The organism is Weeksella sp. HMSC059D05 (assembly GCF_001809725.1).
Classification (GTDB): Bacteria; Bacteroidota; Bacteroidia; order Flavobacteriales; family Weeksellaceae; genus Weeksella; species Weeksella virosa.
Genome location: NZ_KV798548.1, coordinates 1 through 57,671, shown reverse-complemented (window position 1 = coordinate 57,671; position 57,671 = coordinate 1). Strand labels below are relative to the sequence as shown.

At 35.3% G+C, this 57,671-nt stretch carries 52 protein-coding genes (1 of these 52 running past the window's edge); 22 read left to right on the top strand and 30 right to left on the bottom strand.

What is annotated here, in order from left to right; genetic code table 11:
* A protein-coding gene (locus tag HMPREF2660_RS08395; protein ID WP_070486677.1) for a DUF5715 family protein crosses the window boundary here: on the bottom strand, positions 1-198 show its 5' portion. 426 nt of this gene lie to the left of the window's left edge; only the first 198 of its 624 coding nucleotides appear in the window; it begins with the start codon at positions 196-198; its stop codon lies off the left edge, out of view.
* Between the two features lie 473 nt (positions 199-671).
* On the opposite strand from HMPREF2660_RS08395, the gene HMPREF2660_RS08390 reads away from it, so the two are divergent.
* Both HMPREF2660_RS08390 and HMPREF2660_RS08385 read left to right on the top strand, forming a co-directional pair.
* Entirely contained in the window at positions 672-1,547 is an 876-nt protein-coding gene (locus HMPREF2660_RS08390) for a carbon-nitrogen hydrolase (RefSeq protein WP_070486676.1), read from the top strand.
* A gap of 73 nt (positions 1,548-1,620) precedes the next feature.
* On the top strand, positions 1,621-2,676 hold the full coding sequence (locus HMPREF2660_RS08385) for an agmatine deiminase family protein (RefSeq protein ID WP_013598864.1): 1,056 nt from the start codon (positions 1,621-1,623) through the stop codon (positions 2,674-2,676).
* Positions 2,677-2,762: 86 nt separating this feature from the next.
* On the opposite strand, the gene HMPREF2660_RS08380 is transcribed toward HMPREF2660_RS08385, so the two are convergent.
* Genes HMPREF2660_RS08380 through HMPREF2660_RS08365 form a run of 4 tightly spaced genes read right to left on the bottom strand, consistent with a single transcriptional unit; the run spans position 2,763 to position 6,016 of the window.
* Positions 2,763-3,905 (bottom strand): acyl-CoA dehydrogenase, encoded by a 1,143-nt coding sequence (locus HMPREF2660_RS08380; protein WP_013598865.1) that lies wholly within the window; start codon positions 3,903-3,905, stop codon positions 2,763-2,765.
* A gap of 32 nt (positions 3,906-3,937) precedes the next feature.
* On the bottom strand, positions 3,938-4,690 hold the full coding sequence (locus HMPREF2660_RS08375) for a type IX secretion/gliding motility protein PorT/SprT (protein WP_070486675.1): 753 nt from the start codon (positions 4,688-4,690) through the stop codon (positions 3,938-3,940).
* A 30-nt stretch (positions 4,691-4,720) separates the two neighbouring features.
* Complete coding sequence (gene ubiE / locus HMPREF2660_RS08370) at positions 4,721-5,455, bottom strand: bifunctional demethylmenaquinone methyltransferase/2-methoxy-6-polyprenyl-1,4-benzoquinol methylase UbiE (protein ID WP_070486674.1); 735 nt, start codon at positions 5,453-5,455, stop codon at positions 4,721-4,723.
* Between the two features lie 6 nt (positions 5,456-5,461).
* Positions 5,462-6,016 (bottom strand): hypothetical protein, encoded by a 555-nt coding sequence (locus HMPREF2660_RS08365; protein ID WP_013598868.1) that lies wholly within the window; start codon positions 6,014-6,016, stop codon positions 5,462-5,464.
* Positions 6,017-6,139: 123 nt separating this feature from the next.
* Between HMPREF2660_RS08365 and HMPREF2660_RS08360 the strand changes: the two genes are divergently transcribed.
* From HMPREF2660_RS08360 to HMPREF2660_RS08350, 3 genes are all read left to right on the top strand, one after another.
* The gene (locus HMPREF2660_RS08360) at positions 6,140-7,213 is read left to right on the top strand and encodes a 3-oxoacyl-ACP synthase III family protein (protein ID WP_013598869.1); all 1,074 of its coding nucleotides are present in this window, start codon (positions 6,140-6,142) and stop codon (positions 7,211-7,213) included.
* A 3-nt stretch (positions 7,214-7,216) separates the two neighbouring features.
* Entirely contained in the window at positions 7,217-8,281 is a 1,065-nt protein-coding gene (gene aroC / locus HMPREF2660_RS08355) for a chorismate synthase (RefSeq protein WP_070486673.1), read from the top strand.
* 162 nt (positions 8,282-8,443) lie between these two features.
* Positions 8,444-8,704 (top strand): T9SS type A sorting domain-containing protein, encoded by a 261-nt coding sequence (locus HMPREF2660_RS08350; RefSeq protein ID WP_221403272.1) that lies wholly within the window; start codon positions 8,444-8,446, stop codon positions 8,702-8,704.
* Between the two features lie 69 nt (positions 8,705-8,773).
* Here the strand turns inward: HMPREF2660_RS08350 and HMPREF2660_RS08345 are convergent, their stop codons facing one another.
* From HMPREF2660_RS08345 to HMPREF2660_RS08325, 5 genes are all read right to left on the bottom strand, one after another.
* The gene (locus tag HMPREF2660_RS08345) at positions 8,774-9,682 is read right to left on the bottom strand and encodes a T9SS type A sorting domain-containing protein (protein ID WP_070486672.1); all 909 of its coding nucleotides are present in this window, start codon (positions 9,680-9,682) and stop codon (positions 8,774-8,776) included.
* Positions 9,683-9,746: 64 nt separating this feature from the next.
* Entirely contained in the window at positions 9,747-10,820 is a 1,074-nt protein-coding gene (gene dinB / locus HMPREF2660_RS08340; RefSeq protein WP_083299109.1) for a DNA polymerase IV, read from the bottom strand.
* Positions 10,820-13,096 carry a cation:proton antiporter gene (locus HMPREF2660_RS08335; protein WP_070486670.1) on the bottom strand — a complete coding sequence of 759 codons (2,277 nt, stop codon included), beginning with the start codon at positions 13,094-13,096 and terminating at the stop codon, positions 10,820-10,822. Before HMPREF2660_RS08335 ends, dinB begins: the two co-directional genes overlap by 1 nt.
* 10 nt (positions 13,097-13,106) lie before the next feature.
* Entirely contained in the window at positions 13,107-13,811 is a 705-nt protein-coding gene (locus tag HMPREF2660_RS08330) for a class I SAM-dependent methyltransferase (RefSeq protein WP_070486668.1), read from the bottom strand.
* Positions 13,805-14,776 (bottom strand): YpdA family putative bacillithiol disulfide reductase, encoded by a 972-nt coding sequence (locus tag HMPREF2660_RS08325; RefSeq protein WP_013598876.1) that lies wholly within the window; start codon positions 14,774-14,776, stop codon positions 13,805-13,807. Before HMPREF2660_RS08325 ends, HMPREF2660_RS08330 begins: the two co-directional genes overlap by 7 nt.
* A 130-nt stretch (positions 14,777-14,906) precedes the next feature.
* Between HMPREF2660_RS08325 and HMPREF2660_RS08320 the strand changes: the two genes are divergently transcribed.
* Genes HMPREF2660_RS08320 through HMPREF2660_RS08305 form a run of 4 tightly spaced genes read left to right on the top strand, consistent with a single transcriptional unit; the run spans position 14,907 to position 21,054 of the window.
* Entirely contained in the window at positions 14,907-15,488 is a 582-nt protein-coding gene (locus HMPREF2660_RS08320) for a TetR/AcrR family transcriptional regulator (RefSeq protein ID WP_070486666.1), read from the top strand.
* 8 nt (positions 15,489-15,496) lie between these two features.
* Positions 15,497-16,825: a TolC family protein gene (locus HMPREF2660_RS08315; protein ID WP_013598878.1), complete on the top strand. Its 1,329-nt coding sequence runs from the start codon at positions 15,497-15,499 to the stop codon at positions 16,823-16,825.
* 7 nt (positions 16,826-16,832) lie between these two features.
* Positions 16,833-17,894: an efflux RND transporter periplasmic adaptor subunit gene (locus HMPREF2660_RS08310; protein WP_041942151.1), complete on the top strand. Its 1,062-nt coding sequence runs from the start codon at positions 16,833-16,835 to the stop codon at positions 17,892-17,894.
* Between the two features lie 4 nt (positions 17,895-17,898).
* On the top strand, positions 17,899-21,054 hold the full coding sequence (locus tag HMPREF2660_RS08305) for an efflux RND transporter permease subunit (RefSeq protein ID WP_070486664.1): 3,156 nt from the start codon (positions 17,899-17,901) through the stop codon (positions 21,052-21,054).
* A 215-nt stretch (positions 21,055-21,269) separates the two neighbouring features.
* On the opposite strand, the gene HMPREF2660_RS08300 is transcribed toward HMPREF2660_RS08305, so the two are convergent.
* The 12 genes from HMPREF2660_RS08300 to udk form a co-directional block, all read right to left on the bottom strand.
* Positions 21,270-23,435, bottom strand: coding sequence for a polyribonucleotide nucleotidyltransferase (locus HMPREF2660_RS08300; RefSeq protein ID WP_013598881.1), 2,166 nt, complete (start codon positions 23,433-23,435; stop codon positions 21,270-21,272).
* A 161-nt stretch (positions 23,436-23,596) separates the two neighbouring features.
* A complete protein-coding gene (gene rpsO, locus HMPREF2660_RS08295) occupies positions 23,597-23,866 on the bottom strand; it encodes a 30S ribosomal protein S15 (RefSeq protein WP_013598882.1) in 270 nt (89 codons plus the stop codon).
* Between the two features lie 320 nt (positions 23,867-24,186).
* The gene (locus HMPREF2660_RS08290) at positions 24,187-26,064 is read right to left on the bottom strand and encodes an ABC-F family ATP-binding cassette domain-containing protein (RefSeq protein WP_013598883.1); all 1,878 of its coding nucleotides are present in this window, start codon (positions 26,062-26,064) and stop codon (positions 24,187-24,189) included.
* A gap of 15 nt (positions 26,065-26,079) precedes the next feature.
* Positions 26,080-27,273 carry an ABC transporter permease gene (locus tag HMPREF2660_RS08285; protein WP_070486663.1) on the bottom strand — a complete coding sequence of 398 codons (1,194 nt, stop codon included), beginning with the start codon at positions 27,271-27,273 and terminating at the stop codon, positions 26,080-26,082.
* A 4-nt stretch (positions 27,274-27,277) separates the two neighbouring features.
* Positions 27,278-28,267, bottom strand: a complete 990-nt coding sequence (locus HMPREF2660_RS08280) for an HlyD family secretion protein (protein ID WP_070486661.1) — start codon at positions 28,265-28,267, stop codon at positions 27,278-27,280.
* 5 nt (positions 28,268-28,272) lie between these two features.
* Positions 28,273-29,649, bottom strand: a complete 1,377-nt coding sequence (locus tag HMPREF2660_RS08275) for a TolC family protein (protein ID WP_070486659.1) — start codon at positions 29,647-29,649, stop codon at positions 28,273-28,275.
* An 83-nt stretch (positions 29,650-29,732) separates the two neighbouring features.
* Positions 29,733-30,407, bottom strand: a complete 675-nt coding sequence (locus HMPREF2660_RS08270; RefSeq protein WP_070486657.1) for a hypothetical protein — start codon at positions 30,405-30,407, stop codon at positions 29,733-29,735.
* A 374-nt stretch (positions 30,408-30,781) separates the two neighbouring features.
* On the bottom strand, positions 30,782-32,932 hold the full coding sequence (locus HMPREF2660_RS08265; protein ID WP_070486656.1) for an FUSC family protein: 2,151 nt from the start codon (positions 32,930-32,932) through the stop codon (positions 30,782-30,784).
* A gap of 53 nt (positions 32,933-32,985) precedes the next feature.
* Positions 32,986-34,161, bottom strand: coding sequence for a THUMP-like domain-containing protein (locus HMPREF2660_RS08260; RefSeq protein WP_070486654.1), 1,176 nt, complete (start codon positions 34,159-34,161; stop codon positions 32,986-32,988).
* 12 nt (positions 34,162-34,173) lie between these two features.
* Positions 34,174-35,454 carry a methylmalonyl-CoA mutase family protein gene (locus HMPREF2660_RS08255; RefSeq protein WP_070486652.1) on the bottom strand — a complete coding sequence of 427 codons (1,281 nt, stop codon included), beginning with the start codon at positions 35,452-35,454 and terminating at the stop codon, positions 34,174-34,176.
* Positions 35,444-35,815: an FtsB family cell division protein gene (locus tag HMPREF2660_RS08250; protein WP_070486650.1), complete on the bottom strand. Its 372-nt coding sequence runs from the start codon at positions 35,813-35,815 to the stop codon at positions 35,444-35,446. The genes HMPREF2660_RS08255 and HMPREF2660_RS08250 overlap by 11 nt, the downstream gene beginning before the upstream one ends.
* The gene (gene udk, locus HMPREF2660_RS08245) at positions 35,808-36,434 is read right to left on the bottom strand and encodes a uridine kinase (protein WP_070486648.1); all 627 of its coding nucleotides are present in this window, start codon (positions 36,432-36,434) and stop codon (positions 35,808-35,810) included. The genes HMPREF2660_RS08250 and udk overlap by 8 nt, the downstream gene beginning before the upstream one ends.
* A 173-nt stretch (positions 36,435-36,607) precedes the next feature.
* On the opposite strand from udk, the gene HMPREF2660_RS08240 reads away from it, so the two are divergent.
* On the top strand, positions 36,608-37,192 hold the full coding sequence (locus HMPREF2660_RS08240) for a DUF4126 domain-containing protein (RefSeq protein ID WP_070486646.1): 585 nt from the start codon (positions 36,608-36,610) through the stop codon (positions 37,190-37,192).
* Positions 37,193-37,235: 43 nt separating this feature from the next.
* Here HMPREF2660_RS08240 and HMPREF2660_RS08235 read toward each other — a convergent pair whose 3' ends face one another.
* Positions 37,236-38,096, bottom strand: a complete 861-nt coding sequence (locus HMPREF2660_RS08235) for an acyl-CoA thioesterase (protein ID WP_013598894.1) — start codon at positions 38,094-38,096, stop codon at positions 37,236-37,238.
* Positions 38,097-38,100: 4 nt separating this feature from the next.
* A complete protein-coding gene (locus HMPREF2660_RS08230; RefSeq protein ID WP_070486644.1) occupies positions 38,101-39,066 on the bottom strand; it encodes an NAD(P)H-dependent flavin oxidoreductase in 966 nt (321 codons plus the stop codon).
* A 122-nt stretch (positions 39,067-39,188) separates the two neighbouring features.
* Here HMPREF2660_RS08230 and HMPREF2660_RS08225 point away from each other — a divergent pair, with 122 nt between their 5' ends.
* The 3 genes from HMPREF2660_RS08225 to HMPREF2660_RS08215 all read left to right on the top strand — a co-directional run bounded on the left by HMPREF2660_RS08225 (position 39,189) and on the right by HMPREF2660_RS08215 (position 42,744).
* Complete coding sequence (locus HMPREF2660_RS08225) at positions 39,189-40,616, top strand: MATE family efflux transporter (RefSeq protein WP_070486642.1); 1,428 nt, start codon at positions 39,189-39,191, stop codon at positions 40,614-40,616.
* Between the two features lie 5 nt (positions 40,617-40,621).
* Positions 40,622-40,867, top strand: coding sequence for a hypothetical protein (locus HMPREF2660_RS08220; protein ID WP_013598897.1), 246 nt, complete (start codon positions 40,622-40,624; stop codon positions 40,865-40,867).
* A 113-nt stretch (positions 40,868-40,980) separates the two neighbouring features.
* A complete protein-coding gene (locus tag HMPREF2660_RS08215) occupies positions 40,981-42,744 on the top strand; it encodes an AMP-dependent synthetase/ligase (RefSeq protein ID WP_070486640.1) in 1,764 nt (587 codons plus the stop codon).
* Positions 42,745-42,813: 69 nt separating this feature from the next.
* On the opposite strand, the gene HMPREF2660_RS08210 is transcribed toward HMPREF2660_RS08215, so the two are convergent.
* Positions 42,814-43,503, bottom strand: coding sequence for a zinc metallopeptidase (locus tag HMPREF2660_RS08210; protein WP_013598899.1), 690 nt, complete (start codon positions 43,501-43,503; stop codon positions 42,814-42,816).
* Positions 43,504-43,977: 474 nt separating this feature from the next.
* Positions 43,978-44,466: a helix-turn-helix transcriptional regulator gene (locus HMPREF2660_RS08205; protein ID WP_255356442.1), complete on the bottom strand. Its 489-nt coding sequence runs from the start codon at positions 44,464-44,466 to the stop codon at positions 43,978-43,980.
* Between the two features lie 399 nt (positions 44,467-44,865).
* On the opposite strand from HMPREF2660_RS08205, the gene HMPREF2660_RS08200 reads away from it, so the two are divergent.
* Genes HMPREF2660_RS08200 through HMPREF2660_RS08190 form a run of 3 tightly spaced genes read left to right on the top strand, consistent with a single transcriptional unit; the run spans position 44,866 to position 47,246 of the window.
* Positions 44,866-46,020 (top strand): M14 family zinc carboxypeptidase, encoded by a 1,155-nt coding sequence (locus HMPREF2660_RS08200; RefSeq protein WP_013598901.1) that lies wholly within the window; start codon positions 44,866-44,868, stop codon positions 46,018-46,020.
* A 49-nt stretch (positions 46,021-46,069) separates the two neighbouring features.
* Positions 46,070-46,630 carry a TlpA family protein disulfide reductase gene (locus HMPREF2660_RS08195; protein WP_070486844.1) on the top strand — a complete coding sequence of 187 codons (561 nt, stop codon included), beginning with the start codon at positions 46,070-46,072 and terminating at the stop codon, positions 46,628-46,630.
* A complete protein-coding gene (locus HMPREF2660_RS08190; RefSeq protein ID WP_070486634.1) occupies positions 46,620-47,246 on the top strand; it encodes a DUF4230 domain-containing protein in 627 nt (208 codons plus the stop codon). Before HMPREF2660_RS08195 ends, HMPREF2660_RS08190 begins: the two co-directional genes overlap by 11 nt.
* A gap of 49 nt (positions 47,247-47,295) precedes the next feature.
* Here HMPREF2660_RS08190 and HMPREF2660_RS08185 read toward each other — a convergent pair whose 3' ends face one another.
* From HMPREF2660_RS08185 to HMPREF2660_RS08170, 4 genes are read right to left on the bottom strand one after another with little or no spacing between them, the layout of a single operon-like run.
* Positions 47,296-48,030 carry an SIMPL domain-containing protein gene (locus HMPREF2660_RS08185; RefSeq protein ID WP_070486632.1) on the bottom strand — a complete coding sequence of 245 codons (735 nt, stop codon included), beginning with the start codon at positions 48,028-48,030 and terminating at the stop codon, positions 47,296-47,298.
* Between the two features lie 47 nt (positions 48,031-48,077).
* Complete coding sequence (locus HMPREF2660_RS08180) at positions 48,078-48,683, bottom strand: thiamine diphosphokinase (RefSeq protein ID WP_070486630.1); 606 nt, start codon at positions 48,681-48,683, stop codon at positions 48,078-48,080.
* A 1-nt stretch (position 48,684) separates the two neighbouring features.
* Entirely contained in the window at positions 48,685-49,251 is a 567-nt protein-coding gene (locus tag HMPREF2660_RS08175) for a cob(I)yrinic acid a,c-diamide adenosyltransferase (protein ID WP_013598906.1), read from the bottom strand.
* Positions 49,252-49,280: 29 nt separating this feature from the next.
* Complete coding sequence (locus tag HMPREF2660_RS08170) at positions 49,281-50,498, bottom strand: MFS transporter (RefSeq protein ID WP_070486628.1); 1,218 nt, start codon at positions 50,496-50,498, stop codon at positions 49,281-49,283.
* 98 nt (positions 50,499-50,596) lie between these two features.
* Here HMPREF2660_RS08170 and HMPREF2660_RS08165 point away from each other — a divergent pair, with 98 nt between their 5' ends.
* The 6 genes from HMPREF2660_RS08165 to HMPREF2660_RS08140 form a co-directional block, all read left to right on the top strand.
* Positions 50,597-51,445 carry a DUF6929 family protein gene (locus tag HMPREF2660_RS08165; protein ID WP_013598908.1) on the top strand — a complete coding sequence of 283 codons (849 nt, stop codon included), beginning with the start codon at positions 50,597-50,599 and terminating at the stop codon, positions 51,443-51,445.
* A gap of 118 nt (positions 51,446-51,563) precedes the next feature.
* A complete protein-coding gene (locus tag HMPREF2660_RS08160; protein ID WP_013598909.1) occupies positions 51,564-54,458 on the top strand; it encodes a protein translocase subunit SecDF in 2,895 nt (964 codons plus the stop codon).
* A gap of 98 nt (positions 54,459-54,556) precedes the next feature.
* Positions 54,557-54,835: a Sec-independent protein translocase subunit TatA/TatB gene (locus HMPREF2660_RS08155; RefSeq protein WP_115042103.1), complete on the top strand. Its 279-nt coding sequence runs from the start codon at positions 54,557-54,559 to the stop codon at positions 54,833-54,835.
* Positions 54,836-54,838: 3 nt separating this feature from the next.
* A complete protein-coding gene (locus HMPREF2660_RS08150; protein ID WP_013598911.1) occupies positions 54,839-55,408 on the top strand; it encodes a phosphatase PAP2 family protein in 570 nt (189 codons plus the stop codon).
* Positions 55,409-55,464: 56 nt separating this feature from the next.
* Positions 55,465-56,805: a cytochrome ubiquinol oxidase subunit I gene (locus tag HMPREF2660_RS08145; RefSeq protein WP_070486626.1), complete on the top strand. Its 1,341-nt coding sequence runs from the start codon at positions 55,465-55,467 to the stop codon at positions 56,803-56,805.
* 2 nt (positions 56,806-56,807) lie between these two features.
* Positions 56,808-57,671: cytochrome d ubiquinol oxidase subunit II (locus HMPREF2660_RS08140; protein ID WP_070486842.1), on the top strand; the 864-nt coding region annotated here is incomplete at its 3' end.

Sequence of the window (57,671 nt, the reverse complement as noted above, 5' to 3'; positions counted from 1 at the left end):
TCCTTCTTCGGGGACGTTTACCAACTTGTGTTGAGCAATCAATTCATCCATATGAAAATAATCGGTAATCAAAGGAACGCTAAAAGATGAGGCCTCGAACACATGATCTTTATATGTAATATTATCTTTTACGTAAACTTTAGAAGGTGCAGAATATTTGAGAGAAGATTGGTTTGTATTTGCTGCAAATGACTTCATGTTTTGAAGTTTGCATTCAAAATGAAAGATTCTACAGATTCGGCAGACTGAGCATTTAGTAGAGTTGTAGTCGTAAAAAAAGCAGTAAGTATTAATTTTTTCATTCTCCAACAATTTTATAAAAATCAAAAATAATCCATAATTTCTATAAAGAAGAAATGGAAAATGATAAAATTATTATAAAAAAATCTTAAAAATTGTCGAGAATGAATTGATTTTTAGTGATTTATTCTATTGATAATGTTTATAAAATTGTTAATTATATTGTGTCAAATTTTATGCCAATTTGTGATTTTTTATAATAAATATTTGTTCTATTGTTTCTATATCATAAAATTGTAAAGGTTTTTATGTTTATAAATTTACTTTACTATAGGTAGTATCTAAAAAAAGAGATGTAAACAAGAAAGAAGTTTTACTCTAAAAAAATATGTATTTTTGTTACATACGATTAATCCAAAAAAATTAGGCAAATGTCAAAAGTAAAAATTGGTGTAGTTCAGATGAGTTGCACGGCAAACAAAGAAGAAAATTTACAAAAAGCTATACAAAAAGTTCGCGAAGCAGCAGATAAAGGAGCACAAATCGTTTGTTTACAAGAGTTGTTTACTTCACTCTACTTTTGCGATGTAGAAGATTATGACAACTTCGATTTGGCCGAGTCTATCCCCGGTCCATCAACCAATGCATTGGCTGATGTTGCCAAAGAGAAAGGAGTTGTCGTGATAGCCTCATTGTTCGAGAAAAGAGCAGAAGGATTATACCATAATACCACAGCAGTTCTAGACGCCGATGGGACATATTTGGGGAAATATAGAAAAATGCATATCCCAGATGATCCTGCTTTTTACGAGAAGTTCTATTTTACGCCAGGAGATTTAGGGTACAAAACCTTTCAGACCAAATTCGGGAAAATTGGCGTATTGATTTGTTGGGATCAATGGTACCCAGAAGCAGCAAGAATTACAAGTTTAATGGGAGCAGAGATTTTGTTTTATCCGACTGCAATTGGCTGGGCAACCGACCAAGACGAAGAAACCAATAAAGATCAGTACGATGCATGGCAAACGATTCAGCGATCGCATGCCGTAGCCAATGGTGTGCCAGTTGTTTCAGTGAATCGTGTAGGTTTTGAACAAGATGGTGCTATGAAATTCTGGGGTGGATCTTTCGTAACCAATGCCCAAGGAAAATTATTGTATTTAGCCTCTCATGAAGAAGAAGAGACAGAAGTGGTGGAGGTAGATCTTACCGAGTCTGACTTTTTCCGTAAACACTGGCCTTTTTTGCGTGATCGTCGAATCGACTCGTATCAGCCAATAACCAAACGTTTTTTAGACGAAGATTAATCCAAACATGCCATTCAAGCAATGGTAGAAAAGTGAAATAGTAGAATAATTACTGTAATAAAATATCTGAAAATTGACGAAAATCGATACCACAAAATACCCAAAAGATTTAGGATTTCATTTTCCTGCAGAATGGGAAGAGCACGAAGCGACATGGCTATCTTGGCCACACAAAGAAGAGTCTTGGCCCGATAGAATTCATTTGATTTATCCTGCATATGCACAATTTATAGCCGAATTGTCTAAAAGCGAGATTGTGAGAATCAATGTTGTAGATGAAGAAATGATGCGTTTTGCTGATGCTCATATCAAGAAAACGGATGCTTATCTCGATCAGATAGAATATTTTATTCATCCAACCAATGATGCTTGGTGTCGAGATCATGGACCAGCTTTTTTAGTAAATCGAGCAACCAAAGAGAAAGTTGTCGTTGATTGGGATTTCAATGCCTGGGGAGGAAAATATCCACCGTATGATTTAGATGATGTTATCCCGACCAAAGTAGCAGAGAAATTAAATTTACCTGTTTTTTATCCTCAGATTATAATGGAAGGGGGAGCGGTGGACTTCAATGGAGCAGGAGCGGTGCTTACTTCGAAATCTTGTTTATTAAACCCTAACCGCAATCCTCACTTAAATCAAGAACAAATCGAAGAGTATTTGAGAAATTACTATGGAGTTTCGCAAGTTCTCTGGGTCGATGACGGAATTGTAGGAGACGATACAGATGGCCATATTGATGATACCATTCGTTTTGTGAATGAAGATACGGTTCTTTGCGTTGTCGAGGAGGACAAGGAGGATGACAATTATGCGGTGTTGCAAAACAATCTGAAACAGTTATATGAAATGAAGTTGGAAGATGGTCGTTTGCTGAATGTCGTGCAATTGCCTATGCCAGACGCAGTTTATTGCGAAGGTGAGCGCTTGCCAGCATCGTATGCAAATTTCTATATTGCAAATAAATCGGTGATTGTGCCTACATATCGATGTGATAAAGATGCGATTGCATTAGAAATTATCCAAAAATGTTTTCCAGATAGAAAAGTTGTTGGGATAGATTCTACCGAAATTATATGGGGTCTAGGCAGTTTTCATTGTCTAAGTCAGCAAGAACCAAAAATTTAATGAGGTTTTTATATTCAGAACGATATATAATAGAAAAAGGAACTCCATGGGAGTTCCTTTTTTATTTTTAATAGATAAGATAATAATTATCCTTTTGCGATAGAACGTGAAATTACAATTTTCTGTATTTCAGATGTTCCTTCGTATATCTGAGTAATTTTGGCATCACGCATCATGCGTTCTACGTGGTATTCTCGTACGTAACCATTTCCTCCATGGATTTGTACAGCTTCGGTTGTTACCCACATGGCAGTAGTAGAAGCAAAAAGCTTGGCCATTGCTCCAGACTCTGAAATATCCTTTCCTTCGTCTTTTTCTACAGCTGCTTTTAAGCATAACATTCTAGCTGCCGTAATATTGGTTGCCATATCTGCTAGCTTAAACGCTACACCTTGGTGATTGATAATTTCTGTCCCGAAAGCTTTTCTAATTTTTGCATATTCTAAGGCTAATTCATAGGCACCTTGTGCAATCCCTAAGGCTTGAGATGCAATCCCAATTCGTCCACCATTTAGAACATTCATCGCGAATTTGAAACCAAAACCATCTTCACCAATTCTATTTTCTTTTGGTACTTTTACATCATTAAAAAAAAGTGAGTGTGTGTCCGATCCACGGATACCCATTTTTTGTTCTTTTGGTCCGATTTCGAAGCCTTCCCAGCCTTTTTCTACAATAAAAGCGTTTATACCTCTATGCCCTTTTTCTTCGTGTGTTTGGGCAATTACTATATAAGTAGAAGCGGTACCTCCGTTTGTGATCCAGTTTTTGGTTCCGTTCAATAGGTAATAATCTCCCTTGTCGATTGCTGTTGTTTTCTGAGAAGTTGCATCGGATCCTGCATCTGGTTCTGATAAACAAAAGGCACCAATTTTTTCTCCTTTTGCTAAAGGTACCAAGTATTTCTGTTTTTGTTCTTCGTTACAATATTTTTCCATTCCGGCGCACACCAAAGAGTTGTTTACCGACATGACTACTGCTGCAGATGCGTCTACTTTTGCAATTTCTTCCATCGCTAAAACATAGGATACACTATCCAAACCAGCTCCACCGTATTTCGGGTCAACCATCATCCCTAAAAATCCTAATTCGCCCATTTTCTTTACAGCATCTGTTGGAAAGGTTGAGGTCTCATCGCGCTCGATAACTCCTGGTAAAAGTTCTGTTTTTGCAAAGTCGCGAGCGGCTTGTTGTATCATTTGCTGCTCTTCTGATAGTTGAAAGTTCATTGTTTTATGATTGTTATTTTGTAGTTAACTTATTATTCAAATTTCAAACTAAAGAATACTCCTCTAGATTTTAGTTCATAGAGTGTACCAGTGTATTGTGGATTGGCGATTTCGTCATTATCACGTACCAACTCATTATTGAAAAAGAAAACACCTTTGATTGCAGGGGTCATCTTGAATTTCTTGAAATATAATTCAGCACCAATTTCGGCTTGCCAGTTGAAGTTGTTTTTCGTTGTTCTAAAAACACCACTTAAATTATCATCTGTTTTATCTTCATTGGCTTGCAGGTTCATTGCATAACCAAATCCTGCTTGTAAGTAAGGGCGGGTATTGAACCAGCGATCTCCATGAAAATTAACCAAAATTGGTACTTCTACATAGGTGGCTTTCACATCTCTTTGCAAGTCATTGGTGTTTTCCAAACCTACGTTTCTAAAATATAAGGTTCTTTCTGATATATGCAAACCTGGTTCAGTTTTCAGGTCGATAAAATCATTCACACGCATACGCCCGATTAATCCAACCGATATTCCTGGAGAGTTTTCTTGTGCCAAGTATACTTGTCCATAGTTGGTTGTACCATCATCAGTTGGGTTGGCATTATTGATAAATTTCTTCGGTACAACTTTATACGACATAAGATTGGTACCAATATAAAAACCAAAAGAATATTTCTTCAGGTCGGTAAATTCTCTGTTCCATTGCTTGTCATAGTTCGGACGAAATTGCCCAAAACTATAAGCACTAACCAAAACGATAAGTAAGAGTAATCTATGTTTCATAACATTATTCGGAACGAAGATAATTAAATTTTATTTTACAGCACTATAAATACTTGCAATCCCAAATGTCAATCGATAATCTTTCGGATGCATGAAATCGACATCTTTTAGGATTGATTTCATTTCTTCTCCTTGTGGGAAAGCGCTTATGGATTCGGGTAAATATGTATATGCACTCTGATCCTTTGATACCAAACGTCCTACAAGTGGTAAAAGGGTAGAAGAATAAAAAGAATACAATTGTTTCATTGGGAATTTAGAAGGGTACGAGAATTCTAAAATTACAAAGGTTCCACCAGGTTTCAAAACGCGTCTGATTTCGGCTAATCCTTTTTTTAAATTTTCGAAATTTCGTACACCAAAAGAAACCGTCACACAATCGAAGCTATTATCTGGGAAAGGTAGATTTTCAGAATCACCAAGAATCAATTCTATTCTATTTTGTAGTTTTTCCATGGCAACTTTTTTCCGTCCGACTTCTAACATGCCGGCAGACAAATCGAGTCCTGTAATTTTTGCATTGGTGTGTTTTGCCATCATAATTGCTAAATCACCTGTTCCCGTAGCAATATCTAGTACTGTTTCGGGTTTGGTTTGTTGGATGATTTTGATAACTTTTTTGCGCCATTGTATGTCTATTCCTCCAGACAAAACGCGGTTTAATAAATCATATTTCGGCGATATAGCATCGAACATCTGTTCTACTTGCTTCTTTTTTGTAAGATTAGATCCTTCGTAAGGTTTTATATTATCATGATTTGCCATTGTAGATTATTCGTAATTTTCAAAATAAAATTGCTTGAAGTCTTCCTCATTGAAGATTTTCGTTAAATTGGTTTCTTTGTCACTTTTTAAAAAAACTTTCGGATAATTTTCATCCAAATTGTAATAAAAGTTTTCGATGTATAAACGATCCGATTTTACTATTTTACCAAAATAAACTTTATTGTCTATCGTAACATGCGTAGAACGAAAAAGTGAATCTACATTTTCTCGAAAACCATACGGACGAGAAAAAGTATAATAGGTGGTTCTGGTAGGGTTTATTAAGCCATTACTGCGATTAATATCGATAATTGTGTCTATTTCCTCGCCAAGATGATTATATTTTATACGATGAGGACCTTTTTCGATCGAGACACGGACATTTTGTTGTGGTGCAATGGTATATTGTTGATCATCAACATGTATCACCAGTTGTTTGTTGGATGGATTAGCGACTACATAGCCATTTTTTTTGTCTAATATATTAAAATAGACAAGTAAAATGATGCCTAGAATAGACAATACCAACAAAAAACCTACGAAAGCTGGATTTTTTTTCATGCTGTAAAAATAGGCATACTTTACTAATCCAAAAAATCAAGATCATCTATTTTTTCCTACCATGAGATAATTCCTTATATTTGCTCTTATTTTTTCGCTTTAATTTAATAGTAAAAAATCCAAATGATAAATTCCGTTATAAAAGGGAGTGGACGATATATCCCAGAAAAAGTTATCGATAATTCGTATTTTTTGGGTTATGAGTTTTATGATGAAAATGGTGTTCGTATAGAAAAACCAGGAGAAGAAATCATTAAGAAATTTCAAGAAATTACCGAAATCGAGGAGCGTCGTTACGTTGATGATCAATATCTCAATTCTGATATTGCCACTTTTGCTGCCCAAAAAGCAATAGAAGATGCACAAATAGATAAAGAAACTATCGATTATATTATTGTAGCTCAGAACTTTGGGGATATAGATCCGGTTTCGAGACAAATCGATATGATGCCATCAATGTCTTCTAAAGTAAAACATAATTTAGGCATCAAAAACCTGAAATGTCGCCCTTACGATATGATTTTTGGTTGTCCAGGTTGGGTAGAAGGAATCATTTTAGGCCACCAATTAATTCAGGGTGGGAATGCTAAAAATGTTTTGGTCATTGGTTCAGATACTCTTTCTCGAGCAGTGGATCCACATGATCGTACCGCAATGATTTTTGCAGATGGTTCGGGGGCAGTCGTACTGTCTAGAGAAGAGGCCGATGAGAAATATGGAGTAATAGCATACAATACATTAAGCTATACGGGTGAAGAATTACATTACTTAGTAAACGGTCCGTCATTAAAAAGCGATTATGTAGGTTCGAATAAAAATATTCGAATGAAAGGAAGAAAGGTGTACGAATTTGCGCTTCGCAATGTACCGAATGCACTAAAGGAAACTCTAGAAGATGCAAAAGTGCCTATCGATAAACTATCAAAAATCCTTCTTCATCAAGCAAATGCTAAGATGGACCATGCAATGATCGAGCGTTTCTATAAATTATACGACACACCAGTCCCAGAAACTATAGATCCGATGACTGTACAAAAACTTGGTAACACTTCGGTATCTACGATTCCGATTATGTACGATTTAATAGAAAAGAAAGAGTTAGGTAATCACGAATTTCATAAGGATGATTATCTATTATTTGCTTCGGTTGGGGCAAGTATGAATATCAATTCTTTTGTCTATAAATACAAAAAATAAGTTTTGAGTACACTTGGTAAGCTTTTGCAATTAACTACATTCGGAGAAAGTCACGGTCCCGCAATTGGCGGTGTGTTGAGTGGCTGTCCGAGCAATATTGTTTTGGATTTTGATTATATTCAGCATCAATTGGATAGACGAAAACCAGGACAATCAGCAATTGTTACCCAAAGAAAAGAGCTGGATCAAGTGCAGTTTCTTTCTGGTATTTTCCAGGGAAAAACTACAGGTGCTCCTATTGGATTTTTAATTCCTAATAATGACCAAAAATCCAAAGACTACGACCATCTCAAAGATGTTTATCGACCATCTCATGCCGATTTTACTTATCATAAGAAATATCAGCATCGCGATTATCGCGGTGGCGGTAGAGCCTCTGCCCGTGAAACCGCAAATTGGGTAGTTGCTGGTGGAATTGCAAAACATATTATACCAGAAATTTCTATTCGTTCATATGTTTCGGCTGTGGGGACTATCAGAACAGAAAAATCTTTTCAAGAACTTGATCTTCAAAAAATAGATCATTCGATTGTTCGTTGTCCTGATGATGATATTGCCGATCAAATGATTGAATATATTAAACAAATCAGAAAAGAAGGCGATACGATTGGAGGCGAAATTACTTGCGTTGTAGAGAATGTACCGGTTGGTTTAGGAGAGCCAATATTCGATAAATTGCATGCGCGTTTAGCCCATGCAATGATGAGTATCAATGCAGTAAAGGGTTTCGAATATGGAGTGGGTTTTGATGCTATTACAAAGAAAGGTTCTCAAATAAATGATCTTTTTTTGCCAAATATGCGAACGAAAACAAATTTCTCGGGCGGTATACAAGGTGGAATTTCAAACGGAATGCCTATTTATTTCAAAATAGCTTTTAAGCCTGTTGCTACTTTGATGCAAGTACAAGAAACGATTGACCAAAATAACGAATTAACAACTTTTATTGGGAAAGGTCGTCATGATCCATGTGTTGTTCCGAGAGCTGTGCCGATTGTAGATGCAATGACGGCCTTGGTATTAGCGGATATGACTTTGTATAATCGTTCCCAAGAAAGAATAAATTAAATAATTGGTATATTATTTGGAATAATATATAAATATTAATCAAATTTCATTATATTTGGAATGATAATGCCGTAGTGTATGAGAAACATTATATTTTTTATATTTTATATATTTATAGGAATCACACAATTATCTGCACAGACAGGTACTCGTCATAATCCAATGTCTTTGCAGAACGAGGAGAAAGTTGTGTTGATCTCTCCCAATCCTGCTACTAATCAGATAACTGTGAATGCTTCTAAAGTTTCAACGAAAGTAAACTCAATCGCTATATATTCTATCATTGGAAATGAGGTTCTAAATATTAGGCCAGAGTCGAATACCGTTGTTATGAATGTTGCAAACCTAAAAAAAGGTAAATATATAGTAAAAACATTCTTCAGTAATGGAAATTCTGAAGTGACAACGTTGATAAAAAATTAGCATCTAATATTAAGTGTCAAGATAAAAAAGGGTAGAAATTTTTCTACCCTTTTTTCGTTCCCTATTTTTTTACTTTTTGATAATTCGTTTGATAATTACCGAATCAGGAGTTTTGAGTTGTAAATAATAAATTCCGTTTTCTAAATGTTGAATATCAATGGTTTGTTGGTTTGTTTTGGGCGATGAAATATATTTACCATACGCATCAAATAAAAGCAAAGTCTCGACTTTTTCCTTGGTTTTTAGATGGATATAATCATGACTTGGATTCGGATAAATCTCCAATTCTGTAGAAGAATTTTCATTTGTCGATAGGATATCTAATTGAGAGATTCTGATATTATCAATGTAAAAACTCGTTCCTAAATCAATCATAAACAAATCGAAAAAACTCAACTCCCCACCAAAAGGTGCAAAAGAATTGTCTAAAATTTTGGTGCTTTCTAAGTATATTTTTGAGTTCTTTTTTGTTTGATCAATTTCGAAAGTCACATTTAACCATTGGTTTGTTTCGAAAGAAGAATTCGGAATTTCTTCTAAAAAGTCCCCAACTCCCGCATAAATTTTATCATCAAAACCACTAAAATTAATCGAAGCCAGAGCAAGAGAATCTTGGTTTTTTAGACTCAAAACAATATCCGACATCAAATCTGAACTTTTGGGTTCTAAAAAAATATCCATCGAAATTTTGGTTCGATCATATATTGGTGAAACTTTGTTAAGAACCCCTTTGAAGCCAAAGGTAGATGTTGGAATAAGGTAAAGAGAGTTCTCTCCGTCCGATTGCTTTTCTTTGCTGATTTCTCCACCATCGTAGGCAACAAAATCATCGTCGACTATATGGTAAGCAAACCAACCTTTTTGGTTGTTGAGCGGGCCGCTTATGAAGCCTTCATTCTCTTCGAAAGAAATTTTAGTAGTTTGTGCATAGCTGTTACAAACAAAAAAGTTTAAAGCAAATAGTAGAATTTTTTTCATATTTAGTTACAATTTTTGATAAATGTAATTATAAAAAAAGAAAAGGCTGTAAGCAAAGATTGTTCTAATCTTGAGGAAATTCTATACGCAATTGTTCGCCATATAGTTTGTTGTGGTCTAGATTACTTAAGGAAATTCCGATAAGTCGTACAGGTCGAAAAGGAGTATAAGCTTCTTGCAATAACTCTAAAGCTGCTTGCTTGAAAAGTTGAGCATCTTGAATTGAAAATAAAAACGTTTTACTTTTTGTGCTCACTTGAAAATCATTGAACTTCATTTTCAGGGTAATTGTTCTACCATACGTTTGGTTTTTCACAGTCCACATCCACACTTCTTCGATCATCGGAATAAGACGTTTCTTCAGTTCTTGTAGATCATTCAAATCGGTAACAAAGGTATTTTCTGTCCCGATCGATTTTCTGATGCGATGACTTTTCACTTCTCGGTGGTCAATTGCACGAGCGATATTGTAATAATACAAACCCGATTTTCCGAATTCTCGAAGGATTTTTTCCAAGGAAAGTTTTTTTAGGTCTTTCCCGGTTTCTATATTCATCATTCGCATCCGTTGTGCAGTCTGTTTCCCAATTCCGTAAAATTTTTCGATAGGTAATTCTTCTACAAATTTTTCGGCCATTTTGGGTGTGATGACAAACAAACCGTCTGGTTTACGATAATCGGATGCAATTTTAGCTAAAAATTTATTGAAAGAAACGCCAGCCGAAGCAGTGAGCTTTGTTGTTTCTTTTATTTTTTGTTTAATTTCTTTGGCAATCGTCGTAGCATATTCGATATTCGGGTGATTATGAGTTACATCTAAATACGCTTCATCCAGTGATAGTGGCTCGATTAGGTCAGTGTATTCTGCAAAAATTTTTTTTATTTGATTCGAAACTTCTTTGTATGCAGCAAAATTTCCTTTTACAAAAATAAGTTGTGGACATTTTCTCTTCGCTACAGCAGAAGGCATGGCAGAACGTACACCGTATCGTCTAGCTTCGTAGCTTGCTGTAGCTACAACTCCACGATCAGAACTACTCCCGACAGCAATGCATTTGCCACGAAGTTCTGGGTGATCTCGCTGCTCAACCGATGTATAAAATGCATCCATATCGATATGGATAATCTTCCGAGTCACTAATTCAGTTGATTCTTTTGTATAAATTCTTTTAGATTATTTTTATCAGCCACTATCGTAATATAATCCCCAGTATAGATTGGGATATTACCGTCTGGATTATAAATCATATCTCCATCTTTTCTTTCTATCGCTACTACTAATCCGTTGGCATTGTCTTTTATCCAACCTACATTTTTGCAATTTTCTGCAGCTAAATCAGTTGGTACAGATATTTTGTCTATAATAACATTGAGTTCGGTAGAAGGTGTTTCTGCTTGTATAATTTGTTCGATTGAATTGATGTAATTCTCAAAGCCTTGTATTTGCTCATCTGTACCGATAATGCCAATGATATCATTAGAGAACAAAACATCGTTGCTTTTGGGTATTGCAATAGTATGATCTCCTCGTTTGATGTAGGCAATATTGATATTGAAGCGTTTTCGCCAGTTTAAGGTTTCTAGAGTTTTGCCGACAAAATCGATATGTTTTGGTAAGGTAATTTCGGATATATGGGTGTTATCCCACGTATGTTGGTAATGGTTTGTGTTATCTATTTTTTCTTGTTTTAGTCTTTCTTGTTCTTGGTTTTCACGTTCATTCAGATTAAAAATAAAATGAGATGTAAAGGTTTTATAATAATTTCTAAGTCCAGGACTGACTGTATAAATAATTACTGGTAAAAGGATTGTCAAGATAATTCCGATCAATACATTGCTGAAAAATTGGTTATAAATAAACAATATTAGTACGATAAGAATAATACTTCTGATTATAGTAATGATAAGAATTGGTCCTCTGTTATAGGTTGATTGATTCCATAATTTATATAATTCTTTGTTAGATGGCCGATCGCCTAAAATTGCCCAAAGAAATGGACTAGAAATCAATAAGCTTAATACAAAAGCTATAATATGCGCAACGTTTGGTTTTGTATAATCATACAAATAAAGTAAGATATAATACTTGATACTTAAAGTAATCGCAATAATCAATACAACATTGATAATGATAGTGAAGAATGTTTTTTGGAGATTTTTCTTCCAGCTTCCTTCGTCTTGGATATGTTGTGTATCCGATGAATATTTAGAGATAGCAAGTAGAATATTTTTGGGTAGATGCTTTTCTAAATAATTGTAGGTTGGCTCGGATAGTTTTATCAAATAGGGCGTTGTAAAAGTTGTAACTGCAGATACACCTACTGCAACAGGAAAAAGAAAATCACTTGTTACGCCCAAGGTTAGTCCCAAGCCGGCTACGATAAAAGCAAATTCACCAATTTGTGCCATACTCATTCCTACCTGTACAGATTGTTTTAAGGGTTGTCCTGATATTAAAGCACCTAAACCAGTGAATAATAATTTGCCGAAAATTGTTAAAAGCGTAACGATAAAAATTGCGCCTTTATATTCGTACATAGAACTTGGGTTAATCATCATTCCGATAGAAATAAAGAAAATCGTGGCAAATAGATTTTTTACAGAGGCAATAGTGGTATTTATTTTTTCTGCAAAAACCGTTTCTGCTAGAATGGATCCCATAACGAATGCTCCCAGTTCGATTGAAAATCCTGCTAAATCTGCAATATAAACCATACCGAAACACAATCCTATCGATAGGATTAAGAGGGCTTCATCATCGAGATGTTTTTTCACATTTCGCAAAAGACTGGGGATAAGGAATATTCCTGCTACAAACCAGAGGACTAAGAAAAATAATAAATTAACAAAAGAAGAGAGCATCTCTGTTCCGTCGAACTGTTGACTAACAGCTAAGGTTGAGAGCATTACCATGAGTAAAATCACTACAATGTCTTCTACGATAAGTATACCAAAAACAACATTGGCAAACTTTTTTCGTTTTAATCCCAATTCTTCAAAAGCTCGGATGATAATTGTGGTAGATGAGCTGGCTAATAGCCCACCCAAAAATAAGCTATCCATTTTGCCCCACCCCATGGCTGTACCTACGAAATACCCAACCATAAGGATGAAAACAATTTCTACTAAAGCTGTAATGGAAGCAGCACCGCCAACTTTGAGTAGTTTTTTGAAACTGAATTCTAATCCTAAACTAAAGAGCAAAAAAATTACGCCAATTTTAGCTAATATTTCTACATTTTCTGGATCTGTAACATTCGGTAAATATTGAAAATAAGGGCCAACCAAAAAACCTGCAATGATATAGCCTAATACTAAGGGTTGATTGATTCTTTTGAATATCAGTGTAGTAATGGCGCCCGTACATAGTATGAGTGCTAAATCTATTATAAGTTTAGGCAAATGACCTTCCATAAATAAAAAATTAAATTTTCGTGAGTTTTGCTAAAAAAGAAAATTCATCTTCTAAAATAACTTCTGAATAGAAATAGTTGTTATAAGCAGCATTTTCTAAAGTATTTTTGTCTAAATATATCCAAGGAAAATTCTCCTTCTGATTACCATAATGGACAGTAAATTCTACTTCTCCATAGTATTTCTTAGAAAAAGGCAACTCGTATTCTTTACCCAAATCTTGGTTATACATATAGAGAATATCTGTGCTATCAAGAAAAATAGAGCCTTCTGGTGATAATAATTGATGAAGTTTCTGTAAATGAAAATCAATAGCATCTAGACTTCTGAAAAGTCCAGAACCATTCATCATTAACAAAATTGTGTCAAAAACTTCATTCGACAATTCCATATAATCCATACAAATTACTTTTCTTACGCCTCTGTTTTTTGCAACCTCGGTTGCATTCCTAGAAATATCAATTGCCGTAACATCCAAGTGGCGCTCGTTTTGCAAATATAAACTGTGAGAACCAGTACCACAGCCAATGTCTGCTACTTTTCCATATGCTAATTCTAGAGCTTTTTGTTCTAATTTGTTCATCTGTTCATAAGAACGAAATAAGATTTCCATCGGGAAATCATCCATCTCAGAAATGTTCGTTTCTGTTCGTAGCATTCCTTTGCTTTTATGCTCGTAATAATCTTTTATGGCTTGCCCGAATAAATCTAGCATGATTTGTTTTTTATAGAATTGATAATTTGTTCTGCGTGTATTCTAGAGTTTTCTATGAACCAAATATTTGTTTGTAGACCTCCACAAACGACACCAGCTAAAAATAATCCATCGATATTTGTTTCCATAGTTTCTGGGTTATAGCTAGGGGTTTTTAGCCCATCGGTACTCAACTCAATGCCAATATTCTCGAGCAAAGCAAAATTTGGTTGATAACCAGTCATGGCCAAAACAACATCATTTTTCAGTTCTATTATCTCCTTCGGCGTATGGATCAAAACCGAATTCTCTTTCACTTCTTGCAAAGTAGATTCGAAATGTGCTTTGATAGAACCTTCTGCAATACGATTTTCTATATCGGGCCTTACCCAGTATTTTAAACTATTGGTAAACCCTTTTCCGCGAATTACCATAGTCACTTTTGCACCTTTTCTATAACACTCCAAGGCAGCATCCACAGCAGAATTATTCGCTCCAACCACAACTACATTCAAAAAAGAGTAGGGGTGAGCTTCTTTATAGTAATGATGAACTTTTGGCAAATTTTCACCAGGAATATTCATCAGAATAGGATGATCGTAAAAACCTGTAGCCAAAATTACATGTTTACATTGGTAGGATGTTTTCGAGGTCTGAACCTGAAAGATATTATTTTTTTTCTTGATGTCTTCTACCTCTTCATATAGATGTAAATTAAATTGATGATAGCGATGAATATTTCGATAATATTCGAGTGCTTCTTGACGCCCTGGCTTCGGAGAAATACAATTAAACGGTATCCCGCCAATTTCTAGTCGCTCTGCTGTCGAAAAAAAAGTCATATACAAAGGATAATTGTATAAACTATTGGTCAAAGTTCCTTTTTCTAGAACAAGATAACTGAGATTATTTTGTTTGGCTTCTATTGCACATGCAAGACCAATTGGGCCAGCACCTACAATGATTAGGTCATATACATTTGTCATGGAACAAATTTACAGAAATGTTTGCTGAAATGCTTAATTGGAGGTAGGAAACCTGAAAATAAATTAACAAATTTGTCAAATCGAAATATTCTTAATAATTTTGTCTAACATTTTTGTTAATTACTAAATAATGAAAGATCAAACCGAAGAAATTATAAAAAACACTGCCAAACGAATGTTTTTTGGTGAAGGAAAATTTCATGCCACTACCCAAGAAATTGCCGATGAAGCGGGAGTTAATAGAACCCTGATAAACTATTATTTTCGATCGAGGGATAATTTATTCGAGATTATTTTCAATGAAGCTCGGATAACAAATATCAATAAAACGAATGTGATTGCCGATAATACACTAGATTTTAGAGAGATGGTAGCCGAGTATATTGATGATTCTCTATCAATTGCTTTACAATTTCCGTATCTCGATATATATATCGTGACGCAGATGAACAATAAAATTTGTTACTCGCAACCCGATCATGTAGAAGAAATGACTACTATGTTTCTGCAAAGAGTAGAAGAAGAAATGGAAAAAGGAACTATAGCCAAAATGGAGCCGATTCAGTTTTTATTAAATATGATTTCTCTTATCAATTTTCCTTCATCAATCCGACCGTTACTTCAGCATTCGTTGCACATAACAGATGAAGAATTCGAGAGGATTTTATCAGAAAGGAAAGAAATTATTCTGCAAACTCTTTTCCAATCATAAACAAAAAGATGCAACAAATCAAATCAACAATAGTAAGTGTATTTTTCTTGTTTTTTGGACATGTCCAAGCACAAGAACCCGTTTCTTTAGAAGAAGCAATTACGTATGCTCTAGAAAATAAAGCCGATGCAAAACGAGCAGATTTGGCCATAAAAAAAGCCGATTTCAAAATAGATGAAGCACGGGCAGGAGCTTTACCACAAATCAAAGCGAATGCTGGTTTGCAATATAATCCGTTGATACAAGAAACTTCGTTGAGTATGAATGGGCAAACAATGGTGATAAAAATTGGTCAAACCTGGAATGCGAATACTGGGATTAATGTCTATCAAACCATCTTTGATCAACGCGTTTTTACTGGGTTGAAAGCTGCAAAATCTACTCGAGAATTCTATCAGATCAATGCAGATCTTACCGATGAGCAAGTCATAGAACGAGTGGCTACTGCGTATTATCAGGTATTTGTACAAGAAGAAAAACTAAAAACTATTGATATTAGTTACGAGAATACCAACCGTGTTCGTGAAATTATCAAAAGTTTGGTAGAGAATGGATTGGCAAGACCAATCGATCTCGATCGAATAATGGTACAGTTGAACAATATTTCTTCGGCAAAACAACAATTGATCAATGCTGTAGAAATTAGTAAAAATGCACTGAAGTTTTATATGGGATATCCTATCGATCAAACAATAGTTTTAGAAGAACAAGCGATAGAGACCAATCCGCTCTTGGTAAGCGAAGAAGCAATTGTAGAAAACAGAACCGAATATCAATTACTGAGTAAACAAAAAGAATTGTTGGGCTTTGCCAAAGAAGCCGAACGAGCAAATTTGTATCCTACGGTAGGTTTATCAGCAAACTATGGTTACCAAGGTTTTGGTGATAAGTTTATGTTTTCTAAAGAATTTATGTGGTCGGATATGGCAACATTGGGTATCAATGTTTCGATTCCGATATTTACAGGAGGATCTACAAAAGCAAAAATTCAACAAGCAGAAGTGGATTTACTCGATATCGAAGAGCAAATCAACGAAACTAAATTAGCTCTCAGTCTAGAATATCACAATGCAAAAGCACAGATAGAAAACGCAATACAAAGCGTTGAGATCCAAAAAGAAAATGTTGCTTTGGCCGAAAAGGTTCTGAGCAATACGCAAGCCAATTATCAGCAAGGTTTAGCATCTCTTACAGAAATTATCGATGCCGAAAATGCATTGACCGATGCAAGAAATAATCATTCGAACGCATTGCTAGAGTATAAAATTGCCGAAGTGGCACTTATCAAATCAAAAGGAGAATTACACTCTCTAATTTCATCATCAAACTTAAAGTAATCATACCGTGAAAAAAATTATAACTCTTCTCATCGTGGTAGCCTTATTAGCTGGAGGCGCATATATTATTTACCACAATAAACAAAGTAAACAAAAAGAAATCGCTTTGGTAACCGAAAAAATCGATCAGATAAATGTAAATGTAACCTCGGTAAAATGGACCAATCTGGTAGATGACTATCGATCGAATGGAAATTTCGAGCCAATACAAGAACTATCTTTCCCTTCGGAAATTGCTGGTCGTGTAACGCGGGTTTTGGTCGATGAAGGGAGCTACGTGAAAGTCGGGCAAACCTTAGCAATCATCAAAAAAGATCAGATAGAGGTTGATCTTACGCAAGCTCAGAATAATTTGCAAAATGCGATAATAGATAATCAACGGTACGAGAATGCTTATAAAACTGGTGGTGTAACTAAACAACAACTGGATCATTCGCGTTTACAGTTGAAAAATGCACAAGCAGCAGTAAAATCATTAGGTTTACGAATTTCTGATACCAATGTTCGCGCAACGATATCGGGAATTGTCAATAAAAAATACATAGAACCAGGCTCGGTTGTAGGGCCAGGAACACCGATGTTTGATCTGGTGAATGTTTCTCGATTAAAACTCAAAGTTATGGTCGATGAAAGCCAAGTTGCTAAACTAAAAGTCGGGCAAACAATTCCGATTAATGTAAGCGTATATCCTGATAAATCGTACGTAGGAAAAGTGAAATTTATAGCACCAAAAGCAAATGGAGCATTAAATTTCCCTGTTGATATCGAAGTAAATAATGACGGAAGTCTAAAGGCAGGAATGTACGGAACGGCAATTTTTTCTGACTCAGAAAATCCGCTCGATGCAAAACCAATGTTAACCATCCCGATGCAAGCTTTTGTAAACGGAGTAAGCTCTAATCAGGTCTATATAGTTGAAAATGGAACAGCAAAATTGATCAATGTAGTTTCTGGTAGAATAATCGGAGATCAGGTAGAAATAATTAGCGGTCTGAAAGAAAATCAACAAGTTATCACCAGTGGGCAGATTAATTTGGTAGAAGGAGCCAAAATAAAAATCATAAACTAATGATATGAAAATAGCAGAACTATCTATAAAAAGACCATCACTCGTTATCGTACTTTTCACCTTGTTAACCTTAGGTGGAATTTTGAGTTATAACATGATGGGGTACGAATTGATTCCGAAATTTGATGTCAATGTCATAACCATTTCTACGGTTTATCCAGGAGCATCACCAAACGAGGTAGAAAATTCGGTTACTAGAAAAGTAGAAGACGCCATTGGTTCATTAGAGAACATCAAAAAACTAGAGTCGATGTCGTATGAAAGTCTTTCGGTGGTAATGATTCAGCTGAATGATGGCGCTGATACCGATTATGCACTCAATGATGCACAACGGAAAGTAAATGCCATTTTAGCAGATTTACCCGAGGATATAGACCCGCCGTCGCTTAATAAATTTTCGTTAGACGATTTGCCAATTATTACCATGAGTGGAATGGCCAATCTCAACGATACCCAACTCTACGATTTGTTGGACAAAAAAGTAGAGCCGATTCTTTCTCGGGTAAATGGAGTGGCAGAAGTTACGTTGGTCGGAGGGCAAGAAAGAGAAATCCAAGTTCGGTTAGATGCTAAAAAACTAGAAGGTTATGGCGTGTCTGTTCCTCAAGTACAACAAGCCATATTGTCTTCGAATCTAGACTTCCCGACCGGAAAGGTGAAAACAGATAAATTGACCTCTACGATTCGTTTATCGGGTAAATATCAATCAGTGAACGAATTAAGTAATTTGGTTATTGCATCGAGCAATGGAATTCAGATTAGGTTATCCGATATTGCAACTGTTTACGATGCTCAAAAAGAAATAGAAAAAGTCGCTCGTTTTAATCAACATCCTACCATTTTCTTACAGGTAAAAAAACAATCAGATGCCAATGCGGTAGAGGTATCAGAATTGGTACGTAAGCAGATGTACGAAATTATGGAAGAATACAAAAACGAAGGTCTACAGCTAAACATTGTAAACGATACATCAACCTTTACCTTAGAAGCAGCCAATAGTGTTTTGTTCGATTTAGGAATGGCGATTTTTCTTGTTGCAGTGGTAATGCTACTTTTCTTGCACAGCCTTCGCAATGCATTTATTGTCATGGTAGCGATTCCTGTTTCGTTGATTTCATCTTTCATCGGTATGGAACTTTTGGGCTACACACTCAACCTGATGACCTTGCTAGGGTTGTCGCTTGTGGTAGGTATTTTGGTAGACGATGCAATTGTTGTGCTCGAGAATATATACCGACACATGGAGATGGGAAAATCCCGAATTCGCGCCGCCTATGATGGGTCAAAAGAAATTGGGTTTACTGTAACCGCCATTACACTAGTTATCGTGGTAGTATTCTTACCAATTGCTTTGAGTTCTGGCTTGGCAGCTAAAATTTTAGCTCAATTTTGTCTTACCGTTGTTATAGCCACATTGTTTTCGTTGCTTTCTTCCTTTACTATAATTCCTTGGTTATCATCTCGATTCGGTAAATTAACAAAGTTAACAGGAAAAAATATATTCGAAAAATTTATACTTTGGTTCGAACATCAATTGGACGCCTTTACTCATTGGATTTCTGATTTATTACGTTGGTGTTTACAATCAAGATCTCACAAGATATTGACAGTAGCCATTGCTATTGTCTTATTTTTCTCCTCATTTTTGTTGGTAATATTTGGTTTCATCGGGAGCGAATTTATGCCAAAAACCGATCGCGGCCAATTCTTGATACAAATAGAGCTACCTAAAGATCAATCCTTAGAGCAGACCAACCAAAAAGTAATCGAAGTTGAGCGTTATATCCAAAATAAAAAAGAAATTGTGGATATGATTACAACCGTCGGGCAAATGTCTACAGGGTTTGGAGCATCGCAAGCGACAGCATATCAGGCAGAAATCCAGATTATCCTAACCGATAAATCAGAACGATCAGAAAGTACAGATGTTTTTGCTGCAAAAATGAAAAGAGAATTACAAGAAAATTTTGTAGGTGTAGAATTCAAATCAATTCCGGTCGGCATAATGGGGGCACAAAATGCACCATTAGAATTGGTGGTAACAGGAAATGATATAGAGCAAGTATATAAACAAGCAGATAAATTGAAAACGATGTTGCAAAAAATTCCAGGTGCAATCGATGTAAAATTATCTTCAGAAGACGGAAGTCCCGAGATCAATGTTCAGGTAGATCGCGATAAAATGGCTGCTTTAGGACTGAATCTTGCTACGGTTGGACAGACCATGCAGACAGCTTTTTCAGGTAATAGAGATGGCAAATTTCGAGATGGTGAGTACGAATATGATATCAATATCCAATTTAATGATTTCGATCGACGAACCATAGACGATGTACGAAACATGACTTTTACCAATCCACAAGGACATAACATTCGATTAACCCAATTTGCCAATGTTGAGATGAGTTCTGGTCCAAGTTTCTTAGAGCGTCGAGACAAAGCACCTTCTGTAAAAGTACAAGCACAAGTTGTAGGAAGACCGGTTGGTGATGTTGCTGCTCAATGGCAAACACAGTTTGATGCAGAAAAGAAACCTGTTGGTATGAAATATATTTGGTCTGGCGATATGGAAAACCAAGAGGAAGGTTTCGGTACTATGTTGATTGCATTAGCTGCTTCGGTAATTTTGGTTTATTTATTAATGGTTACGCTTTACGATAGTTTTGTTCATCCGTTTGTGGTTCTATTTTCTGTTCCGCTTTCTTTGATAGGGGCTTTGTTGATCTTGGCCATGACAGGAAATTCTTTGAATATTTTTACCATTCTAGGAATCATTATGCTAATCGGATTGGTAGCGAAAAATGCTATTCTTTTAGTAGACTTTACAAACAGTAGGATTGCAGAAGGAGAAACTACCTACCAAGCATTAATAGACGCCAATCATGCAAGATTACGTCCCATTATGATGACTACCATTGCAATGGTTTTTGGTATGTTGCCGATTGCCTTGGCAAAAGGTGCTGCAGCCGAAATGAATAACGGTCTTGCATGGGTAATTATTGGTGGTTTGATATCTTCTTTGTTTCTGACCCTTGTTGTGGTTCCGGTAGTTTATTCTCTTTTTGATAGCGTAATGAACAGAATTTTCAAAGGCAAGAAAATAGATTATGAAGCTGAAATGAAGTCAGACTATACACCCATAGAGTCAGAAAAGTACTGATTTTTTTTAAGGTAATAAAAAAACGTCTTGTTTATAGCAAGACGTTTTTTATTTTTTGGATTTAACATTATTCATTGTATCGAGCAGTTATAAAAATATTATTCAGACTTCGGAGTATAGAAAAATTCTATCATTACATTTTGCTTGAGAAGTATACTAAAAAAAAACCTCTCTAAAAAAAGAGAGGTTTCACTATGTTTTGTTTATGTTATCGATTATTCGTTAGGAGATTGATGATCATTTCTTTTCGGTTTTTCTGTACGTTCAGGCTTTGGTAATAAAGCTTTACGAGATAATTTCATTTTCTTTTTATCATCATATCCTAAAAATTTCACCTGAATTTTATCGTTTATTCCTAATGCGTCTTCTACTTTTTCTAGACGTTTATGCTCGATTTCCGAAATATGAACTAAGCCTTCAATACCCTTAGAAATCTCAACGAAAGCACCAAATGGTTTAATCGATTTTACAACTGCATCGTATGTTGCACCAACTTCTGGTACGAAAGCAATTTGCTTGATACGTGCAATAACTTGGTCAATTTTTTCTTGGTTTACTCCATTGATTTCTACACGTCCAAAGTTTTCTTCTTCTGTAAGAACAATTACAGTATCTGTTTCTTTTTGCAATTCTTGGATGATTTTACCTCCAGGACCTATGACGGCACCAATGAATTCTTTCGGAATTTCCATTAAAGCAATCTTCGGGGCATTTGGTTTTAGGTTCGGACGTGGAGTAGCTAACGTTTCAGTCAACTTATCAAGGATATGCAAACGTCCTTCGCGAGCTTGCTCCAAGGCTTTTTCCATGATTTCCATCGATAAACCTTGGACTTTAATATCCATCTGGCATGCAGTGATTCCGTCTTTTGTCCCGGTTACTTTAAAGTCCATATCACCCAAATGATCTTCATCTCCTAAAATATCAGAAAGAACAGTCCATTTTCCAGATTTGGTATCGGTGATTAATCCCATTGCAATCCCCGATACCGGTTTTTTGATAGGGATTCCCGCATCCATCAATGCTAAAGTTCCTGCACAAACTGTAGCCATAGAAGATGAACCGTTTGATTCTAAAACTTCAGAAACCAAACGAATTACATAAGGATTATCTTCTGGAATCATCTTGGTTAATGCACGTTGGGCTAAATTTCCGTGACCTATCTCTCGACGAGATGTTCCGCGTAATGGACGTGCTTCACCGGTTGAGAAAGGAGGGAAGTTGTAGTGTAAAAAGAAGCGTTCTTCATGGTTTAGAACAACACCGTCTACTAAATTGGCATCACGCGACGATCCTAAGGTGAGGGCTGCTAATGCTTGAGTTTCTCCTCTGGTGAAAACAGAAGAACCATGGGCACCTGGTAAGATGTCAACCTCTGTCCAGATTGGACGGATGGTTTTTGGATCACGACCGTCTAAACGGATTCCTTCTTCTAGGATTAATTGTCTTACAGCTTCTTTCTGTACATCGTGGAAGTATGTCTTAACAAATGGTGTAACACGGGCCAACTCTTCTTCATCCTCCTCATATTGAGCTAAAAATTCTTCAACAATTGCTTCGAATTTGTCGTTTCTTTCATGTTTATCAGAAGGATGTTTTGCGATATCATAGTATTTTTGATAGCCAAAATTCCATACTTTTTCACGGATTTCTTCATCGTGATTTTCGTGAGAATATTCTCTTTTAGGAAAAGATTTTCCTACTTTTTCGGCTAATCTTTCTTGGGCTTCGATTTGTTTTTTGATTTCTTCGTGAGCGAATTGGATGGCATCTAGCATTTCTCTTTCAGAAATTTCTTCCATTTCACCTTCTACCATTACAACAGATTCTTTAGAAGCTCCAACCATGATATCGATATCGGCTTGTTCTAATTGTTCTCTAGATGGGTTAATCATCAACTCTCCGTTGAGACGGATCACTCGAGCTTCTGAGATCAACGTGAAAGGTATATCTGTAATGGCAATTGCTGCAGATGCAGCTAAACCAGCCAAAGCTTCTGGCATTACTTTTTCGTCGTATGAGATAAGCGAAATCATGACTTGTACCTCTGCGTGGAAATCTTCAGGGAACATTGGTCGTAATACGCGGTCTACTAAACGCATAGTGAGTACCTCATCATCCGATGGTTTTGCTTCTCTACGAAAAAAGTTTCCTGGGATTCGGCCACCGGCATAGAATTTTTCTCGGTAATCAACGGTAAGTGGTAGAAAATCTACTCCTTCATTGGCCTCTTTATTGGCTACCACTGTTGCTAATAACATGGTGTCGCCCATGCGAACAATGACAGACCCGTCAGCTTGTTTTGCGTATTTACCGGTTTCGATTGAGATTTCTCTTCCGTCTTGAAGAGTGATTGTCTCGGTGATTGCTTTTGGAATCATTCGTTTGTTAAAAATTTTTAATTCGTCTAATTGTTAAGACCGTGTGCCTTAACATAAAAAAATATATGGTTATAAATGTATTACTTTCTTTTGTAATATTGTTCTTGTAAAAAGAAAAAAGGCAATTAAAAAATTGCCTTTTCTTGTTTTTGGATAGATTATTATTTACGAATTCCTAATTCGGCAATAATATTACGGTAACGTTCAATTTCCGTTTTCTTCAAATAATCCAATAAAGCTTTACGTTTTCCTACTAATTTCACCAAAGATCTCTCTGTATTGTAATCTTTATGATTTTTTTTCAAGTGTTGAGTCAGGTGGTTAATTCTGTACGTGAATAATGCAATCTGACCTTCTGGTGATCCGGTGTCTTGAGCAGATTTTCCATGTTTTGCGAAAATTTCGCTTTTTACTTCTTTTGTTAGATACATTCCAATATTATTTAAATGATTATTATGTATTGAGGTGCAAAAGTATGATTATTTTTTGGATAATTAATAAAAAAATGTAATTTATTTTTCTTCTGTAATATGGCTTAATGTTCTTATCTAGAATTGTTTTGGCTTAGTAAACTGTCTCGATGGATGTTTACTGAGTAGGTAATTATATGAAAATAATTTTGTTAAAAATTTTTATGCCATTTACGTAGAAAAGCAAAGCCAAGAATAGTAATTTTTGTAAATCGACTAGGGTGTTACTATAAAATATTTTGCACTATAATTTTTTCATATGATACCTGTACAGTAATTCATTAGTTTAGCTCTAGCCAACGCATTTCTTTTTCGTCGATTTCTTGGATGATTTTTTCTAATTCATTACTGATTCTAGTTATTTCTTCATAGGTTAAATCTGGAGTAGATAGTTGATTGGCGAGCTTTTCTTTCTGTTCTTCTAAAAAAGGTAGACTTGCATTGATCTCTTCTAGTTCGCGTTGTTCTTTATAGGATAATTTACGTGGCTTGTCTGTAGCAATCTTTTCTTCGGTTTTGGGTTTGCTTTCTTTTGTCTCTTTCTCCACCGTTTGAGCGCTAAGTTTTGCTCTGTTTTCGATAAAATATTCGGTATAATTACCCATATAACGACTAATTTTTCCTTCTCCCTCGAAAATCATTAGTTCATCTACTACTTTATCCATGAAATAGCGGTCGTGAGAAACCACTAACAAACTACCTTGGAAATCGTGTAAGAAATTTTCTAAAACTGTTAAGGTTGGTAAATCTAGGTCGTTAGTTGGCTCATCTAAGATTAAAAAATTCGGATTAGGGTAGAGAATTGCCAATAATTGTAAACGTTTTTTTTCTCCACCGCTAAGTTTGCCAATTTGTGTATGTTGTTGTTCGGGTGAGAAAAGAAACATTTCTAAGAATTGTTCGGCTCTCATTTGTTTTCCGTTGGCAAGCGGGAAGAAATCTGCAATGTCTTTTATAAATTCGATAACGCGCTGCTCGGGATCAAAATCGATTCCGTCTTGCTTAAAGTGGCCAATTTTTAAGGTTTCTCCTCGTTCGATACTTCCAGTGTCTATAGCTTCAGTTCCCTCGAGTATTTTGATAAAGGTAGTTTTCCCGACACCGTTTTTTCCTACCAATCCTATTTTGCTACCACGAGCAAAAATATAGGAGAAATTATCGAGTATTTTTTTATCTCCGAAAGCTTTCGAAACTTTTTCCATTTCTACGATTTTCTGTCCTAATCGTGTCATTACCATTTCTAGTTTCAGTTCTTGGCTCACGATTTTTTGTTTTGCTATCGATTCGGTATCATAGAAAGAATCTATTCTACTTTTCGATTTGGAGGTTCGGGCTTTTGGTTGTCTTCTCATCCACTCTAGCTCTTTGCGGTACAGATTTTTAGCTTTATCGATATTCGCATTAAGATTTTCTATTCGGTGAGCTTTGTTTTGGATATAGGTTTCGTAATTCCCTTGGTGTACATAGATGGTTTTATTTTCTAACTCGAGAATTCTGGTGCAGACGGCATCTAGAAAATAACGATCGTGTGTAACCAAAATAAGGGTTTTGTTTTCTTTATTCAAGAAATATTCTAACCATTCTACCATCTCGATATCGAGATGGTTGGTTGGTTCATCTAAAATTAATAAAATATAACCGCTCTCGAAACTAAGGTCGATAAGAAATTTAGCTAATGAAATTCTTTTTCTTTGTCCACCAGATAGTTGACCTATTTTTTGGTCTAAAAAATCTATTTTTAGTTTGGATAGGATTTCTTTCACTTTTGGCTCTACCGACCAGGCGTCCATCAAGTCCATTTTCTCTAAAAGGGTAATCAGTTCTGGGCTAGATGGGTTGTTTTGGATAAGGCGTTCGTAGTCATGAACCAAATCCAACACTTCATTCGAGTGATTGAAGATATAATCTTCGGCTAATAAATCTTCCTGAAAATCATCCGACTGTTCGAACATTAAGATTTTCACATCTTTAGCAACCTTTACTTCTCCGGAATCGGGCGTGTCTTTGCCCGCCAAAATTCTCAATAGAGTAGATTTTCCACTTCCGTTCTTTGCTACAAAAGCTATCTGATCTCCTTGGTTAACATGAAAATTTACATTCTGAAATAAAGTACGAATGCCATATGATTTGGTGAGATTTTCTACCGATAAATAATTCATGTATTTTTAGTTAGATTATTCTTTGATGATGTTTTCTTCTGTTGCTTGGATTTTTCTAGATTTCTTTACTTTCTGAATTTTAATGGTTAGGATGAGCAAAGATAATACAAAACATATTCCTCCGATGATGGATAAATTTAGGATATGAGGATGAATTAGATTGATATCTCCTTTATTGATGAACAGAATCCTGAAAATCTTTAGATAATGGGTGAGTGGTATTGTATCGGCAATCGCTTGAATCCAACCCGGCATTTGGCTCATAGGCCAGGTGAAACCACTGAGAATGAAGCTTGGTGTGGCTACCACCATCAAAACCTCTGTGGCTTTTAATTGGCTTGGTAATAGGATACTGACTAAAATTCCCATGAAACAAACGGATAGAATAAAGACAACCGAACTCCAAAAAAATGGCCAAAAACTTGTATCTAATTTCATATCATACCACAGTCCATACCAATAGTAAAGGATGAAAATAAAAACCGACATAAAAACATATGGGAAGGTTTTAACAAAAATTAGCGTCAATGGATTGGATGATTGCTGTACAAGTTCTGGAAAAGTACCACGTTCGAATTCAGCCGCAAAGGTGAGTGCTAAGCCTAAAAGTAATACCTGTTGCAAAACAGTCAGCAAAACCCCTGGCAACATGAAGTAGAGATAATTACCGCTTCGGATATTTTGTTTAATCATTGTTGATTTGAAAGGCTCGTAGCTTTGGATTGCCTGATATTCGGGCACTCCTTGTTTACGCATGGTTTCTATAGTGATACCAGCTTTCATGGTAGAAAGCACCGTGGTTACAGCAATGGCTGCAGTATTCGAGGTCAAGGTATTAGATCCATCGACAAAATATACAATTTCGGGAAGTTTTTTTTGTTGTAAATCAGCCTGGAAATTTCTGGGTATCATTACTACTACATCCGATCCTATTTCGAGTGCTCTATTTTTTGTATTGAAAGCAGAAGGAAGGACTTCGACAACTTTCACCGATTCGTTTTCATTTAGCATTTCGATAATTCGATGGCTTGTCGTTGTATTGTCTTCATCTACAACAATGATTGGTAAATCGGTAACATTACCTTTTTTATACACATTTCCAATCAAAATCCCATACATTATAGGTGCTCCTAAAAAAAGAATCGGCAGAACAGGGTCTGTGAAAAAAAGTTTGAATTCTCGAAGGATTAAACGAAAAATAGTTTTCATAAGTTTATTGATCGTTCAAATTCAACAATACATTAGTTTTGCTAAGAATTTGCATCGCTTGTGCAGGATTAACAGGAACGACTTTTATCTCGTATAGCGTTTGTTGCTGATCGAAGTCTGGGTAAGCTGTCGATATATTTGCATATGCACTGAGGGCTTTTATTGACACAATTTTTGATTTTATTTTTAGGTTGTTTTTATATGGAATTGTTACAACAACAATTTGATTTTTTGATAATTGTCCTATTTTGTTTTCAGGAATCGTAAATCGGAAATAGGTTGTATAATCTAATATTCCATTCGCTATTGAATAACCAGGCAAAGCCAATTCCCCTATTTTCAGGTTGATCGTTTCTATGGTAAGATCTTGCGGCGCTCTGATATATTTCTCTTGTTCAGCAACATCTACTTCTTGCAAAGCTCCTAAAGCTCTCTCTTTTTGTCCTAGGGCCATTTGCTGCTGCTCTATACGTGCTCCATTGATGGCATCGGCCAATTCTGCTTGTGCTGCCAAGTATTGGTTTTTTGCACCTTGATATTTTGCATACACTTCGTCATAAGTTTGTTGAGAAATAAGGCTATCACGAAGCATATTGTACATCCTTTGATTCGATTTTTGGGCAAAGTCGTGTTGTTCTTTCAAACCTGCAACTTTAGCACGCAATTGTTTTATCTGATTATCAGTTGCACCTTTTTTGGCCATCTCATATTGTGCTTGTGCCGAACTTACAGCCCCTTCGGCTTGGCTTTTTTTGGCGTCTACTTCTGGGATTTCTAAGATGAAAAGTAAATCACCTTTTTTGTAGCTCACGCCTTCTTCGGCTAAAATTTTTTCTACTTTTCCCGGAACTTTTGTTACGACCGAAATCTGGTCTCGCTCGGTTTTTCCTTGGAATAGATTATACTCTTCTTTGGCTTTTTTATGGTCTGATTTGCATGCTGAAGAAAATAATAATCCACTGATAAATAAGGGGGTAAGTATTCTGTATTTCATGCTAGTTAGTCTAAAATTTGATGTAATAATTGTCCTGCTGTTTGTAATAAATCGTAGGTATATTGACGTTGATCGACCAATTGTGTATAATAACTTAGATTTGCTTTATAAAAGTCATTTTCGGCTGCCAAACGTTCCGTTACATCAATCAAACCTACCTGAAATTTTTTTGATGCAATTTCTAAATTCTGATTGGCAATGACTTGTTGTTGTTCTTTTACCTTTAGTTTTTCTACTGAGGTTTCGTAATCTACTTTATTTTTTTTGAGTAAAAGCTTTAATTTTTCTTCGGCATCTTTGTATTTGTTTTCTTGCAATAGAAGATCGATTGTTGCTTGTTGTACTTTGTTTTTGTGTTGATTTCCGTCCAAAATATCCCATTTTGCACCTATACCAATCATAATGTTAGGAAACAAAGAAAAATGATTCAACTTTAGCGTCAAATCTCCAGAAGAAGTAATGTCTTTTAGCACCGTTTTATTCCCAAACAGCGAGGTGTAATTAACGCCAGCAAAGGCAAAAACTTGTGGTAGTTTGCCACCTTTTTCTTTTTCTATCAAAAACTCCACTGCATTTTTGGAGTGCTGTAGAGCGCTGAGTTCTTTTTTTTGTGATAAATCGTATTCTTGATGAAAAATAGACAGTTCTTGCAAGGGGTATTCTATTGTATGCAATTCGTCTATGGTAAGATGTGTTAACATTTCGAGCTTATCATACAGTAGTCGTTTAGAACCATTGAGTTCGACTTTTTTAGACTCTAACTCTAACATAGCAAGTTTTATTTTTTCTCGGTCATAGGGTATAGCCAGTCCGTTTTGTATGGCTCGTTGAACTTTTAGTCGTTCTTTGTCTAATCGTTCCTGAGAGTTTTCAATAAGTTTATCTACTTGTTCTAGCAGCATTAGCTGATCAAAGGTAGACAATACTTCTTTGGCAATTTCTTCTTTGCTAGATTCGGCTAAATCTTTTAGTGCCAGACTTTTAGCTTCTAAAGCTTTGATGCCATTGGTTACTTGTAAACCCGAAAAAATAACTTGCGATCCCATAACGCCAATGTGTGCAAGACCGCTGGAGGTATTGAAGCGTTTGTCTTTGTCGAAAAGATCAGTATTAATGATGTTCAAATGACGAGTAGGAGCGTCTACGATACCTGAAGCATTGAGATAAGCAGCCCCACCCAAAGCATTAACGTGTGGAGATAGTATACCTTTAGTTTCGAGAATTTGAAAATCGTTTTTTTGCACCTCGAGCTGTTTGTTTTTCAGTTCGTAATTGTTTTCTATTGCGGCAATCACAGGTTTTTTTAGTTGTGAATTGATTAATTCTTGTGCTTGCAATCCGACAGAAAGCAAAAGTGGCAAAAGATATAGTTTATAGGTCATACACATGGTACTTAAGAAGTATAAATTATACAATCATCGACACGAGCAAAAACCAAACCGAATTCTTTAGTGTTGCTGTTTTGCTACGGATTACTGATATTATTCAGGGTTTGGTCTAGCGAATTGTTGATTGCTCTTTTGATTTTTTCTTTTTCTGTAAGAGAAGAATCAGAAGTGTCTAAGTACTGTGTTCCACTGAGAGTTTCTTTGTATTTTTCTTTGAGGGTTTTTCCATCCAAAACTTTTACGTCGATATAGGTTTGTCCTCCTTTGGCCGAATTGTTGTTTTTTTCTGTAGGATTGTTTGTCTGTGCAATACCAGATGTCACGTCAATAATCAACAAATCATCGACAGCATATTTTTCAGAAATATTGTTGAGGTCTGTTTCATGATCATCTTGAATGAATAGGTATGATTTTTTATGTTGATCGAGAAAAGATGAAACTACTGATTTTATTTTTTCTTTCTGAGAATATTCTTGACTAAATTCTTGTAATGTTTTTTGATGTTCTTTGGCCGCGGTTGAGGTTTTTTCTTCGAACTGATGCGTTTGGGTCTTAAAAACTCCCAAAGGATTGATGTTTAAAATGACTCCTAATTTCCCATGACTTTCACTAAAGATATCTTCGTCTAATGAATCGAATTTATGCATTACCGCTTCCATTTCTCTTGCATTAGCAGTTGTTTGTAACTCTTTTTTACAATTTGTAAATAGCAGTATAAATAAAGTAAGTGTGATAATATTTTGAGTTTTCATAGACTAGTTTTTCTTATAAAAATACTGAATATTTGAATACAATTATCAATTATATTCTATCTTTTCATTAAATCTGTGTTTTATTTTGTTGATTTTTATGTAATTAGATGTAGTTTAATGGTTATGGCTTTCGGATTTCGAGTTTTTTACTGTTTTAGTTTAATTGTTCGCGATGGTATTGCAAGCTGCCTAAGAGTTTATTCTTTTATGGTCGCTAGGGTAAATCTTGCGGCAATCGAATTGCCTGGCGTCTGTCTAAAATATTTTTATCTAAAATGCTAATCGTGGTGAAATTATCTTTGGTAATTAGGAGGATGGAAAAGAAAGGTTTCACTTTTTTTTATAGAGGTAAATCAAAATTATTATCACCTATTTTATTTCGCCGCTAAAATTCGTTTGGTTATACGATGATAATCATTACTAATATCGTACATATTCTCGATAAGATCATTCACCGCTTGCGATTCTTGATCTGTTTTCATTTCTTCTACCAGCGGAATGTTTATTTCTATCTGAGAATATTTTAGTTGGTTGTTGTATGGCTCGAACAGGCGAATTGTTTGCAAGATTTGAGCCAATGTTTTGCGGATAATTTTTATTTGGTCTTCAGTCAACTCATAACCATGATTTTGTTTTAGAATAGATTTGATACCGGTTGCATACGATGTAAACATGTGGTTGAGTATGGTAAACTGGTTGAGGTCTTTTACGATTACTTGTTTACCTTTTGGCTCAGAAATCATCCTCTGGAAAGTGGACGTAATTTCGGCCATTCTAATGAAAACTTCTTTTCTTGCCAATTTATAATCCGTTTCGTTGACTTCATTTTTTAGTAAGCGCGCATAGATATAGTATAAAAAATTGTAATTGGCAATCAAATTACTGCGGATATTCTGATGCAAATTGGCACTTTCCCAATTTGGTAAAATTACATAGCTCGATAGGAATGCTAAAAATCCTCCGATAAAAGTATCCATCAAACGCTCTTGAATAATTAGAATCGAATTCAAACCCGAAATCAAACTAAAAGACAACATAAGATAGGAGGTCAAGAACATGGTACCAATTACGTATTTATGACGAATAAATGTGTAGTTGAGTAGCATTAAAACAATCATTAATATATAGAGTATCAGTTCGTTATCGATTAAAATTATAATCAATACTCCGATTATTCCTCCTAAAATTGTACCTTCTATTCGCTGAAAGTTTCGTTTTTTTGTTACGCTGAAACCTGGTTTCATGATCACAATAATCGTCATAATCAACCAATAAGTATGAGTAGAAGTAGGTAAAGTAAAAGTAATTAAATAGCCAATTAACACCACTACTGTTAGGCGAAGTGCATGCCGCATATGCGTAGATTTCAACGTAATATTGTCGAGTAATTTTCGTAAACGAAAATCTTGATTCGGACGAAATTGCTCGTAATGATCCAAGGGATTTTTTTTGTTTTCATTGAACTCTGTCGAACGCGTGAATCGATAAATATACTTCACTTTAGAAACTACATTTTTTAGGTTGACATAAATTCTCGAAAAAACATAAATATTGTGTCCTGCTTTTTGTAGTTCATCGATTTCGTTGCTAAGTTTCTCTAGTTCTTTATCCAGGTTGATGCGTTCTTTCGGTAATTTATTGGCATTGATACAATAAGCAATATAGTCTAATTCGTTGGCGATTCTATTGAGTGCTTTGTAGATAATCTTCATGATCTTTTGATCATGATAGTCTTTGCGCATTTTCACCATATCGTAGTGCGAGCTGCTCACAATCTCGAAAAGATCGTTCATGTCAGAAAAAATAAATACAATAGAACGACCAATCGAGGTGGTATCTTTCACCAATTTTTTGTCGGCATATATCAATTCTCTCACCAAGTTTTGCTTATCATTTACATCGACTTGCTTTTGGAGTAATAGGTTTATTTTTTCGTCTAAATCACTATCAACATCATAAAAAGATGCTTTTATTCTCACATAATCAGCAACTTGTAGCATGCATTCTGATAGCATTTGTTGCGCCATTCTGTATGGTCTGAATTTTGAAATCAGTAAGCTAACCGTGGTGTACCAAAGGGCTCCAGAGGTAATTATCAATGCATATTCAATCGGGTTAAAGCCTAAATCACGAAATGTATTCATGTTGAGCACCATTGCCATCATTGCAGCTTGCCCCACAGAACTTGCTCTTTGTCCGAAAACCGCCAACATACTCATCAAAAAACACACTAGACACAAAGCAATCCCCATCATGATCGGCAACATATTGAGGCTTTTGGTTACCGCAGTTATGAAAAAAATAAGCAAACAAGTAATGAAGAGTGTATTTCTTCTTTCTCTAAAAGTTCCTGGGATGTCGGGTATATGCACAAGAATTACCCCCAAACTCATAGAAACACCCAAATACAGCAGCCCAAAATAACTACATACCATAGGCGGTATGAGAATGCAGAATGAAGTTTTTACTCCGTCGGATAATGCTTCACTATACAGAAAGTTTTGGAGTTTGTTTTGGAGTTTCAATGGTTTTTATTTGTTGCAAAATTAGCAAAGAGTTCTATAATTTACCAAAAAGGCTACTTTTGTTCTACACGTTTTGTTAAGAAAACATCAAACCCTTCTACTGTCTGACAGAAAATTATGGTTTGATCACCGCCATCTTTTATTTTGAATTTCTTTTTTAGGTTATCTATTGATTGATTATAATTCCTTACCAGAACATTGGCTTTCTGACCAGTAATTTCTTTTTTAGGATTTTCTATTTTTCTGATAATTTCGAAAACTTTACCCGGAAAGTTTTCGATTATCTTTTCTGAAGTATATAAATGAGTATTTTGATGTAATTTATAGATAGGAAACCGTTGACTCAATAATTTAAAAGCACCAGCTTTCATGATTGCTGCATTTGGTTCGTAAAGGTATTTTTGCGCCTCAGATAATTGGACTCGAGTGTTGGGCTCCTCTTCATACCAATAGCAAAACTTCTCTTGATTGGTTTGTAAGTTAACACAAACGATTTTTGGGTTATTATGATTTGTATTTCGGTCGAGATAAAGCAATAACTCTTTCATCTCATTTTTCACGGCTACTAAATGAATTTCTTTTATATGTTCTACCTGAATAATCGTAGCAGAAAGGTCGAGTAATGGTGAAAGTTTCACCATCAACTGATTGGTTCTTGTCCAGAAATCACTTAAATAGTCTAAAATATTTGGTTCTAATTCTTTTAAAATAAACTTTCTACCAATCGAGTTTCTACGAGCAGGATCAAGGTAAATACAGTCGAACTGCTGTTGTGGGAAGCGAGAAAAATAGGTCTGAAAATCGCCTTCGAAACATGCTAGATTTGCTTCTAGCGTATGAGCGTTGCTTGCAACAATTTGACTTAGACTTTGATTTTTTTCTACATGAATTACTTTCTCAAATGTAGAAGAAAAAGCTAAACTATCCATTCCGAAACCTGCCGTCAAATCGATAATATTCTCTCCCTTTACCAAGGATGCTTTATAGTTCGCTGTTGCTTCTGAACTTGCTTGCTCTAGGTTAATGGTAGGAGGATAATAAATACCTGGTGTATGAAAAAGTAATGGGAATTTTTTTTGAGCAATCTGTCGTCCCTTCAATTGTTGTGCAATTTCGGCAGCAGAAATCGATGGGAATGGGGATTTGCTCAACGATATTCTCTGATGATTCTCGTGATGAATGGATGCTAAATATCGCTGGAATTCTGGATCTAAGATGGTCTTGTTCACCTCCTTTTACTTTTATTTTCGCTCTTCTTCTTCGGCTAATCTTGTTGGGACTATCGGAATAAAAAGAGCATCTTTGGTAATTTTTTCTTTCCTTTCTGTAGGTTTTTTTTCATCCGGATTTCTAAATTTATTAACACCAATTAATGAAATCTTTCCATCGAAGAAATCTTTCTTTTCTTTTTTATCAGATGAATAAACCAAATCCTGTATACTGTTATTTTCTAATCCTGCAATAAAGCCTCCATTATTATGCAGGGTTTTAAAAAGCTCTAAAGCTTTTTCTGCTAATTGATTGGTGAGGTTTTCTATGTAGAAGCTTCCGGCTACAGGATCTGTAAACTGATCCATAAAAGATTCTTTCTTTAGTAATAATTGTTGTTTCGCAGCAATTTCTTGTCCAAATGCAGTGTCGTTTGTTAGGTAATCGTAAGCGTGTATATACACTGCATCGGCGCCTCCTAAAATCGCAGAGTTTGCCTCGATCGTAGAACGAATTACATTGTTGTAGATGTCTAGTTTTGATTTGTTGCGATGTGAGTTTTCGACAAATAAAAAAGCATAATCATCTAAACCATATTGTTGGGTAATAAGTTGCCATAAGAAACGAAAAGCACGAAGTTTAGCAATTTCAAAAAAGAAATTACTACCGACCGCCATTTTAAAATAAAGTTTAGAAGCAATTTCTTCCCCAAAAAGCTCCAAATATTCTACTCCGTGTAAAAGTGCCAAAGCCAATTGCTGTACATGGTTTGCACCAGCGTTTTGATATATGTCTGCCTGGATTGATATGGCTTTTTCTAGAGAGTCTAGTTGAAGAATTTCTTGAGTATGCTTTATTATTTCTTCTCTAGAATTGAAGTTCCATAGACCGTTTTGTGCAAAATAACCCAGTGGATCAAAATCCAAGTAAGTGAGATTGGGTAGGTTAGATAATTGCTCCAAATCTGTTTCTTCTTCTGCATTGTATCGTATAAAAAGATCGAGATAGTCGGCAGGCTTGGCTTGGAAAGCTTCTTGTGTTGTTAGTGTGAAACCATAGAGAAAACTATCATCCTGCCGAGGGTTACCATTGTATTCACCGATAATTTTCCAATCCTTTGCTTGACGTGGCAAGGGCTGCAAATTTTCGTACGCTACGTCGTTTTTGGTATAGAGTGGCTTCACATTTATGTCATCACGTGTTCCCCAAACCAATGTTTGGTTATAATCCAAACCCTTTAGTTCGGCTTGTACTTGCAGTTTCCATTCCTTATCGCTTATGGTAGGAAAATTATCAAATATATTATTTTTCATTGTTCACAGAATCTTGTTTAATTATTCGTTCTTCTTGGATAATGAAAATATCTTCGTTATTTCTTTTTAAGAAATGTTTTTCGCGTGCAATGCGCTCCAATTCTGCTGGATTGTTTTTCAGGTCGTTCAGACGTTCAGATTCCTCTTTTAGTTTCCCTAGGTAATATTGTTCGTCTTCTTCGAGGGTTTTTATTTCTTTCGAGCGTTGTAGATGAACCAAGACCGAGTTTTGATCTAAAAAAATCATCCAAACAATAAATACTGCACTTACAATAAGGTATTTATTTAGCAAAAAAGAATACCACTTTTTATTGGTTTTCTCTGCTTCTTCATAAAATTTTTTTTGGTCTTGATTATGCATTGGTTTTTGAGTTTAATTTCTCTTTGATTACCGAAGATAATAAAGTTATAGCAACTTCATTTTTCTTTTTCATGTTAGGGATGATTATATCGGCATAATTTTTAGTTGGCTCGATGAATTGTTGATGCATTGGCTTCAATGTTTTTTGATATCGACTCAACACCTCTTCCAAATCACGTCCTCTTTCTTGTATATCACGTCTTATTCTTCTGATCAGTCGCTCGTCGGAATCTGCATGAACAAAAATTTTCACATCGAAAAGATCTCTAAGAGCAGGATCCGTTAATACCAAGATTCCTTCTACAATTATTACATCTTTAGGATGCGTCAAAATGGTATCTTCTGTACGAGAATGGGTTATGAACGAATAGACAGGTTGTTCTACCGCATGACCATTCTTCAGTTGTTCTACATGTTCTACCAATAACTCGAAATCAATCGATCGGGGGTGATCAAAGTTAACTTTTGATCTCTCTTCATAGGATAGATGCTCGTTGTTTCTGTAATAATTGTCTTGCGAAATTACGATTACACTTTCGGTGTTTAAGTTTTTTAAAATATTGTTTACAACAGTGGTTTTTCCAGAACCAGTTCCTCCTGCAATTCCTATTACTAACATCAAGAAATGAATTTTTTATAAATATGCGCTAAAGATACAATTTTTTGAAGCAAGCTAGAAACGTTTTTTTTATTAATCATATCCTTTATAAGTATTCATTCTTACTTGATTATCTTTTTAGATGAATGGTTTTTTCATACATTTAGAAAATAAATAAAAACTCAACCATTACGATGATGATATCAACTTTATTATCACTTTTTTTAGGTGTAGGATTAGCAGCAGCTTCTGGTTTTCGAGTATTTTTACCGCTTTTCGTGCTTAGTGTTGCTGCTTATTTAGGGGCAGATTATCTCCCTCTTTCAGAGCAGTGGAAATGGGTGGGTAGCATACCAGCGATGATTACCCTGGGGATAGCGATGATTGTAGAAATTCTTGCTTATTATATACCAGTTGTAGATAATTTTCTCGATACCATAAGTGTTCCTTTGGCTACACTTGCCGGAATTTTGGTGGTAGCTGTAAATCTGGGGGAAATGAACGAGTTGGCAACCTGGTCTTTAGCTATAATTGCAGGTGGAGGAACAGCAGCGGCAATAAGTTCATCTACGGCAACAGTGAGAGCAATCTCTACAACGACAACAGCAGGTGCTGGAAATTTTTTGGTTAATTCGGGCGAAACAGCAAGTTCAGCAGTTCTTAGTTTGTTGGCTTTTTTTTGGGCTCCCTTTGCTTTTATATTAACTATTCTTGTTTTGATATTTTTTTGGGTTGTCTGGCGAAAAATTAAAAAAACGTCCTCGAGAAAAGTACAATAATACTTCTGCAAAAGGACGTTATAGATGAGCGTAATCTAGAGAATTAGGTCTTGGGACGAATCAATCCTTCTTGCGTTATTGAGGCAATCAAATCTCCGTTGCGGTTGAAAACATTCCCTCTTGTAAACCCTCTAGCACCAGATGCGTTAGGTGTATCCATTGAAAATAAGATCCAATCAGAAATGTCTGGCTCTCTGAAAAACCAAATCGAATGATCTATACTTGCCATTTGTGTATTACCAAAATGGGCTTTCTCAGCATGCGGACGAAGAGCTGTGCTCAAAATATTATAATCGGATGCATAGGCAAGAAGTTGATGTAGAATGGGTAAACAATATTCTTTCTCAGGATGTTTAAATTTCACCCAAACATTCCAATTGTTCGATTGATTTTCTCTTTTTAATGGATTGTCAAATTCTACGGGTTTGAACTCTAAAGGACGTTCAGTAGCTAAAAAAGTATACAATCTGTTGGGTAAAAAATTTCCAAACTTGTTTTTTATGTCTTCCCAACTAATTAATTCTTCAGGTAGCCTTACTTTGGGCATTTCTATTTGATGATGGTAACCGTCTTGTTTCAGCTGAAATGAAGCAGCCATCATAAAAATTATTTGATTATCTTGCTTAGCAATAACAGACCTTGTTGTGAAGCTTCCGCCATCACGAAGGTTTGTTACTTGGTATAGAATATCTTTTTTTAGGTCACCAGGTAACAAAAAATAACTATGCAGTGAATGACAAAAACGTTCTTTCGGGACAGTCTTATATGCTGCACTCAATGCTTGTGCCACAACTTGACCTCCATAAACAGTTCGGCTTCCTATGTAATTATTCCTCCCAATAAAATCTGTATTGTTATCAGTCTCGAGTGTAAGCAAATCGATGAGTTCTTGAGTGGTTTGCATTGTTTTAGAATTTCAACGAGTCTAGAATTTTTTGATTTGCTTGTAAGTGCGACTTGTATTCTTGTTTTATACGATTGATTAAGTCCTCAGTGCTTATAATATCATGTATGCCAGAAACACCATGTCCGGCAGACCATATATCTTTCCATGCTTTGTGACCTTCTTGCCCTACTAACTCAGAAAAATCTTCTTCTTTTTTTTGATTAGAGTCTATACCAGACTGTACAATGCTTGGTTTTAGGAAGTTAGCATTTACACCAGAAATACCATCGGTATATACAATGTCTTCGAATGTCGAATCTACTAGCATTTGTTTATAAGCCTCATCTGCCTGTGCTTCTTTGGTAGCAATAAAACGAGTGCCCATATAAGCAAAATCTGCACCCATGTTTTGGGCAGCTAATACATCGCCACCGTTATTTATTGCGCCTGCAAGTAAAAGTGGACCATCATAAAAAGAACGAATATCGTCGATCAGAGCAAAAGGGTTTGCTGTCCCGGCATGTCCGCCTGCGCCTGCGCAAACTGCAATAATTGCATCAACACCTGCTTCTGCTGCCTTCTCTGCGTGTCTTTTCTTGATTACATCATGAAATACTAATCCTCCGTAACTATGGACAGCGTCTACAACTTCTTTTACAGCTCCTAATGATGTAATAATCAATGGTACGCGGTATTTGATGCATAATTTCAGATCGGTTTCTAGTCGTGGGTTGGTTTTGTTTACGATAAGGTTAACCCCGAACGGAGCAGGTTTTTTACCGGTTTCTTCTTCATGTTTTTTTAGTGTTTCCGTAATTTCTATCAAGATATTCTCGAAATCTTCTGCCGTTCTTCCATTCAAAGAAGGAATAGTTCCGCATACCCCATTTTTGCATGTTTCGATGACAAGTTTAGCATTAGAAACCAAGAACATAGGTGATGCGATTATTGGTAGATCGAGTTGTTTTTTGAAATCTTCTATTGTCATAATAATTTTATATTAAGATGCAGTTTTCTAAGCATGCAATTTAGAAAATAATTTTTATTTACAATTTATTGATGAAAAGAAATCTATTTTTACAGAAATTGCAAATCATTAAATAATGGTCAATGAAACTGAAAGAACATTTTCGTAGAAATATACAACTTGCAGTCCCGGTGATGATTACTCAAGCAGGGCAAATCTTTGTAAATGTGGTAGATAGTGTAATGGTAGGAAAATTGGGTACTGATTTTGATCATGTTATAAATCCTACTTTGTCTAAACTTTCCTTGGCTGCTGTAACTTTAGGAAATTCAGTTTTCATGATGATGCTTGTTTTTGCATTTGGTTTTAGTTTTGCCCTTTCTCCACTGATTGCTGCTGCAGATGCACAAAAAGAAGAAAAAGAGGTGAGAAGTTATTTTGTACATAGCTTGGTGTTGAATATATCACTTTCTGTTTTATTGATTATTGTTTTGATATTCGCCAAACCCTTGATGTTTTTATTGAAACAACCTCAAGAAGTCGTGGAGATTGCAATTCCTTATATTTCCATCATGACCTATTCTATGCTACCTTTGATGATTTTTCAAACTTTCAGACAATTTTCAGAGGGGTTATCATTGACAATTCCGATTACATTTGCAACAATTTTAGGAAATATTCTCAATGTTTTTCTCAATTATGGTTGGATATACGGAAACATGGGATTCCCAAGACTCGAGGTGGAAGGTGCAGCATGGGGGACGTTCTTTTCTCGAATATTTATGCTGTTATTATTGATATTGGTATTATCACGATTCCAAAAAACAAAGCATTATTTATCAAAACTCAATTTTAAGAAATTCTCTAAGCACCATTTCAAACAATTGTACTCAATTGGCATTCCGACTGGGTTAACTTCCTTTTTCGAGGTGAGTGCTTTTGCAGTTGCCTCTTTTTTGTGTGGATATACTTTTTTGGGAACGCCCGAAGACTTCAATTTAGCAAAAATAAATTTGGCCGCTCATCAGATCTCGATAAATTTAGTATCAACAACTTTTATGCTATGTACCGGAATCGGAGTTGCTGCAACTGTGCGAATAGGCAATCAATTAGGACTGAAAGATTACCATACCTTACGAGAAGCAGGATGGTCTTGTATTTTGATGGTTATAACTTTTATGACTTTTTGTGGTATATTTTTTATTTTACTCCGAGTACCATTATCAGAAATTTATACCAACGAAGAAAACGTTATTAGCTTAGCTTCTAAACTCTTAGTTGTAGGTGCATTGTTTCAACTCTCAGACGGATTGCAACTTGTTATTTTAGGAGCTTTACGCGGGATGAGAGATGTGAAAATACCCTCTATAATTTCTTTTATTTCATATTGGGGGATTACCATTCCAATTTGTGCTATATTAGCTATATATTTTGAGATGCGTGCTTTAGGCGTTTGGATTGGCTTGGGAATAGGTCTCACAGTTGCAGCAGTACAATTATTATTCCGATACCATCAACAAACCAAAAAGCTGATCGATAGCCATAAAACCAAAAAAATAAATTTAAATTAGATATCATGGATTTACCAAAATTTTTAATAGCCGACAACTCAGATTTTCCAGATAAAATCTTTATCATTCATACCGAATTTCCACGTTTTGTATTGGATGTAGAAACCGATGATGTGGAATTTTTAGAAGATTTGGATGAAGAAGATGATAATGAAGAATTCGAGCAAGAAGTTGGTGAATTACTAGAGCAAGCACTGACATTTTTCGATCGAGAAATGGAACTTTATGAAGAAAGTGGCGATTTTGAATAAGCCATCTTATCTTCGATAAATTCGATGATTTTGGTGCTAAAAATTTATTTTTATACCGAAATATTAAAAAAAATGTTAATTTGCGATTCTAAAGTATTAAGACATATAGCTAAATGAAAATCACAAGATTATTTGATTTCTTATACAATCAATTAGAAAACAATCCTATACCCGATTCCTTGGTTAGCAAAGTAAATGGGGAGTGGAAAAAAACCTCTACTCAAGAATATGTTAATAAAGCCAATACTTTTAGTCGAGGATTGTTAAAACTTGGTATCAAGCCACAAGATAAAATAGGTATCGTAACGGCAAATAACCGAACAGAATGGAATATTTGTGACATGGGAATGCAGCAAGTAGGAGTCATTTCGGTACCACTTTATCCTACCTTGTCTCCCAAGGACTATGAATATGTTTTATCAAATTCAGAATGTAAAATCTGTATCGTATCCGACAAAGATTTGTACGATAAGGTTTTGCAAGCCAAACAGAATGTACCAACATTAACAGGTATTTATCTTTTTGATGATGTGGCGGGATTGCCAAATTGGCAAGAGATTTTAGATTTAGGTGCAGATGATTCTACCCAATCTGAAGTTGAAGCTTTGAAAAATCTTGTAAAAGCACAAGACATTGCAACCATAATTTATACATCAGGAACAACAGGAAAACCAAAGGGGGTTGTGCTATCGCATGAAAACATCGTAAGCAATGTGTTGATGAGTACACCTGCTGTCCCTAATTTGCCTTCTCCGTCGCGTGCATTAAGTTTTTTACCTATTAACCATATTCTAGAGCGGATGATTGTTTATTTATATCTATCTCGCGGAATTGGGATTTATTATGCAGAAAGTATAGATAAGTTAGGAGACAACTTGAAAGAAGTAAAACCTCATGTATTTACGGTTGTGCCACGCGTTGTAGAAAAAGTATACGACAAAATATACACAACAGGAGCCAATGCGGGAGGGTTGAAAACCAAAATTTTCATGTGGGCTTTGAGTTTAGCGAAAGAATATCAACCATTCGAAAAACTCGGATTTATGCAAAAACTGAAAATGAAAATTGCAGATAAGTTGGTTTTTACCAAATGGCGCGAAGGTGTTGGAGGTGAAGTCGTATGTTTGGTTTCTGGTAGTGCACCTTTATCAGCTCATTTGAACCGCATTTTCTGGGGAGCAGGAATTCCTGTATTAGAAGGATATGGATTATCCGAAACTTCACCAGTAATTTCTGTAAACATGATGAAAAAAAATAGTTTTGGTATAGGGACCGTCGGTCCGGTACTGAAAGGTATAGATGTGAAATTTGGTGAAGATGGTGAAATTCTAGTAAAAGGACCAAATGTATTTAAAGAATATTATAACGATCCAGAAAAAACGTCCGAAGCTTTTACTGCAGATGGATATTTCAAGACCGGAGATATAGGAGTGCTAGAAAATGGTTTGCTAAAAATCACCGACCGTAAGAAAGAAATGTTCAAAACTTCTGGTGGTAAATATATAGCACCGCAGCAAATAGAAAATCTCTTTAAGCAATCACCTTATATTGAGCAAATAATGGTAGTGGGAGAAGGTGAAAAAATGCCAACAGCAATGATTCAGCCATCTTTCGAAAAGTTAAAATCATTCTTGAAAGAAGACCTTTCGAATGAAGAGATGATAAAAAAGCCAGAGGTAATAGCTAGAATCCAAAAAGAGGTAGATCGAATGAATCGACAATTAGGTCATTGGGAGCAAGTTAAGAAATTCGAGTTGACTTCGAATGAATGGTCGATTGAAACCGGTGAGTTGACACCAACCCTAAAGCTGAAACGTAAAATTATTATGGAAAAAAATAAAGACTTGTATAATAAATTATACGATAAAAAATATTAATACACTAAAACACCAAAATAAAAAAGGAGCAATTTTGCTCCTTTTTTTGTTGTATGTGATTTATGAAACTTATTCTTTCCTACCGCCTAATGCCATCATAACAAAATACAATAGTTGGGCAAGGGAACCGATCGCAGCAACCACATAGGTCATTGCAGCCCATTTTAGTGCATCTTTGGCTCCGGCATGTTCGTTCGCTTGTAGTGAGTGTGAGCTTTCTAGCCATGCTAAAGCACGTTTAGAGGCATCAAACTCTACGGGAAGGGTTATGAATGCAAAAAGAGTTGTTACAGCAAATAAGGCAATACCAATCCAAAGCAATGTGGCATTTTGCGAGCTGATAAAAACAGTGATTCCTAAAATCAAAATCCACTGATTTAACCTGCTTGCTAAATTCACGGCTGGTACCATCTTAGAGCGCATTTCTAGCCATTGATATCCTTTTGCATGTTGCACAGCGTGTCCCACTTCGTGAGCAGCAACGGCTGCAGCAGCGGCATTCCTTTCGTTATAAACCACGTCTGATAAGTTAACGGTTTTGTTTGCTGGGTTGTAGTGGTCGGTCAATTGTCCTGGAGTGGAAATTACCCGTACATCGTGGATACCATTATCTGCTAACATTTTTTCGGCAATTTCCTTACCACTCATTCCATTGGCTAAAAATACTTTCGAATAATGCGCAAATTTACTTTTTAATCTTCCACTAACCAGCATACTTGCTAAAGCAATTATACCAATCAAAACATAATAAGATCCCATTGTCTAATTTATTTTTATTAAATTTATTGTCGAAATTACAAAAAGTATACCATCCTACCGCATTTTTTGTATCTAAACTATCTTTTTTATGACATCTTGCACTCGTTTTAATAGACGACACAGTTCCTTATAATGTCTATTTTTTTATCCTAATAATTGTAGGTTTATTGATTTTGTGATAAACTGTTTCGAAATAGGTACAACCTATATAACTCGAAAAACTGATGAGGTTCTTTATTAGTGCAACAAAGCGTTTGTTGAAAATTATCGACGAATGAAAACTACACGATAGCGACTGTAATTTAACAACAAATGTGTTGGGCATAATCTTCGTAAGTACTTTGGGCTACTTTCTAACAATAAAATCCATCTGCTAAAGAATTAAAAAAATGGTAGTATTCCTAGGGCTTGCGATTGTTTTGCAATTCGGCAAATTCTAAAAGAAGATAAGGTACTCGGTAGGGGGTTGTTTGATTAGTAATTATCGTATACTTCAAACTTTCCATTTTTGTAAAAGAAAACTATCCGCTCTATTTCTCTCTTCTTTTCATTGGTTGGGTAAAGAGAAGTTGATGCTGTGATTTCTTCGCTATTTGTTTTATCAGGTGAAGATTCACTTGTCACAAAATTGTTATTCTGGTTCTCTTTCTTAGACTCGTGCAAGGAACTTTGCCTATGTTGATTTTTTTCAGAAAAATCATCTTGTGTCATATCCAGTTCAAAATTTATAGTATGCACATTTTCCTCGTCGGGTAGAGGTGTCGAATTTTCGATCATTTCACCATCTCCAAAAATCATCCAATCGGTAGAGATTTCTGGAAACTGATGCTTCACTTTCATCACAAAATCTAGGCTTGGGTTATTGCGACCAGAGAATATATGCGACAGACTCGATCGTTGTACTTCTATCTGATCGGCAAATTCTGAGGGTGTAAGTCCGTAATAATCTAAAATTTTATTCAATCGTTCAATCATATCAATGTTACAAATGTTATTAACTGTTTACAAATATAACAAAAGTAAATTAAATAACAAATACATTTATTTTAATAAACTGACATGAAAGATAAGGTTGAGATAGTAGTGTATAAAAATCTAATTTAAAGTACTTTATATTATAAAATTACATTTTCCTTAATAAACAGATGTTAAAATGACAAAAAGACAAGAAATACAAGGAAAGTGTTAATTACAAATGTTAATTACAAATGTAAAGAGTTGTTCTTTTCAAATTTTAGTGCTTTATTTTCTTTAAATGAGGTTCGGATTGAAATTTTATTTTCAGTGCTTTAAAATGAAAATTTGAGCATATTTAAATTATGCATCTTTGATTATTTTTATCTTTGTTTTAAATCAATTAAAATGATAGATATAAAAAAAATTGAGGAAATTTACGCTCAATTTTATGTAGAAGGAATAGCAGAAAAATGGTTAAGATTGCCCGATTTAGAAAAGGCACTTTCGTTACTTTCTATCCCAAAAGAATGTATCGGCTACTCTTTCATGAAACAGCCTATTTATAAAATCAGTGTAGGAAACGGGTCCAAAAGAATATTAATCTGGTCGCAAATGCACGGGAATGAATCTACCGGAACACGTGCAATGTTAGATATTATAAAGTTTTTTTTATCCAAGAATGAATTCTCTGAACAATTATTATCACAAATTTCATTTGATTTTATACCCTTATTAAACCCCGACGGAGCTGATTTGTATAGTAGAAGAACAGCGGTTGGTATTGATATGAATCGTGATTTTTTATCGAAATCTTCGGTAGAACTTCAGATTTTATTAAAACAAGTTAATAAAGAAAAATACCATTATCTCTTCAATTTACATGATCAAAGAACAATTTTCAATGTAGGGAAAACCAAAGAAACGGCAACTTTATCTTTCTTGGCACCGTCGTATAACATAGAACAATCTGTGAATGAAACTCGCCAGAAGACTATGGCAATTATACAGTATATAAATGATAGTCTGCAGACCTTGATTCCTGGAAAAATCGGTAGATATACGGCCGAGTTTTATCCTCGATCTACTGGAGATAATTTCACCATGCAAGGTTATCCTTGTGTGCTTTTCGAGGCGGGACATTACCCAAATGATTGGCAAAGAGAGCAGACCAGAAAGTATCTTTTTTTAGCAATTCTCAAGGCGATGGAAGCAATAAGAAAAGAGGTGAAAGATTATACTCGATATGATAATATCCCAGAAAATAAACAGCTATTTTTGGATTTGATTGTAAGAAATGTTCTTGTAAAAAAAGATGATAATGAAGCGATGGTCGATTTAGGATTTCAGTACAAAGAGTTTGTGAATATAAAAGCAAATAGGTTGGATAATGTATTGGTTCTGACAGATGTTGGTGATTTGAATCATCTATTTGGTCATGAGGAAATCGATGCAAAAAAAGAAGTTTATACAAGTGCACAGGATCATTTTCCAGAAATTGAAAAGACAATAACATGCGAAATTGGAGATTTTCGATTAGTCAATGGCAAGAGAATCATATAAAAATCCTACCTTTAACGTTTATAAAATACAAAAAGCAAAAAATATTAAAATGAAAAAAATCCCTTCCTATACGCTGTTAATTTTGTTGAGTTTTTTGTCTACAAACTGTATACAAGAACGTGTAATGAATCGTGTTGTGAAATACGATTATAATGGTCAAACAGAACGTTTGTTGGTTGGAGAATTCGATAAAAATCAGTTAAATGGTCAATATTTCAAAGATTGGTACGAGCCAGAATATAACGATTATAATGTTGATGAAGCGCTATCAAATCAACTCAAAAAATACAGTAAAAAATACACGATAGACGTTTTTATGGGGACTTGGTGTCCGGATAGTAAAAGAGAGGTTCCAGCGCTGATAAAAATACTAGAAACAATAAAATTTCCAGACGGACGGGTAAATTTCTATGGTTTGAATCGAGACAAGAAAAGCTTTTATGGTGAAGAGTTAAACAAGGATGTTCGGTATGTGCCAACGATAATCGTCTATGAAAAACGGAAAGAAATAGGTAGAATTGTAGAATCACCTGTTTCTGGAAGTTTAGAAGAGGATTTGTTGATGATTTTTAGTAAAACCCCTTTAGAGCCAAATTATAGTGAAAAATAATAAATCAATAGCGCTCACTAGCTTAGCTTTTTTGGTTGGCGTTTTAGTAACTTTTCTGATGATGAAGCAATGCAGCACAGACAACACTGCAGAGCAGTCACATGTTATTGCCTACCAAATTCAGCGCATGAATAAAATGATTGTAGCCGAACAAAACTATTCGGATATTTATTCATATCAATCAAAAAAATCTTTCCCAGGTTTCGAAAGATTTTACAGTGCCGACAAAAAAATCACGATGCTGATCAATGCCAAAGCGCAAGCGACGTACGATTTGTCGAAAATGAATATAACTATAGATTCTATTCAGAAAAAAATAATTCTAAAAGATATTCCTGCAGTAGAGATCAAAATTTATCCAGATGTTCAGTTTCATGATTTGGATCAAAGCATGTTTAATAAATTTGAAAAAGATGAGTTGAATGGAATCAAAAAAAGAGGCATACAGCATGTTGAAAAAATCATAAATAAAACAGAGCTTAAAAAACAAGCACATGAACAATTGATTCAGAATTTGGGAGAAATTTATGCGATAGCAAAATTATATAATTGGGAGGTAGTGGATGAAACGCCTTATGCCAAAGAAACAAAGGCATTGTCGGATCGCGCTAAATAGTACTTTTAGCATAAGACAAAGAGAAAAACTCGCTAAAGAGCGAGTTTTTTTATTTGGTTGCGAAACTAAGTTTTACAGTGATATTTGCTGTTTTAGAACGTGATGTAGTATTGAACACACCTCCGTAAGAAAAATCTTCGTTTGTATTTTGCCCAGTAATCTGGAATATTCCTAAATCAGCATTTTTCAAATGCCCCAAAGATGCTTTGGCTTCAGATGCAATGTTTTCTGCTCTTTGTCGTCCATTTTCCGATGCTTTCTTGATCAGTTCTAGCTTTAAGTCTTCTAGCTTGCTATAATAATAACTTGGCTGGCTAGAGTTAAGTTCGATTCCCTGACTGATGAGATCTGTAATTTCTCGAGATACTTTTTCGATTCTGTTGATATCTTTCGATTCTATAGATACATTTTGTGTCAACGTATAACCGCTAAACTCACTATAAGAAGTGCCATCTTCCCGGGTGAAATAATTAAAATCTTTGTTAATGTTAACAGCGTCAAAGGTGATTTCGCTTTCTTTTATTCCCTTGTTTTTTAAGTAATTAAGGACGGTTGATTTATCAGTGTTTAGGGATTCTGAAGCAGTTTTTAGATCAAAATCATTTCGTGAGAAACTTCCACTCCAAACCACAATATCAGATTCGAAATCTTGTTTGGCATTTCCTACTACATTTATCCGATTTTGCGATTTGTATTTGTATTTAAAAGCGTTGCTCAAGACAAACGCAGCGATTATTACGCCCAAAGCTGTAACAATAGAAATTGGAAAAAATGTGTTTTTCATAGTTTAAAATTTTTTATAATTGGTATGATTTAATTTTTTTAAGTAAGTTAATTATTTAGAATAAAAACCAATAGTGCACCTTTTTCATAGGAGATTTTTACCAGGTTTTCGATTGCTTTATTACGTATCCCGATACGTTTATGAATATCCAAATCTTCTAGAATCAAAGGGTATTTCAAGCCTTCTGTATGTACTTTTTCGGCAACCGGAAAAGGGTAGAGAGAAATTGTTCTATCTTTATAGCCTGATAATTCTAAATTTTTTTCTGCAAAAAAATAATATCCAAAATCATCAAACATCAAAATTGTCATCTGATCAAAAAAACGATAAGCGGCAGTGAGATTTCCTAGAAAATGATCTTGTTGTTTGCCGCTGGTTCCGTACACATGTACGGTAGAAACACCACGTTCGGAGAGGATAGCCAATGCTTTTTCGAAATCGGTAAAATCCTGATCAGGAGTCGAAATTAATTCATGCGTATAGGAGAGTTTCGGAGTTTCTATCGAATCGAAATCACCAGAAATAATATCTGCTTTAATACCCTTTTGGGTAAGATAATTAATCGCGCCATCTGTGCAATGAATCAGATCGTATTGTGCTAAATCGATAAAGAAATTTGGTGGTTGACCATTGATAAATAATGCTGCTTTCATTTTATTCGCCCGGAATCCATTTTACTTCTTCTATGTTTTCTTGTTTAGCCAAAATTCTTGCCAAAGTGAAAAGATAGTCAGAAAGTCGATTGAGATATTTTTGCAAATTAGGACTAATTTCCTCTATTTCTGCCAAAGCAACGGTGATTCTTTCAGCTCTCCTGCAAACTGTTCTTGCGAAGTGTGCTTGCGATGCGGCTAAGCTCCCGCCTGGTAAAATGAAATGTGTGAGTGGTGCAAGATTTTCTTCTATTTCATCTATCCAGTGCTCGAGTGTTTCGATGTCATTTTTTGTAACTCTCACTGCAAGACGAGGTTTACCGTTGGCCAAAAATAATTTCTCTACCGGAGTGGCCAATTCAGCTCCTAGATTAAATAAATCTTTTTGGATGTGTATAATCTGATCTATGTATTGCTGTTCGATCGTATAGCTTCTTATTAGACCTAAAACAGAGTTTAGTTCGTCTACAGTGCCATAAGATTCAATCTTTATATCGTTCTTTTTTACTTTTGTACCACCGTACAAACTCGTTGTTCCTTTATCGCCAGTTTTGGTATAAATTTTCATGTTGTTTTTATGATGAAATTACTATAAAATTATGTATTTTTTAACTTCATTTTTGGAATGATGAAATGAAAACCGATTGCAGTAAAACATAAAACACTTGCACTAACAAACCAAAGCGTCGTAAAACCGTAAGTTTCTGCAATAAAAGTACAGAGAATAGGTGAGATGATAAATGCCAGCGAAAAAGCAATGCCATTCAAGCCCATATAGGCTCCTTTGTTTGTAATGCCGGCTCGCATTGCCGTAAGGGTTGACATAAAAGGTAAGGCTAATATTTCGCCTACACTTAAGAAAAACATACTAAGGAAAATGAAAAATACAGCATGATCTATTCCTAATATAAAATAGGCGAATGCAGAAAGTAATGCTCCTATAACGTGCACTTGTTTGATGCTGAATTTTCGTTCTGCAAAATTTACCAAAATCATTTCTAATGAAACGATAACAAGACCATTAAACCCAAGAACTATCCCGACCATTGTAGAACTTAATTTGGCTACATCTCGGTAGAAAATAGGCATTGTGTTGAGAAATTGAAAAAAAGCAACACTGAAAATAGTACAGAACAAGCAAAAGATCAAGAAAGGAATATCCCGGTAAGGTGATCGATCTTTTGTTTCTTTATTATTTATTTTTTCTACGGTAAGAATTTCGTTGCGATAGGTTCTGTTCCTAAAATAAAAATAATATACCAGGCCAGCCATAATAAAGGCAACACCGTTAAATATAAAAAGTAAATTATAAGAATATCCTGATAGAATTCCTCCGACCGAAGGACCGATAGAAAATCCCAAATTCAGAGCCATTCGATTCAAAGAAAACGAACGGGTAATGTTTTCTTTTTTTGCATAACGCGTAATAGCTACTGAATTAGCAGGTCTGAAGGTTTCACTAATAATGCTTTGTACCAAAATAATTAGTGCAATGGCTTCAAAAGTCTGAAAGAAAATCAGTAAGCAGAAAATAGGGGCACTGAGAAACAAACTTGTGGTTTGCACTTTAAATTCTCCTATTTTATCTGTTAGCATTCCACCAAAATACGAACCAATCACAGAGCCAATCCCAAAACAACTCAGAGCTAAACCGACTTGTTGTATAGAAAAACCTAATTCGTCGGTCATGTAAATTCCTAGAAAAGGTAATACCATCGAACCCGAACGGTTGATGAGCATAACGGCTGCAAGCATCCACGATTCGTTTGATAAACCTTTGTAAGAATTAATGAATATCTGAAAAAACTTCTTCATGGCAGGAAAATTAGCGCAGAAAGATACAAGGAATTGGACGGAGTTTGATGTTTTTTGAGATTTTTTTTCTATTTTCCGATTTTAATATCGGAAAAACGATGATTGAAAATTTAATTTTAAAAACCTTACTCATGGTCTTTGGCATCGGTGCTGTATCGGGAATTTTATACGACGACTCTAAATTATATCTAATAGATGATATATATCCCAATATGATTGTTTATGATTTCAACAACAAAAAAACTACAGAAGTTGTCTTGGTAGAAGAGTTGCAAAAGGTTGCTGTAGATAAAAAAAATAAAGCCGATTTCGAATCGATTACTCATACCAATCAAGAAATATTTATCTTCGGATCGGGGTCTGCAAAGAATAGAAATGATCTTTTTGTGATACGAAAAAAAGATTGGCATGTTGAACGATTTTCTATCGAAAAATTATATCAAAACTTAGCAAAAAAACATCAAATTCCGTTAGAAGAATTCAATATAGAAGGAGCAGTTATTGATAAGAATACAGTTTATTTATTTCAGCGTGGAAACGGAAAAAGAAAATTGAATGGTGTTTTTGTTTTTCCGAAAGACTATTTATTTCGTAAAGAAAATCCTCAAAATAGAACAGATTTTCATCCCGTACATCTGCCAGAGAAAAAAGGTTTTCAGTACGGTTTTAGCGATGCCGTTTTGCACAATCAGCAGATTTATTTTACAGCAACTGCTGAAGGAGCTTTGTCTACCTATCACGACGGCGAAGTTTTGGGTTCGATAATCGGTCTAATAGACATGAAAAGTTTTGAGGTTCATCGTACCGAAATGATTAGCAGTGATTTGAAGGTTGAAGGATTAACCGTGAAGTCGGAAAATAAAAATCAAATCGAATTTTATTTAGCTTATGATAATGATTCGGGAGAGAAAAAATCAGAAATATTAACTTATGTTTGGAAAAAATAAAAAATTAAGAAATCAGAATCACATAATTTCTCCTATTATTTATGGTGAATAATTGTGAAAGTTTTCTTAAACCTATTATATTTGCCCGTTAAAAACAATTTTTTAAAGAGAAAAACTTATGCGAGGAAGAAGGCTGATTGCGGTGTTTGCAATCATTTTTGGGTTACTTTGCATTCGTCAATTAAGTTTCACTTGGTACACCGCTAAGGTGGAAAAAGAAGCAAAAGCGATTGCAAAAAATCCTGCTCAGGAACAACTTGTATTGGATAGTTTAGCCAATGACACTCTAAAGTTAGGGCTTGTCAATTATAACTATCACGATGCAAAGAACAAAGAGATTAATTTAGGTCTGGATCTAAAAGGAGGAATCAATGTAATTCTTCAGGTATCAGAACGCGATCTTTTGGTAAACTTAGCCGGTAACAAAGAAAATCCTATGTTACTTACGGCTTTAGATAACACAGATCGTCAACAAAAAACACAAGGTAATGTACCGTATGTAGATTTGTTTTTTCAAGAATTTGATAAAATTCGAGGAGGAACAAAATATGCCTCACCAGACTTATTTGGTACAAAAGCCAATTCGGCTCATGTTTCTTATAATGCTTCTGATGAACAGGTAAAAGCATTCATCAAAAAAGATATCGAAACCAAAGTAGCGACTGCTTATCAGGTAATCAGTTCACGTATAGACCAATTTGGTGTTGTAGAGCCAGTTGTTCAGCGATTAGGAAGTGAAGGTGACGGACGTATTTTGGTAGAATTACCTGGAGTTTCGGATACCGATCGTGTTAAAAAGCTTCTGCAAAGTACTGCGAAATTAGAGTTTTGGCAAGTTGTAGAAGATCAGCAAGCGATTATGGCTTTGGCTGGTATTGGTACTGCAAAATATAATATTAGTAGAGACGGTAGAATTGTGTCTAACCTTGGCGAAGTGTTAATGCCAAGAATGTCGAACGCATTAACTGTGGTAAACCTAAAAGATACAGCAGTTGTAAACCGTGTTTTACAAGATAAAGAATTCAAAACACTCTTACCAGCAAACGTACGCAATTATAAATTTGCGTGGGCAAGTAAACCCTTAGATACAGGCGTTGGCGGACCGAAAGTTTTAGAGCTTTTTGCTTTAAAAGGTAAAAACGGACAAAACGAACCTCTAATTGGAGGGGATAAGGTAGTAAGTGCATCTGGTGAGCGTAACGCAGGTTCTGTAACCAACGAACCAGTCGTGAGTATGCAAATGAACCAAGAAGGTGCACAAGAATGGGCAAGAATTACCGATGAGCTAAAACCTAATCAACAATTTCCTAGAGGACAAGCTGTTGCAATCGTATTGGATAATATGGTTTATTCAGCTCCAAGTATTCGTGGGCAGATTACAGGAGGAAATTCTCAGATTACAGGAAACTTTACGTTAGAAGAAGCAAAAGATTTAGCCAACATCTTACAAGCAGGTTCTTTGCCAGCCTCATCTAAGATTGTTTCTGCAGAAGTTGTAGGGCCATCATTAGGGCAAGAAGCTATTAACTCATCGCTTATAGCTTTTGCTGTAGCTTTTTCTTTGGTATTGGTATGGATGATATTCTACTACTCACGTGCTGGTCTTTATGCCAACGTTGCATTAATTGTAAACTTACTCTTCCTTATGGGAATGCTAGTTTCTCTACGTGCAACCCTTTCATTACCAGGTATCGCCGGGATTATCCTGACCCTTGTAACAGGCATGGATGCCAACATTATTATTTACGAGCGGGTAAAAGAAGAATTGCGTAAAGGTAGATCATTGCGTCAAGCAGTTGATTTTGCTTATTCTTGGAAAGGAGCTTTCTCAGCAATTTTCGACGCAAATACTACCTCTCTAATTACCGCTATTATTTTATTTATATTTGGTAAAGGACCAGTTGTAGGTTTTGCTACAACATTTATCATAGGTATTTTCACCTCTACCTTTACAGCCCTTTTTATTACGCGTTATTTCGTAGAAAGTCGTTTAGAAAAAGGAAAATCTGTAGCTTTCTTCACACCATTTACGGCACACTGGCTACAAAATATCCGTGTAGACTTATTAAAAACAAAGAAAATATCCTACGCAGTTTCTATACTATTAACGATTTCTGCTTTGGTATCAATCTTTACACAAGGTTTCGATTTAGGTATCGAGTTCAAAGGAGGTAGAACCTATACCGTGCGTTTTGATAAAACCGTAGACCCGACAAAAATAGCCGAAAGTTTAGGAAACGTATTTGTTCTCGATGGCGAGAAGATGATACCACAAGTGAAAACGTATGGTGGAAATAACCAAGTGAAAATTACAACGGCCTATAAAGCTGATGAAGACGGAACAGAAATCGATAATGAAATAAAAGATAAATTATACAATGGATTACAATCTTATTTACCTGCCAATTTATCTGTTAAAGACTTTTCAGAAGATAATGCTTCTATTGGGCTCATGTCATCTGCTAAAGTAGGGCCAACTATTGCCGATGACACAACACGAGCATCAATTCTTGCCGTATCATTAGCCTTAGTTGCTATTTTCGTATACTTGATTATTCAGTTCAAACGTTGGCAATTTTCGGCAGCAACGATATTGGCCCTTGCGCACGACGTTATTATCGTGTTAGGAGTTTTCTCATTGCTGAAAGGTGTTTTACCATTCAACATGGAAATTGACCAAGCGTTCATTGCAGCGATTCTTACCGTTATCGGATATTCGATGAATGACTCGATTATTATCCTCGACCGTATTCGCGAAAACCTTTCGGTAGAAAAAAATCGTAATCTGTATGATATTATCAATATATCTACATCAGAAACATTATCGAGAACTATCAATACCTCGTTAAGTACTTTCCTTATCGTGTTGATAATCTTTATATTCGGAGGTGAATCGATCAAAGGATTTATGTTTGCAAAATTAATTGGGGTGGTAATCGGTACCTTCTCATCAATCTTTGTAGCATCTCCTTTGGTCTACGATTTTACTAAAAAAGGAAAAATGAATAAATAAACGTTATTTATTAACTTCTAGAAAAAAACCGTTGATTTTTTTAAGAATTAACGGTTTTTTTTTATTCCATATTTAAGTATATTTGTTGAGTGAATAAAATGATGATTCTTATAGGTTTTATTGGCTTCCAAGAAATTGTGGTAATTTTGTTGGTGAGTATTATTATTTTCGGTCCAAAGAAAATTCCAGAAATTGCTCGTGGATTAGGCGAAGGTGTACGACAGTTGAAAAATGCGACAGAAAATATCAAAGAAGAAATCATGAAGCCTGTAGAAGACCTAGACCCAACCAAAGAAATCAGAGAGACGATAGACGAGGCCAAAAAAGAAATAGATACTACGGTCGATGAAGCTCTTGGTGGCTCGGTGAAACGATAGACTATGGAGCAAATCATACTCTTGGATCATGAAATTTTTGTGTACCTTAATAATTTAGGAAACTCCTCGTGGGATAATTTTTGGCTCTTCATCACCAATAAATTTACGTGGATTCCGCTCTATTTGGTCTTACTGATTTATTTATTCAGAAACACAACGCGTAAACAATTTCTACTTTGCGTTGTCTTCATTACTTTATTGATTGTTGCGACCGATCAGCTTGCAAATCTCTTCAAATACGGATTAGAGCGATATCGTCCATGTCATGATAAAACTCTTACAGGAAAATTTAGAGCGGTAGATTGTGATCATCGTGGACGTTTCGGATTTTTTTCAGGACATGCGTCAAATAGTATGGCTTTAGCCATTTTTATAGGCTTGGTCATGAAAAATAAACTACGTTGGCTTCTTGCAGCGATGATGGTTTGGGCACTAATGGTTGGTTATAGTAGAATATATTTAGGCGTCCATTTTCCTGGAGATGTCTTGGTAGGGTTTCTAATAGGAGGATTAAATGCTTTGGTTTTTTATAAACTCTATCACTATTTCTTACCAAAAGTAATCAAAAGTTAAACTCTTCAATAAGATTATTTCCTACCTTTATTAAGGTATTATAAATTCTAAGAAGTATGGACGATTTTATTGCAGCGCGAAGTCAGATGGCTTTGTCGCTTGCCTTTCACATTATTTTTGCTTGTGTTGGTATGGTAATGCCGTTTATGATGGCTATTGCACATTATCAATACCTCAAAACAGGAAAAGATATTTACAAAGGATTAACCAAAGCTTGGAGTAAAGGTGTAGCCATTCTTTTTGCAACCGGTGCTGTTTCTGGCACGATGTTATCTTTCGAATTAGGTTTATTGTTCCCAGAGTTTATGAAGCATGCTGGCCCGATTTTCGGTATGCCTTTTTCTCTAGAAGGTACAGCATTCTTTATAGAAGCAATAGCATTAGGCTTCTTTCTCTATGGTTGGGGGAAATTTAATAAATGGTTTCATTGGTTTTGCGGATTAATTGTAGGGATTAGTGGTTTAGCCTCGGGTATTTTGGTTGTTGCCGCTAATGCTTGGATGAATTCTCCTACAGGTTTCGATTATATGAATGGACAATATCTTAATGCAGACCCAATTAAAGCGATGTTTAATGAGGCATGGTTCCCACAATCTTTACATATGACTGTTGCTGCTTTTTGTGCCACAGGATTTGCGGTTGCTGGATTACATGCATATCTTATTCTTAAAAAGAAAAATATTCGTTTTCATACCAAAGCTTTTAATATTGCTTCTATGATAGCAGTAATTGCTGCTCTAATAATGCCACTTACAGGAGATATAGCTGCAAAATCAGTTGCAGAAAGACAACCGATAAAATTGGCTGCGATGGAAGCCCACTTTTATACAGAAGATAAGGCAGCACTTGTTTTGGGTGGAGTGCCAGATGAAGAATCGATGCAAGTGAAATACGCCATAAAAGTACCAAGATTGTTAAGCTTTTTGGTGCATAATGACTTTACGTCTCCAGTGAAAGGTTTAGAAGAATTTCCGCGAGATGAATGGCCACCAGTTGCCATCACACATTATGCATTTCAGGTAATGATATTTTTCGGGATGTTGATGATGTTGATTGGCTTGGTTTACTTATACTTTCTGATTTTTCGAAAAAAACAAAATTTGCCCAATTGGGTATATAAGCTCTTTGTAGTTGCTACACCTTTTGGTTATATCGCATTAGAAGCCGGATGGACAGTAACCGAAGTTGGTCGACAACCATGGATTATTTACGGCTTTATGAAAACGATAGATGCTGTAACGCCAATGCCCGGAATTCAATATTCGTTTTATATTTTTACTGCTATATTTTTTTCATTATCAATTGTTTTGGTGTTTCTGATGAATCGGCAAATACAATCTGTTGCACGTTTATACGATCCAGAAGATCCCCAATTTCAATCTACAAAAAACTCATAAAAATGATTTACGTGGTTATTATCTTCTTATGGTTGTCCATAAATTTATACTTGATTTTGGGTGGAGCCGATTTTGGAGCAGGAGTAGTGGAGTTATTTGCCAAAAAAGATTTTAAGAAAAGAACACAAGTTATTATGTATCGTTCCATCGGACCAATTTGGGAAGCCAATCATATGTGGTTGATTATTGCAGTAGTAATTATGTTTGTTGGTTTTCCGGCAATTTATTCAGAAATGGCAAATCATTTACACATTCCTTTGGTAATCATGCTGATGGGAATAATTGCACGAGGAACGTCTTTTACTTTTCGTAATTACGATGCAATCCAAGACAAATGGCACAATCTTTATGATTTAATTTTTACCTACTCTAGTTTCTTAACGCCGCTTTTCTTAGGGATTATTGCGGCTTCTATGGTTTCGGGTAGCATAGATACAAATGCGAATAATTTTCTAGATGCTTATATTTTTTCTTGGCTTTCTTGGTTCAATGTTTCTGTAGGAATATTTACTGTTTCTTTATGTGGTTTTTTAGCTGCTATATTCTCACTCAATACTGTCTGTAATCCAGAGGACTTGACTGTTTTAAAGAGAATGGCTTTAGGTTTTACTTTTTCAACATTTTTTTTAGGCGGAGTTGTTTTTGCTGTATCTATTTGGCAAAATATTCCTCTAATCGATTGGATTTTTAGAAATTACATTGGCTATATTGCAGTGATGATGGCTACATTGGTTTGGATAGGGGTGATTCGATTGGTGAATAACAACCATTTTAGGTGGTCGAGAGTTTTGGCAGGAGGGATCGTATTTTGTATTTTGGTAGCAGTCTCGTATTCTCATTATCCAAATATTGTACTTTTCAGAGAT

Excerpts from the sequence above, each read along its gene's own strand:
- HMPREF2660_RS08390 (WP_070486676.1), top strand. The coding sequence starts at position 672 with ATGTCAAAAGTAAAAATTGGTGTAGTTCAGATGAGTTGCACGGCAAAC.
- HMPREF2660_RS08380 (WP_013598865.1), bottom strand. The coding sequence starts at position 3,905 with ATGAACTTTCAACTATCAGAAGAGCAGCAAATGATACAACAAGCCGCT.
- HMPREF2660_RS08375 (WP_070486675.1), bottom strand. The coding sequence starts at position 4,690 with ATGAAACATAGATTACTCTTACTTATCGTTTTGGTTAGTGCTTATAGT.
- ubiE (WP_070486674.1), bottom strand. The coding sequence starts at position 5,455 with ATGGCAAATCATGATAATATAAAACCTTACGAAGGATCTAATCTTACA.
- HMPREF2660_RS08365 (WP_013598868.1), bottom strand. The coding sequence starts at position 6,016 with ATGAAAAAAAATCCAGCTTTCGTAGGTTTTTTGTTGGTATTGTCTATT.
- HMPREF2660_RS08360 (WP_013598869.1), top strand. The coding sequence starts at position 6,140 with ATGATAAATTCCGTTATAAAAGGGAGTGGACGATATATCCCAGAAAAA.
- HMPREF2660_RS08350 (WP_221403272.1), top strand. The coding sequence starts at position 8,444 with ATGTCTTTGCAGAACGAGGAGAAAGTTGTGTTGATCTCTCCCAATCCT.
- HMPREF2660_RS08345 (WP_070486672.1), bottom strand. The coding sequence starts at position 9,682 with ATGAAAAAAATTCTACTATTTGCTTTAAACTTTTTTGTTTGTAACAGC.
- HMPREF2660_RS08335 (WP_070486670.1), bottom strand. The coding sequence starts at position 13,096 with ATGGAAGGTCATTTGCCTAAACTTATAATAGATTTAGCACTCATACTA.
- HMPREF2660_RS08330 (WP_070486668.1), bottom strand. The coding sequence starts at position 13,811 with ATGCTAGATTTATTCGGGCAAGCCATAAAAGATTATTACGAGCATAAA.
- HMPREF2660_RS08325 (WP_013598876.1), bottom strand. The coding sequence starts at position 14,776 with ATGACAAATGTATATGACCTAATCATTGTAGGTGCTGGCCCAATTGGT.
- HMPREF2660_RS08320 (WP_070486666.1), top strand. The coding sequence starts at position 14,907 with ATGAAAGATCAAACCGAAGAAATTATAAAAAACACTGCCAAACGAATG.
- HMPREF2660_RS08315 (WP_013598878.1), top strand. The coding sequence starts at position 15,497 with ATGCAACAAATCAAATCAACAATAGTAAGTGTATTTTTCTTGTTTTTT.
- HMPREF2660_RS08305 (WP_070486664.1), top strand. The coding sequence starts at position 17,899 with ATGAAAATAGCAGAACTATCTATAAAAAGACCATCACTCGTTATCGTA.
- HMPREF2660_RS08300 (WP_013598881.1), bottom strand. The coding sequence starts at position 23,435 with ATGATTCCAAAAGCAATCACCGAGACAATCACTCTTCAAGACGGAAGA.
- rpsO (WP_013598882.1), bottom strand. The coding sequence starts at position 23,866 with ATGTATCTAACAAAAGAAGTAAAAAGCGAAATTTTCGCAAAACATGGA.
- HMPREF2660_RS08290 (WP_013598883.1), bottom strand. The coding sequence starts at position 26,064 with ATGAATTATTTATCGGTAGAAAATCTCACCAAATCATATGGCATTCGT.
- HMPREF2660_RS08285 (WP_070486663.1), bottom strand. The coding sequence starts at position 27,273 with ATGAAAACTATTTTTCGTTTAATCCTTCGAGAATTCAAACTTTTTTTC.
- HMPREF2660_RS08280 (WP_070486661.1), bottom strand. The coding sequence starts at position 28,267 with ATGAAATACAGAATACTTACCCCCTTATTTATCAGTGGATTATTATTT.
- HMPREF2660_RS08275 (WP_070486659.1), bottom strand. The coding sequence starts at position 29,649 with ATGACCTATAAACTATATCTTTTGCCACTTTTGCTTTCTGTCGGATTG.
- HMPREF2660_RS08270 (WP_070486657.1), bottom strand. The coding sequence starts at position 30,407 with ATGAAAACTCAAAATATTATCACACTTACTTTATTTATACTGCTATTT.
- HMPREF2660_RS08255 (WP_070486652.1), bottom strand. The coding sequence starts at position 35,454 with ATGAAAAATAATATATTTGATAATTTTCCTACCATAAGCGATAAGGAA.
- HMPREF2660_RS08250 (WP_070486650.1), bottom strand. The coding sequence starts at position 35,815 with ATGCATAATCAAGACCAAAAAAAATTTTATGAAGAAGCAGAGAAAACC.
- udk (WP_070486648.1), bottom strand. The coding sequence starts at position 36,434 with ATGTTAGTAATAGGAATTGCAGGAGGAACTGGTTCTGGAAAAACCACT.
- HMPREF2660_RS08240 (WP_070486646.1), top strand. The coding sequence starts at position 36,608 with ATGATGATATCAACTTTATTATCACTTTTTTTAGGTGTAGGATTAGCA.
- HMPREF2660_RS08235 (WP_013598894.1), bottom strand. The coding sequence starts at position 38,096 with ATGCAAACCACTCAAGAACTCATCGATTTGCTTACACTCGAGACTGAT.
- HMPREF2660_RS08230 (WP_070486644.1), bottom strand. The coding sequence starts at position 39,066 with ATGACAATAGAAGATTTCAAAAAACAACTCGATCTACCAATAATCGCA.
- HMPREF2660_RS08225 (WP_070486642.1), top strand. The coding sequence starts at position 39,189 with ATGAAACTGAAAGAACATTTTCGTAGAAATATACAACTTGCAGTCCCG.
- HMPREF2660_RS08220 (WP_013598897.1), top strand. The coding sequence starts at position 40,622 with ATGGATTTACCAAAATTTTTAATAGCCGACAACTCAGATTTTCCAGAT.
- HMPREF2660_RS08215 (WP_070486640.1), top strand. The coding sequence starts at position 40,981 with ATGAAAATCACAAGATTATTTGATTTCTTATACAATCAATTAGAAAAC.
- HMPREF2660_RS08210 (WP_013598899.1), bottom strand. The coding sequence starts at position 43,503 with ATGGGATCTTATTATGTTTTGATTGGTATAATTGCTTTAGCAAGTATG.
- HMPREF2660_RS08200 (WP_013598901.1), top strand. The coding sequence starts at position 44,866 with ATGATAGATATAAAAAAAATTGAGGAAATTTACGCTCAATTTTATGTA.
- HMPREF2660_RS08195 (WP_070486844.1), top strand. The coding sequence starts at position 46,070 with ATGAAAAAAATCCCTTCCTATACGCTGTTAATTTTGTTGAGTTTTTTG.
- HMPREF2660_RS08185 (WP_070486632.1), bottom strand. The coding sequence starts at position 48,030 with ATGAAAAACACATTTTTTCCAATTTCTATTGTTACAGCTTTGGGCGTA.
- HMPREF2660_RS08180 (WP_070486630.1), bottom strand. The coding sequence starts at position 48,683 with ATGAAAGCAGCATTATTTATCAATGGTCAACCACCAAATTTCTTTATC.
- HMPREF2660_RS08175 (WP_013598906.1), bottom strand. The coding sequence starts at position 49,251 with ATGAAAATTTATACCAAAACTGGCGATAAAGGAACAACGAGTTTGTAC.
- HMPREF2660_RS08170 (WP_070486628.1), bottom strand. The coding sequence starts at position 50,498 with ATGAAGAAGTTTTTTCAGATATTCATTAATTCTTACAAAGGTTTATCA.
- HMPREF2660_RS08165 (WP_013598908.1), top strand. The coding sequence starts at position 50,597 with ATGATTGAAAATTTAATTTTAAAAACCTTACTCATGGTCTTTGGCATC.
- HMPREF2660_RS08160 (WP_013598909.1), top strand. The coding sequence starts at position 51,564 with ATGCGAGGAAGAAGGCTGATTGCGGTGTTTGCAATCATTTTTGGGTTA.
- HMPREF2660_RS08155 (WP_115042103.1), top strand. The coding sequence starts at position 54,557 with ATGATGATTCTTATAGGTTTTATTGGCTTCCAAGAAATTGTGGTAATT.
- HMPREF2660_RS08150 (WP_013598911.1), top strand. The coding sequence starts at position 54,839 with ATGGAGCAAATCATACTCTTGGATCATGAAATTTTTGTGTACCTTAAT.
- HMPREF2660_RS08145 (WP_070486626.1), top strand. The coding sequence starts at position 55,465 with ATGGACGATTTTATTGCAGCGCGAAGTCAGATGGCTTTGTCGCTTGCC.